A 57671-nucleotide genomic window follows, 5' to 3' on the forward strand; every position below is an offset into this window, starting at 1 on the left:
GTCGGTGACGTCGCCGCTGCCCAGCGCCTCAACGTTGGTGGCGACCAGCGTGCCGCCGCTGATGGTGGTGCCGCCGGTATAAGAATTGGCGCCGGAGAGCGTGAGCGTCTCGTCGCCGGATTTCACCACCTGGCCGCTGCCGCTGATGGCGTTGTCAAAATCGCCGCCGGTGTTCAGCTCCAGCGTGGCGTTGTCGGTGACATTGCCGGTACCCAGCGCCTCAACGTTGGTGGCGACCAGCGTACCGTCGCTGATAGTGGTGCCGCCGGTATAGGTGTTTTCCGCATTCAGGATCAGCGTGCCTGCGCCGGTTTTGGTAAGCGACTGGCCGTTCCAGCCGCTGTTGGCGTCAACGTTTTCCAGCACCGTGTTGACCGTAAAACTGTCGTCGGCATCCGCCAGGTTGAAGGTGCCGTGGGCGTCGATGGCGGCGTTGTCGCGATCGGCATACCACGTCAACGTCTCAACCAGATCATAGTGTGTGTCATTGACGTTTTTCTGCCCCACGACGGTAATAAACGCGTCCGGGTTCATGGCGTTGCCGTTGATAGTGATGCCGTCAAAATCGCCGCTAATGGCGTTGTCCGATTCGATAAGCGCCAGGGAGATCAGATCGTCGGTGCTGCGTATCGGCTCCTGGCTGGCGGGCGAAGCGACATTCAGCGTGCCGTCCAGATTCACGTTTTTTGCGCGGATGGCGGGGCCGCTGGTCGCCGTCAAATCGGCCGTCAGCGTGCTGCCGTCCTGCTGGGTCAGGGTATTGGCCTGTAGCGTGCTGCCCGCGCCGATTTCAACGGTGGCGCCGCTGTGGGTGGTGAGATCCGCGACGATAAAGGGATCGCCGGCGTTTGCCGCTTCCAGTTTGAGGTAAGCGCGGTTGTCGATATTGCCGCTGCCCAGCGCGCCGCCAGCGGTGGCGGTCAGCGTTCCCTCTGCAATGGTGGTGCCGCCGCTGTAGCTGTTGTTGTTACTGAGCGTCAGCTCGCCGCCGCCCTGTTTTACCACGTTGCCGCTGCCGCTGATGACGCTGCCGTAGGCGGCGGCATCGCTGCGGTTAAACGTCAGCGTGCCGTTGTCAACAATGTTGCCGTTGAACGCGCCCAGCGTGCCGCCGTTGCCAATCTGTAGCGTCGTGCCGCTATCGACGGTCGCGCCTTTGGCGGTCATCGCGCCGTTCACTATCAGCGTGCCGGATTTTACCCAAAGCGCGCTGTTGGTCGTTCCCGAGAGGTTCATCGTCGCGCCCGACAGCGTCCAGTCGCCGCTGCTGGTCACGCTGTTCAGGCCGCTGATGCTGCTGCCCAGCGTACCCTCTCCGTCCAGAATCAGATTATTGTTGGCGCTGGCGCTATTGTTGCCGTCGGTAATGCTGCCGGATATCTCCGTACCGGTATTGAGGGTGAGGGTGTTGTTCTTGCTGCCGCTATTGATGAGAACGGCGTTGGTTCCGCCGGTTATTTTCCCCTGATTGGTCAGAGTGTTGCCGGAGCCGCTAATGGTTACGCCATTGGTGTCGCCCAGGATTGCTCCCGCATTAGCGAGCGTATTGTTATTGCCGTTGAGCTGAACGGCGGTATTTGCCGTGATGGAGCCGCCCGCCAGGTTATTGAGCGTGTGGCCCGTGGTGACGTAGACGCCGAATACCGAGGAGTCCATCGTGCCGCTGTTGTTAATCGTGACGGCGCCGCCGTGGGCATAGACGCTCGCGTCCCCGGCGCCTTTACCCGTTGTGGTAATGGTGCCGGTGTTGGTGATAGTGCCGCTGGCGCCGCTATTGTACTGGATGCCGTAAGAGATACTGGAGCCGGTCGCCGTGATGCTGCCGCCATTGGTGACGTTGTTGGCGCCGCTGTTAATCAGAATGCCGTTGTCTTTGGCGACGATAGCGCTTCCGCTTTCGGTCGTGACCTGGTTATTGCCGCTCGCGATACTGATGCCGGTGCTGGTGGCGGTAATCTTACTTCCACTTTTGGCCGTTATCTGGTTGCCGCTGCCTTTACTGACGCGGATACCATTTTTGCCTGAAATTTCACCGCCTGAGGTGGTGACGATATTGTTATTGCCGCTGATAAGGAGGCCGTCGCTTACGCCGGTCATCTTCCCCTGGTTGGTGATGGTATTGCCGTTGCCATTAATCGCCACCGCCGTGTTGGCCGAAATTGCGCCCCCAGCCTGGTTATTGAGCGTATGGCCTTTGGAACGTGCCGAGTCGAGATAGACGCCATAGACGGTGGAACTCATGGTTCCGCTGTTGTTGACGACGGTGCCGTCGCCGTTGCCGTGGACATACACGCTGGCGTCTCCTGCGCCGCCGCCCGTGGTGGTAATGGAGCCGGTATTGGTGATAACGCCGCCGGAGGTACTTTCGCCATAATGGATGCCGTAAGTATTGGCAGTGCCATATGCGGAAATCGTGCCGTCATTGGTGACGAGGTTGTCGACGCCCGCTTTAAGTTCCATGGCGGCGGACTGGATGCCGACGAGGCTGCTGTTTCCCGCCGTGATCACCCCGCCGGCGCGGTTGATCACTTCAAAATGCGCGCCGTGATAGAGCGCGACGGCAATAAAATCAGACTGCAAAAGACCGCTATTATCAACAGAAACATAATCGCCCGCCGCGATATCATCAAAGGTATGGGCATAAATCGCCGCATCCTCAATCTCGCCTGAACCATCGCTGGCCGTGGTGATAATGGTGCCGGTATTGACAATCGTACCGTAAGCGCCGCCCCGAAGCTCGACGCCATAAGAGCGCCAGGAGCCATCGGAGTTAATCGTCCCGCCGTTGGTGATGTGGACCTCGCCGCTCTGGACGATCACCCCGGAAACGCCTTTCAACACACCGTTTTCGCTGCTGACATAACTGCCGCCGTTGAGCATATAAATGGCGGCATCTATTTCGGGGGCGCCGAGGTCGAGATTATGAACGTAGATTGCGCTGTTCTCGATCCGGCCATCATTGATCACGCTGCCGCCGTTTTGAAGCAATATCGTTCCATCCTCGTTGGAACCGGTGATCGTCCCCTGGTTATGTACGCTGGTGGCGCCCGTTAACGAATCCAGGTTCATCGCCTGGCTGTCGGTCAGGCTGCTCCCCACGACAGCGCCGCTTTCAATCAGCAGATCCCAGTCGTTGCTGTTATCGCCGACGATGGCGGCGCTGGCCGCTGTGTCGGTGGCGATGGTATTGCCCGTTTCCACGACAAACGGCGTAGCGCCTGACAGGGTGTAGGTGGTGGTCTGGGAGGGAATGGAAACTCGCGTTTCCTCTGCGACGGCGGGGGCAGCATCCATCGCCAGCAGAGTTACCGCGCACGAGGCGCTGACGCTGACGATAGCGCGGCTACCACTGCGCGCCAGTTCGGAGGTGACAATATACATGCCGCGGGCGGCGTTCCATATAATATTGTAGGTTTTGTTCACTTACTATGTCCTTATTTTCTTTTTGTCCTTTTTGTTTACCTCCGTGGAGCAGCACAAAACCTGGCTATATCGGAGTAACGTTTACGACATAATAAATCGGAATTTGTCATTTTATTAAATTTTATAAATGAACATTAGCATGACATGGTGTGTAAATAAATTTATTTAACGATTATATGCACTTAGAGGTTGCGGTAATAATTAGTAATTCTACCGTTTGGATTCATGTAAATTAAATAAATCAAAATAACATTACTGCGAATTATATTAACAAAGCTGACTGGTTTTGAATTTTATCGCTTCAGTCTATTATTCAGGGGGAATATAGAGGAGATGTGAATATAATAGCGCCTGGCGGCGCTGTCGGATGGCTGACAAAGGGGAATACAACGTTGATGCCGGATGGCGACTACGCCTTATCCGGCATCTGGTTCTGTGTTCGTTGGAAAAGTGTTGGGTTTCGGCTACGCCTCACCCAACGAGTCCAGGGTCTCTATGCGTCACAGGTTTTCATAAGTTGGATGCAATCCAACATTTAGAGGCTCCGGTGTTGGCCATCAGCCTCAACCGCCGATAAATCGGCGGTTATTGACATCATCAACGCGGCATTACATCAGCGGCATCGCCAGTTGCACAAGGCTAATCAGCGGCTGCGGCCAGACGCCCAGTACCAACACCAGCAACGCGGAGATCAGCACCACGATACCGCCTGCGCTGTACTGCCAGTTTGTCGGCGCGTCGCGTCCCGGTTGCTGCGGCGCGTGCAGGTAGAGACTCACCGCAACGCGCAGGTAGTAGTACAAACCAATCGCGGAACCCACTACCACGGCGGCGACCAGCCACCACAGGCTGGCCTGAACGCCGACCGCCAGCACGTAGAATTTGCCGATAAAGCCCAGCGTCATCGGAATACCTGCCAGCGACAGCATCATCACCGTCATCACCGCGGCAAGAACCGGACGGTGCCAGAACAGACCACGGTAAGAGTACAGAGAATCGGCATCCGGGCCGCGGAACGGGCTGGACATCAGGCTGACCACGCCAAACGCGCCGAGGCTGCTGAACAGATAACCGGCCAGGTAAACGCCAACCGCTTCCATCGACATCTCGCCGCTCTGCAGGGCAATCAGCGCCACCAGCAGATAGCCGAGGTGAGAGATAGAAGAGTAACCGAGCAGACGTTTGATGTTGGTCTGGCTCAGCGCCATCAGGTTACCAAAGATGATAGAGGCAAAGGCGATAATGCCCAGCACCACGCGTACCGCTTCGCTGTCGCCTACCGGCGCATAGAGGAACAGACGCATCACCACGCCGAAGATAGCAATTTTGCTCGCCGTCGCCAGGAAGGTGGAAACCGGCGCAGGCGCGCCCTGATAAACGTCTGGCGTCCACAGGTGGAACGGCACCAGAGAGAGTTTAAAGCCCAGACCGACAATCATCAGGCCAAAGCCCGCCAGCAGCAACGGCTCGTGCAGCATACCATCGCCGAGGCTCTTACCGAGCGCTTCGAAAGACAGGTTGCCGGACTGCGCATAGACCAGCGCCATCCCGAACAGCAGGAAAGACGAGGCGGCGGCGGAAAGGATGGTGTATTTGATACTGGCTTCCAGCGAGCGTTTCTGGCGGAAAGCATAACCAATCAGGCCGAACAGCGGCAGTGAGATCAGTTCGATACCGAGGAACAGCGCCGCCAGGTGGTTGGCGTTCGCCAGCAGAATTCCGCCCAGGCTGGCGATTAACACCAGCAGGTAGAACTCTTCCTGGTTATCGTTATAGCCTTCCAGCCACGGGTAGGCAAAGGTACAGGTGGCGAGGCTCGCCAGCAGCACCAGCCCGGTGTAGAGCATCGCAAAGCCGTCAACGCGCATCAGCGGGGTGACGTCCATGGCCCCGGCCTGGCCGACAAACCAAAGCGAAACCAGAGCAGCGTTAAGCCCAATGACCGACAGCGTGGCATTGAGGAAGTGATTGCGTCGCCACGCAATGGAGAGCATCACAACCACCACCGTCAAGCCGACGATCAGCAGCGGTAGCAGCGCAATCAGGTGTTGTGGAGTTATTGTCATGGCGATTTACGGCCTTGTAGTAGTAACGGAATTAACAAACCACTGCTGGATGTTGCTCATCGCAGAATGCGAGGTATCCAGAATCGGCTGCGGATAGAAGCCAAGCAGTACCAGAAGCACCACCAGCAACAGAATGATAAACAGCTCGCGCAGCGACATCCCTGGCAGTTCCTGGCTGGCAATCTGGCTCTTCGCTTTACCAAAGTAAGCGCGATGCAGCATCGCCAGCGAGTATACAGAGGCGAATACCAACCCAAAGGTGGAGATCACGGTAATCATCGGCACCACCTGGTAGCTGCCGAACAGAATCATAAATTCGCCGACAAAGTTACCGGTGCCCGGCATACCGAGCGTCGCCACCGCAAAGAACATAGACAGCGCAGGCAACCATTTCATTTTGCCCCACAGGCCGCCCATCATACGCATGTCACGCGTATGCAGACGTTCGTACAACTGGCCACACAGAATGAACAGACCGGCTGCGGACAAACCGTGCGCGATCATCTGAATCACCGCGCCCTGGTACGCCAGCTGGCTGCCGGTGTAGATAGCGATCAGCACGAAGCCCATGTGGGAAACGGAGGTATAAGCAATCAGACGCTTGATGTCGTATTGGGTAAAGGCCATCCACGCGCCGTAGAAAATGCCGATAACGCCAAGCCACATAGCGATCGGCGCAAACTCCGCCGACGCGTTCGGGAACAATGGCAGGGAGAAACGCAGCAGACCGTAAGCGGCGGTTTTCAGCAAGATACCGGCCAGGTCGACAGAACCGGCGGTCGGCGCCTGGGAGTGCGCATCCGGCAGCCAGCCATGCAGCGGCACCACCGGCATTTTCACCGCAAAGGCGATGAAGAAGCCCAGCATCAGCAGATATTCCACTCCGTGGGACATCGGCGTATTCAGCAGCTCTTCATAGTTGAAGGTCCACACGCCGGTCGCTTTATAGTGCACAAAAACCAGCGCCAGGATGGCAATCAGCATCACCAGACCACTCGCCTGGGTGTAGATGAAGAACTTGGTCGCCGCCGTGATACGCGTTTTCCCATCAGAAGCTTTGTGGCCCCACAGCGCGATCAGGAAGTACATCGGCACCAGCATCATTTCCCAGAAGAAGAAGAACAGGAACATGTCGATGGCCAGGAACACGCCGATAACGCCGCCTAAGATCCACATCAGGTTCAGGTGGAAGAAGCCCTGATATTTTTCGATTTCTCGCCAGGAGCAAAGCACCGCCAGAACGCCGAGCAGGCCGGTCAGCACCACCATTAGCAGCGACAGTCCGTCGAGCGCCAGATGGATAGAGATGCCAAAACGCGGGATCCACGGCAGGACAAATTCAGATTGCCACTGCGGAATACCGGCGGATTGCGTCAGTGAGTAGCCGCCCTGCAACCACAATTGCAGACCGAGCGCCAGCGTCAGCCCCATGGTAATCAGCGCTATCCAGCGCGGCACCTTCACGCCAAAGCGTTCGGTCTGCCAGCACAGAAAGCCGCCGATAAAGGGAATCAATATTAGCCAGGGTAGTAACATGGCGATTTTTATTCCTTTTTAAGGCCTCTGACAGAGGCCTGATTTTCAACGAATTTGGATAAAATTCACTTTACGATCAACGCAGTACCATCAGCAGCGCCAGCACCACAACCGCGCCGATGCTCATGGATGCCACATACCAGCGCAAATAACCGTTCTCGCTCAGTACCAGGCCTTTGCCTGCAAAACGGGAAAGGATAGCCGGAATGTTCATCAACGCATTAAGCGGGTCGCGCTTCAGCAGCCAGGCGATACCGAGGAATGGCTTGACGAATACTTTGTCGTACAGCCAGTCAAAGCCCCAGGCGTTATACCACCAGGTACCCAGCAGACGGCCCGGCGCGCTGTTGGCGATCGACGTCACCAGCGTGCGTTTACCCAGCCACAGCCATGCGGCAATCAGGATGCCGGCAATCGCCACTACGCCAGAGGTAATTTCCAGCGTCATGACGCGCCCATGCGCTAGTTCAGTTGTCTGCGGCAGCACCCCCTGCAATGGCGGCACAATCAGCGCGCCAACAAAGGTAGACAGAATCATCAGGACAATCAGCGGCAGATGGTGGGTAATCCCCTTCCCTGCATGAGCATGAATTTGTTCTTTCCCGTGGAATACGATGAAAATCATCCGGAAGGTGTACAAGGAGGTCATGAACGCGCCGACCAGACCCGCCACCATCAGGTTGATATGACCGTTAGCCATCGCCCCGGCCAGGATCTCATCCTTACTGAAGAAGCCCGCAGTGACCAGCGGCAGCGCCGACAGCGCCGCGCCCCCCACCAGGAAGCAGGCATACACCAGTGGAATGGACTTACGCAGACCGCCCATCTTAAAGATGTTCTGTTCGTGATGGCAGGCCAGAATCACCGAGCCGGAGGCCAGGAACAGCAGCGCTTTAAAGAAGGCGTGCGTCATCAGGTGGAAAATCGCCGCATCCCACGCCTGTACGCCCAGCGCCAGGAACATGTAGCCAATCTGGCTCATGGTGGAATAGGCCAGCACGCGTTTGATGTCGGTCTGCACCAGCGCGGCGAAACCCGCCATGACCAGCGTAATCGCCCCGATAATGCCCACCAGATGCAGAATTTCCGGGGTCATCAGGAACAGACCATGGGTACGAGCGATCAGGTAGACACCGGCGGTGACCATGGTAGCGGCGTGGATCAGCGCGGAGACCGGCGTCGGGCCGGCCATCGCGTCGGCAAGCCAGGTCTGCAACGGTAGCTGCGCAGATTTACCGACCGCGCCGCCCAGCAGCATCAGGGTTGCCCACATCAGCATGTTGTTGCCGTCAGCAAAGTGCGCTGGCGCCAGCTCGACCATTTCGCGGAAGTTCAGCGTGCCCAGTTCGTTGTAGAGGATGAACAGCGCGAAGGCGAGGAATACGTCACCGACACGGGTCACCACGAAGGCTTTCATTGCCGCCGCGCCATTCTTCGGATCGCTGTAATAGAAGCCGATCAACAGATAAGAGCACAGGCCCACGCCTTCCCAGCCGAGGTACATCAACAGCAGGTTATCGGACAGCACCAGAACAACCATGCTGGCGATAAACAGGTTGGTATAAGCGAAGAAGCGGGAGTAGCCCTCTTCCCCACGCATGTACCAGGAGGCGAACATGTGGATCAGGAAGCCGACGCCGGTGACCACTGAGAGCATGGTCAGCGACAGGCCGTCCAGCACCAGGTTAAAACCGATGTTGAAGTTACCGACCGACATCCACGTCCACAGCGGCTGGCTGAACGCCTGTTTGCCGTTGGCGAAGAAATCCATCCCGACAAACGCTGTCACCAACGCCGCCAGACCAACGGAGCCCACGCCAATGGTCGCGGAGAGATTTTCCGACCAGCGTCCGCGAGAGAACGCCAGCAGTACAAAGCCAATCAATGGCAGAATAATGGTTAAGGCAAGCATGTTCATCCACGCATCTCACTTACTGAATCGATGTTCAGGTTCTGGCGACGGCGATGGAGTTGCAGCAACAGCGCAAGTCCAATACTCGCTTCCGCAGCCGCAAGGCTGATGGCGAGAATGTACATCACCTGACCATCGGTCTGGCCCCAGTAGCTCCCGGCGACCACAAAGGCCAGCGCGGAGGCGTTAATCATGATTTCCAGCCCGATCAGCATAAACAGCAGATTGCGGCGGATAACCAGACCGGTTAAACCCAGGACGAATAAAATCGCAGCGAGGATCAGTCCGTGTGTTAAGGGGATCATGCGCGCTCCTCCGTTTTTCTTTTCGCGCGGTCATCGGCGCGGTTGCTTAGCACTTCGCCCGCACGCTCTTCACGACCGACGTGGAACGCCACCACCAGGCCTGCCAGCAGCAGCATCGACGCCAGTTCGACCGCCAGAACATAAGGCCCGAACAGCGTAATGCCCACCGCTTTCGCGCTAATCGGCGTGCCGTCGATGCCCTGGTCGTTAACGCCCAGAATGGCGTACACAATGACCGCCAGCATAATGGCCGACAAAACCGCCGGACCAATCCACACCTGCGGCTTCAGCCACTGGCGTTCCTGTTCGATTTCGCTGCCGCCGAGGTTGAGCATCATCACCACGAACACAAACAGCACCATGATGGCGCCTGCGTAGACGATAATTTCCAACGCACCGGCAAAATAAGCGCCCAGCGAAAAGAACACCCCGGAAATCGCCAGTAGCGATATCACCAGATACAACAGCGCATGTACCGGATTGGTATGGGTGATCACTCGCAGGGTCGCGAGGATGGCTATCAGGCCACAGATATAAAAAGCGAATTCCATTGCCCTCTCCTTACGGTAACAGGCTCTTGACGTCGATAGGCTTGGCTTCGTTCTCTGCTTCGCCTTTATCTTTGCCGTCGATTGCCATACCCGCCATCCGGTAGAAGTTATATTCCGGGTATTTGCCCGGACCGGAAATCAGCAGATCCTCTTTTTCGTACACCAGATCCTGACGTTTGTATTCGCCCAGTTCGAAGTCCGGGGTCAACTGAATCGCCGTGGTCGGGCACGCTTCTTCGCACAGGCCGCAGAAGATGCAGCGTGAGAAGTTAATGCGGAAAAATTCCGGATACCAGCGGCCATCTTTGGTCTCCGCTTTTTGCAGAGAGATACAGCCTACCGGACAGGCTACCGCACACAGGTTACAGGCAACGCAGCGCTCTTCACCGTCCGGGTCGCGCGTGAGCACGATACGGCCACGATAACGGGGCGGTAAATAGACCGGCTCTTCCGGATACATCCGCGTTTCGCGTTTGGCGAACGCATGCAGGCCGATCATCCAGATACTGCGTACCTGAGTGCCGAAACCTACTAATAATTCTTTTAAGGTCATGGTCTTTGTGTCCCTTATTGCGCCTGCCACAGAATGACAGCCGCCGTTACCAGCAAGTTGATGAGCGTCAGCGGCAGGCAAACTTTCCAGCCGAAGGACATTACCTGGTCATAACGCGGACGCGGTAACGACGCACGAATCAAAATGAACATCATCATGAAGAACGCGGTTTTCAGCGCGAACCAGACGAATGGCGGTAAGAACGGGCCATGCCAGCCACCGAAGAACAACGTTACCATCAGCGCGGAAACGGTGACGATACCGATGTACTCCCCCACAAAGAACAGACCGAATTTCATACCGGAATATTCGATGTGGTAACCGTCCGCCAGTTCCTGCTCGGCTTCCGGCTGGTCAAACGGGTGACGGTGACAGACCGCTACGCCCGCGATGGCGAAAGTAACAAACCCAAAGAATTGCGGAATCACGTTCCACAGATGCGCCTGGTTATTGACGATATCGGTCATATTAAATGAACCGGCCTGCGCCACCACGCCCATCAGGGAAAGACCAAGGAACACTTCGTAGCTCACCGTCTGGGCAGACGCGCGCATCGCGCCCAGCAGCGAGTATTTGTTGTTGCTCGACCAACCGGCGAACAGAACCGCGTAAACCGCCAGACCGGCCATCATCAGGAAGAACAAAATCCCGATGTTTAAATCGGCCACCACCCAATTAGGGCTAACCGGCACAATGGCGAAGGAGAGCAGCAGCGAAGTAAACGCGATCATCGGCGCCAGGGTAAAGATGACGCGATCCGAGAATTTCGGGATCCAGTCTTCTTTAAAGAACATCTTGATCATATCCGCGACCAGCTGGAGCGAGCCACCCCAGCCAACGCGGTTTGGTCCATAACGGTTCTGGAACAGACCCAGCAGACGACGTTCGCCAAAGCTCATGAAGGCCCCGCAGGTGACGACCACCAGCAGAATCACCACCGCTTTGAGAATGCTCAGCAGGATCTCAATCAGATCCGGTGTAATCCAACTCATTGTTGCGCCTCCCGCAGATCCTCAAGACGCGCGCCAGCCAGAACCGGCGCGATGCCAGGCATACCCATCGGCAGCCCTACCTGCCCTGCCGCTAACCCTTCAGAGATTTCAACCGGCAGCGTCACCGTATTGCCATCGTAGCTAAAGGAGACGCGCGTCCCGGCATTGACGCCCAACTTCGCAGCATCCGCCGGATTAAGTTTGATATACGGCTGCGGCATACGGCTCTGGAAGACCGGAGAACGCTGAGACAATTCGTCGCTGCCAAACAGGTGGTAATACGGCGCAATACGCCACTGACCGTCCTGCGCCTGGAAGCTTGCCGGCACGGTAGTGAAATAATCCAGACCGCCCTCAGTCGCTTCAATCAAACGCACGCCCGGATCGCCGTGACGCAGTTTGCCGCCCACTTCATCCTGGAATTTGTTCCACGCCTGCGGGGAGTTCCAGCCCGGCGCCCAGGCGAACGGAATTTCAGATCGCGGGGCAGTCGGTTGGTTATTCCCTTCCATCGAGAAGGCGAACATGGTGTCTTTATCCTGCGGCTGACGTGGTTCATGCACGCTGATATTGGCGCGCATCGCCGTACGACCGCTGTAACGATGCGGTTCGCGCGCCAGCTTCTGCCCACGAATGCGGAAGGTCGCATCCGGCGCGGCGTCCTTAATGCCGGCAAATTGCGGCATGGCGGCAATGACCGCGTCGATCACGTGGTCAAGCTGAGTCCAGTCCACTTCGCGGTTTTCGACGGTGCTGTGCAGCGAATGCAGCCAGCGCCAGCTTTCCAGCATAATCGTCTTGTTATCGTAGTAGGCCGGATCATAAACCTGGAAGAAGCGCTGCGCGCGGCCTTCGTTGTTGATGACCGTACCATCGCTTTCGGCGAAGCTTGCCGCGGAAAGCACCAGATGCGCGTTTTCCATAATCGCCGTGCGCTGATGGTCAACCACCATCACCAGCGGCGCTTTGGCGAGCGCAGCGTTCACGCGCGTCGCGCTTGCATGACGGTGGAGATCGTTTTCCAGCACCACCACCGCGTCCGCGTTGCCGGTTTCCAGCTCGCCCAACGCATCGTCAAGCGAACCGCCGCCCATCATACCCAGCCCCATGCTGTTCACGGAGCGGGCAATCATAGTAATACCGACGTCGGCGCCACGGCCTTTCAGCGCTTTCGCCACGTTGGCGGCCGCCTGAATCACCTCACTGCTACCGGCGTTAGTGCCGGAGATAATCAGCGGTTTTTTCGCGCCGGCCAACGCCTGCACAATGACATCAATTTTGTTTTGCAAGTCGCTGTCGATACCGTCAACCGCAGGCGCTGTATTGTCCAGCGCATGGGCAATCGCAAAGCCCAGGCGCGCCTGATCTTCTACCGGCGCGCGATAGGTCCAGGCGGCGATATCATCCAGACGGGTGTCGTCCACGTTGGTCACGAACAGCGGATGTTTGGCACGCTGGCCGATGTTAAGGATGGCCGCAATCTGCCAGTCGGCCACTTTCTGCGCCGCCGCCATTTCACGCGCTTTACCTTTCACCGCCTGGCGTACCGCCAGCGCAACGCGCGCGCCGGTCTGGGTAACGTCTTCGCCCAGTACCAGTACCGCGTCATAAGATTCGATCTCCCGCAGCGCCGGGGTGTAAATGCCGCCTTCACGCAGCACTTTCAGCGCCAGTTGCAGACGTTCCTGCTCGCCGCGCGCGATACCGGTGTAGAAGTTTTCCGCACCAACCAGCTCACGCAGCGCAAAGTTGCTCTCAATGCTGGCGCGTGGCGAACCGATACCGATCACTTTCTTCGACTGGCGCAGAATATCCGCCGCACCCTGCATCGCCTGCTCGGCGTTGAGAGTAATAAAGTCATCGCCACGGCGCTGAACCGGCTGACGCGGACGGTCTTTCAGGTTCACATAGCCATAGCCGAAACGACCGCGGTCGCAGAGGAAGTAGTGGTTAACGGTACCGTTGTAACGGTTTTCGATACGGCGTAATTCGCCATAGCGCTCGCCCGGGCTGATGTTACAGCCGATGGAACACTGCTGGCAGATGCTCGGCGCAAACTGCATGTCCCATTTACGGTTGTAACGCTCGGAGTGCGTTTTATCGGTGAAGACGCCGGTCGGGCAAATCTCGACCAGGTTACCGGAGAATTCGCTTTCCAGCGTACCATCTTCCGGACGCCCGAAGTAGACGTTGTCATGCGCGCCATAGACGCCCAGATCGGTGCCGTCGGCATAATCTTTGTAGTAACGCACACAACGGTAGCAGGCGATACAGCGGTTCATTTCGTGCGAGATGAACGGCCCCAGATCCTGGTTGCGGTGGGTACGTTTGGTGAAACGGTAGCGGCGGAAACTATGCCCCGTCATCACGGTCATATCCTGAAGATGGCAGTTACCGCCCTCTTCACAGACCGGACAGTCGTGCGGGTGGTTAGTCATCAGCCACTCCACCACGCTTTCACGGAACTGTTTCGCTTCTTCATCGTCAATAGAGATAAAGGTACCGTCGGTGGCTGGCGTCATACAGGACATCACCAGGCGACCACGCGTATCTTCCGCGTTTTGGTATTGCTTCACCGCACACTGGCGGCAAGCACCGACGCTTCCCAGCGCCGGGTGCCAGCAAAAATACGGAATATCAAGGCCGAGGGACAGACATGCCTGTAGCAGGTTGTCCGCGCCGTTGACCTCGTATTCTTTGCCGTCTACATGAATCGTAGCCATTAGCATGCTTCCAAATTAAAAATCGTTAACTCACCAGCGCTCTTTGAGCAGGTTCGGCTGAATACCATTGATTAAATGGGTATTGCTGAACGGCTGCTTGATGCCAGCTTCGAATTCTTCGCGGAAATACTTAATTGCGCTTTGCAGTGGCTCAACCGCGCCCGGCGCATGCGCGCAGAAGGTTTTACCCGGTCCGAGGAAACGACACAGTTGCTCAAGTGTCTCGATATCCCCCGGCTGGCCTTCGCCACGCTCCAGCGCGCGCAGAATTTTCACGCTCCACGGCAGCCCGTCGCGGCATGGCGTACACCAGCCGCAGGATTCGCGGGCAAAGAACTCTTCCAGGTTACGCACCAGCGACACCATGCCGATTTCGTGGTCTACCGCCATCGCCAGCGCGGTGCCCAGACGGCTGCCTGCTTTACCGATGCTTTCGAACTCCATCGGCAGGTCAAGATGCGCCTCGGTCAGGAAGTCGGTTCCCGCCCCGCCCGGCTGCCAGGCTTTGAATTTCAGGCCATCGCGCATACCGCCCGCGTAGTCTTCGAGGATCTCGCGCGCGGTGGTGCCGAACGGTAATTCCCACAGGCCCGGATTCTTCACGCGGCCTGAGAAGCCCATCAGCTTGGTACCCGCATCTTTGCTTTTCGAGATGTTCTGGTACCACTCCACGCCGTTGGCGAGGATTGCCGGGACGTTGCACAACGTTTCGACGTTATTCACACAGGTCGGCTTGCCCCATACGCCGGAGGTCGCCGGGAAGGGCGGCTTGGAGCGCGGGTTCGCGCGGCGGCCTTCGAGGGAGTTAATCAGCGCCGTTTCTTCACCACAGATGTAACGCCCTGCCCCGGTGTGGACAAACAGTTCGAAGTCGAACCCGGTGCCCATGATATTTTTGCCAAGCAGCCCGGCCTCGGTTGCTTCAGCAATCGCACGGCGCAGATGTACAGCCGCTTCGATATATTCGCCGCGCAGGAAGATGTAACCACGATACGCTTTCAGCGCGAACGCGGAGATCAGCATGCCTTCCACCAGCAGGTGCGGCAGTTGTTCCATCAGCAGACGGTCTTTATAGGTGCCCGGTTCCATTTCATCGGCGTTACACAGCAGGTAACGGATGTTCATGGATTCATCTTTCGGCATCAGGCTCCACTTGAGACCGGTGGAAAAGCCCGCGCCGCCGCGCCCTTTCAGACCGGCGTCTTTTACCTGGCTGACGATTTCATCCGGAGACAGGCCGGTCAGCGCCTTACGCGCGCCTTCGTAGCCGTTTTTGCTACGATATTCATCCAGCCAGACCGGCTGTTTGTCATCGCGCAGACGCCAGGTCAGCGGATGGGTTTCGGGAGTACGGATAACGTTTTTCATTTATACCGCTCCAGTAGTTCAGGAATGGCTTCCGGGGTCAGATGGCTGTGAGTATCCTCATCAATCATCATGTTCGGCCCTTTATCGCAATTCCCCAGGCAGCAGGTCGGCAGCAGCGTAAAGCGACCATCAAAGGTCGTCTGCCCCGGTTTGATGTTGAGATTTTTTTCCAGCGCGGCCTGAATCCCCTGATAGCCGGTGATATGGCACACCACGCTGTCGCAGTAGCGAATCACGTGGCGACCGACCGGCTGACGGAAAATCTGGCTGTAGAATGTGGCGACGCCTTCGACGTCGCTCGCCGGAATACCCAGCACATCGGCAATAGCGTAGATCGCGCCGTCCGGCACCCAGCCACGCTGCTTCTGAACGATTTTCAGCGCTTCAATGGACGCCGCACGCGGGTCTTCGTAGTGGTGCTTCTCGTGCTCTATCGCTTCACGCTCTGCCGCACTCAGCTCAAAAGCCTCGGTTTGTGGTTGTTGATTCTCGTGCATAATTAGCGGTCCACATCTGACATAACAAAATCGATACTACCCAGATAGACAATCAGGTCGGAGACCAGGCTACCGCGGATCGCCGAGGGAATCTGCTGCAGGTGCGCAAAGCTCGGCGTGCGCACGCGGGTACGGTAGCTCATAGTGCTGCCGTCGCTGGTCAGGTAGTAACTGTTAATCCCCTTCGTCGCTTCCACCATCTGGAAGGACTCCTGCGCCGGCATCACCGGGCCCCAGGAGACCTGCAGGAAGTGGGTGATCAGGGTTTCGATATGTTGCAGCGTGCGCTCTTTCGGCGGCGGCGTGGTCAGCGGGTGATCCGCTTTGAACGGGCCTTCCGGCATGTTATCGAGGCACTGCTGAAGAATGCGCAGACTCTGGCGCAGCTCTTCCACTTTCAGCATCACGCGGGTATAGCAGTCGGAAACGCCGCCGCCCACCGGCACTTCAAAGTCAAAGTTTTCGTAGCCAGAGTATGGACGCCATTTACGTACGTCGAAGTCGATCCCGGTCGCGCGCAGCCCTGCGCCGGTGGTGCCCCACTCCAGCGCCTCTTTCGCGCCGTAAGCGGCAACGCCCTGCGAACGCCCTTTCAGAATGGTGTTACGCAGCGCGGCTTTCTCGTAAGAATCCAGACGCTTCGGCATCCACTCAAGGAACTCTCGCAGCAGACGATCCCAACCGCGCGGCAAGTCGTGCGCGACGCCGCCGATACGGAACCAGGCCGGGTGCATACGGAAACCGGTAATGGCTTCCACCAGGTCATAAATTTTCTGCCGGTCGGTAAAGGCAAAGAAGACCGGCGTCATCGCGCCGACGTCCTGAATAAAGGTCGAGATGTACAGCAGATGACTGTTAATGCGGAACAGTTCGGAGAGCATCACGCGGATGACGTTCACACGATCCGGGACGGTGATCCCTGCCAACTTTTCTACCGCCAGCACGTACGGCATTTCATTGACGCATCCACCGAGGTATTCGATACGGTCGGTATAGGGAATGTAGCTATGCCAGGACTGGCGCTCGCCCATTTTTTCGGCGCCGCGGTGGTGATAGCCGATATCCGGCACGCAGTCGACGATTTCTTCACCGTCAAGTTGCAGGATAATACGAAACGCACCGTGCGCAGACGGGTGGTTCGGGCCGAGGTTGAGGAACATAAAGTCCTCGTTGTCAGTCCCGCGCTTCATCCCCCAGTCTTCCGGCTTAAAGGTCAGCGCTTCCATTTCCAGATCCTGCTTGGCTTTGGTCAGCTCAAACGGGTCGAATTCGGTCGCGCGCGCCGGATAATCTTTACGCAGCGGATGGCCTTCCCAGGTTTGCGGCATCATGATGCGCGTCAGGTGCGGGTGGCCTTCGATATCAATACCAAACATCTCCCAGGTCTCACGCTCGTACCAGTTGGCGTTAGGGAAAAGTTTAGTGAAGGTCGGCACGCGCAGGTCGTTTTCAGACAACGCCACCTTGAGCATGATATCGCGATTACGCTCAATGGAAATCAGGTGGTAGAAAACGGAAAAATCCGCGGCGGGTAACCCGTCACGGTGCGTACGCAGGCGTTCATCCATGCCGTGTAAGTCAAACAGCATGACGTAAGGTTTCGGCAGTTTCTTTAAGAAATCGCCAACCTCCAGTAGTTGTTCACGCTTGACCCAAACAACGGGGATACCGGTGCGGGTCGCCTGAACGGTAAAGGCATCCGGCCCAAAACGGTTGCGCAGTTCGCCGATAACCGGATCATCAAGATGATCGCGGGTACTCCATGCAGCGTCTTGCGCGGTTAAGTCGGTCATATTGTTCACCATTGCAAATGGTCCGTGGTGGTCGGCAGTGCTTCGCGCTATTAAAATAGTGGTTAGCGAAGTGAAGTGCTGCTGCCGACAGGCGCAAATTAAATCTCGTCCGGGGTACGCAGGTTCGTGACGGCAATACGCTCGCCGCGTTTACGTTCGCGTTCTGGCTGCATATTGGCGCGATACACGCCCTGATCGCCCACCACCCATGAGAGCGGACGGCGCTCTTTGCCAATCGATTCTTGCAGCAGCATCAACGCCTGCATATACGCTTCCGGACGCGGCGGACAGCCAGGGATATACACATCCACCGGGATGAACTTATCAACACCCTGCACTACCGAATAAATATCGTACATGCCGCCGGAGTTGGCGCAGGCGCCCATAGAAATGACCCATTTTGGCTCCAGCATTTGGTCATACAGACGCTGAATAACCGGGGCCATTTTGGTAAAGCAGGTACCGGCCACCACCATCAGGTCAGCCTGACGTGGCGACGCACGCAGCACTTCCGCGCCGAAACGGGCAACGTCATGCACTGCGGTAAAAGAGGTCACCATCTCTACATAGCAGCAAGAAAGGCCGAAGTTGTAGGGCCAAATTGAGTTTTTACGGCCCCAGTTAACCATGTCATGCAGTTTGCCCATGAACACGTTTTTGTTAACTTCCTGCTCCAGGGGGTCGGTTACGATCTCCTGTTTTTGCAGGGGGTAACGGTCATTCTCACCGTTAGGATCTATGCGGGTGAGCGTATAATCCATCTTAATGCCTCGCGGTTAGCGTTGACGATTAGCGATACTGTTCGTTTCCGGGTTCATACGCTCGCGGCGTGAACGCGCGGGCGTCCAGTCCAACGCGCCAATACGCGCCAGATAAACCAGACCAGCCAGTAACACAAAAATAAAAATTGCAGCTTCCACAAAGCCAACCCAGCCGCTTTCGCGGATAGAAGTCGACCATGCGAACAGATACAGCGCTTCAACGTCGAAGATAACGAAGAACATGGCTACCAGGTAAAACTTGGCAGACAGGCGTAAGCGGGCGGTGCCGACCGAGTCGATACCTGATTCAAACGGAACGTTCTTGTGCCTCGCGCGTGCGCGACCGCCCAAAAACCAACCGCCTACCAGCATCAGGCAGCACAGGCCAATGGCAACGATAAGAAAGATAGCGAATGCCCAGTGATGAGCGATGACTTCAGTGGATGTTGACATACTCATTGCTTACTCATCAAAAGTAGCGCCAGTTTCTCTGCTCTTTACGGCAGATGGGCGCCACATCGATTCATGGGGAGGAATAAAAAAAACCCTACAATTACTGTAGAAAATGATAAAAACAGCTAATTGATGTGGTTTTTTACTCCTTTCTATAACCTTTTGTCAACTTTAACAAAAGTTCCTTCACATTAATTTACATCAATTCATCACCATTAACATTAAGTGCCATCCTGGAGAAAATGACTCTTCGGCCAGGGGGGATTTTATGTTGTTGAATCGTGTCCGTTGTGAAGCAAAAGAAATAACACACACCTATTTTGACAGGAATTTGTGAAGATGCCTCCCCCTAAATGGGAGTATTTTCTTGATCTGTGACACGCTTTTGTTAATTCACCCCCTAAAACAGCAACAATTTCTCTAGTTTTTTAACATGCAAATTCATAAAATGGATGTTCTGGTTATTTTTTACCCACATTGAACTGCGAATCGCTACTGGCTGATTTACCGCAACTTTTACAATTTGTGCGGTTAAGCGCGTACAGATGGGCACAAAAAAAGAGCCACTGAGCGTTTTTTCATCGCCAGCGGCTCTTTTTTACATTTACGACTTAGCGCCTTTTGCCTGCGAGCTACTCAAAACCCCCTTCCACCATCAGCGGATCATCTCCGCCCTCTGCAGAAAACTGGTTGTAATGCCATGGGTTTTGATAGCTTTCCATCGCATGGAAAATCACCATCGCCAGCTCGTTCTGGCTATTGGGATCGCGGCACAACAGATATTCCGTATCCGGCAAAGGCGGTAATCCGTCTGCGGCGCCCAGCACGCGAAGGTCGGGACTCATCATTTCGACAGGTCGAGCCGTTACGCCAAGACCGGCTTTAACGGCCGCGCGTACCGCCGGTAATGTAGACGCCACATAGGCCAGCCGCCAGGGAATACCCGCTGCATTTAGCGTCTCCAGCACCATATCGCGGAATGGACTGGGATCGTCCAGCAGGACTAGTGGTACGGGCTCTCCCCTTTGCAAAACATACTCAGCCGCACAATACCAATGGGTGGGCGAGGTCCGCAAATTCAGACAGTCCAGCGAATGAGGTTGGTTAGTCGTCACCACCAAATCTACTTCCTGCGATTTAACCATGTCCACCATATAGGCGTTGCGTTTTACCCGTACATCAAGCGCGAGTTTCGGATAAACCGAGCTGATTCGGCTAAGCAAAAAAGGCAGGATAGTATCAGCTGATTCATCAGAAGCGCCGATTGTTAACACTCCCTGAAGATTACTGAACATTAATGATGAACACGCCTCATCATTAAAACGCAGGATTTTTCTGGCGTACCCCAGAAGCTGGATACCGTGTTCGGTCAAAAGTTTGTTACGGCCATGGCGGGCGAACAATTCCTTTCCCACGAGTTGCTCAAGACGCTGCATTTGCTGACTGACCGCAGACTGAGTACGACATACCGCCGCCGCCGCCGCGGCGAAGGTGTTCAGATCGGCAACGGCCACGAACGTTCTCAGCAGATCGAGATCGAGGTTAATTATCGGACGATTTGCATTTATCATAATTTTTCACTTACTGGCGGGTCATATCGGGCTGACCTGGTTAATGCTGTGCATTCAGAAACAAGCAATTCCATTTGTAATGTGCATCCTTCGCAGTACCGCCTGGTTACCCAGGTAAATGTTAGAATGTAATTGAAAATACGACCAAAACACTTCTCTTACTTACTGATATAATACCAAATGCAACTGATCGGGATATATCAAAGAGAATGTGTCATACCTTTAGGCGTCTACAGATTTCTGCTAATGATGGACGTGTAAATCTTGTAACAAGCGTCAAATAGTTTACCGAGACGCACAGATACAAAAACAATATATTGAACAATAGGTTATGTATAAAATCGCGTCATGATAATTAGCAGACAACGCAGACTACGCCCCCGTTTCGGATCATTATCTTAACCTAAAACCGCTATATTTATAAGTATTATTACGAATAATCTTAACCTTGGATATGTTATACTAATCGGACCAGAAAGATATTATTACGACTTTAGTAAATGCTTTTTAAATATTAAATAATAATTAATTAAGATTTCTACAATTCATTAATTATACTTAACAATAGTTTCACACCCCCCGCCGCCGGAAAGGTCTAACCTTCTCATTTTACCTTTAATACTCAGTATTTCCGAAATAGCCAGCGCGACACTAATGATGAATGCTTATCTCTCATAAAACAGATAATTTCTGACAACATAAAAAACCACATTACGCGCAATCATATAGAATAAAACACTATACATACAAACAAAAATAGAAAATACATCCAACCAAATGATTTTATGAAGTTTTAAACAGCACGAAAGCGCGTTAAAAATAAACAAAATCTTCTTCTGTTCACTCTTCAAAACTCACCGTCGTGGGAGTACATTGTTTCGTGCTGACTTCCACGGCAGGGAGTGGCAATAACAGCTAAAAGGTCAAGATTCATGTCCCCCATTGAAAAATCCAGCAAACTCGAAAATGTCTGTTATGACATTCGTGGCCCCGTTCTGAAAGAAGCGAAACGCCTTGAGGAAGAAGGTAATAAAGTTCTTAAACTGAATATCGGCAACCCCGCCCCCTTCGGATTCGAAGCGCCGGACGAAATTCTGGTCGATGTCATTCGTAATTTGCCGACGGCGCAAGGATATTGCGACTCGAAAGGGCTTTATTCTGCCCGTAAAGCGATTATGCAGCATTATCAGGCCCGTGGAATGCGCGATGTAACCGTGGAAGATATCTATATCGGTAACGGCGTTTCCGAGCTGATCGTTCAGGCGATGCAGGCGTTGCTTAACAGTGGCGATGAAATGCTGGTTCCCGCGCCCGATTATCCGTTATGGACAGCGGCGGTATCGCTCTCCAGCGGCAAGGCGGTACATTATCTTTGCGATGAATCTTCCGACTGGTTCCCGGACCTTGACGATATCCGCGCCAAAATCACCCCACGTACGCGTGGTATTGTCATTATTAATCCAAACAACCCTACTGGCGCCGTCTATTCTAAAGAATTGTTGATGGAAATTGTCAACATTGCGCGCGAGCATAATCTCATCATCTTCGCCGATGAAATTTATGACAAGATTCTCTATGACGATGCCGAGCATCACTCTATCGCCGCACTGGCGCCTGATCTGCTGACCATCACCTTTAATGGGTTGTCTAAAACCTATCGCGTCGCCGGCTTCCGCCAGGGCTGGATGGTGCTGAACGGGCCGAAAAAACATGCGAAAGGCTATATTGAAGGGCTGGAGATGTTAGCCTCAATGCGCCTGTGCGCCAACGTCCCGGCGCAACATGCTATTCAGACCGCGCTCGGCGGCTATCAAAGCATTAGCGAATTTATTCTGCCGGGCGGTCGACTGTATGAACAGCGTAACCGCGCCTGGGAGTTGATTAACGATATTCCCGGCGTTTCCTGCGTAAAACCGCGCGGCGCGTTGTACATGTTCCCCAGGATCGACGCTAAACGTTTTAATATTCACGACGACCAGAAGATGGTGCTGGACTTCCTGCTACAGGAAAAGGTGCTGCTGGTGCAAGGTACCGCCTTTAACTGGCCGTGGCCGGATCACTTCCGCATTGTGACGCTACCGCGTGAAGATGACCTGGAGATGGCCATCAACCGTTTTGGGCGTTTCCTCTCAGGTTACCATCAATAATCTTAAATTCAGGCTACTTCGGTAGCCTGAATTGCATCTTCATCACCCTCCCCGCACAATGAAGTCTGCCGCAGTGAAAACAAAAGGTAATCTATGAAGCAGAGCCATTTTTTCGCCCATCTCTCCCGCATGAAGTTGATTAACCGCTGGCCGCTGATGCGTAACGTGCGTACGGAAAACGTCTCCGAACATAGTCTGCAGGTGGCGATGGTCGCCCATGCGTTGGCGGCGATAAAAAACCGTAAATTTGGCGGTCAGCTCAATGCTGAACGCATCGCGCTTCTGGCGATGTATCATGATGCCTCGGAAGTACTGACCGGCGATCTGCCGACGCCAGTAAAATATTTTAATTCCCAGATAGCCCAGGAATATAAAGCGATCGAAAAAATCGCCCAGCAAAAGCTGGTTGATATGGCGCCGGATGAATTACGCGATATTTTCGCACCGCTTATTGATGAGAATGCCTGGAGCGAAGAAGAACAGGCAATCGTAAAACAGGCCGATGCGCTTTGCGCCTACCTGAAATGCCTGGAGGAGCTCTCAGCGGGAAACAATGAGTTTGGACTGGCAAAAACGCGGCTGGAAAAAACGCTGGAATTACGTCGCAGCCAGGAGATGGACTATTTTATGGCGGTGTTCGTACCAAGTTTCCATCTCTCTCTTGACGAGATAAGCCAGGATTCACCGCTTTAGTTGCCGGATGGCGGCTAACGCCTTATCCGGCCTACCGTTCTTCCCGTAGGCCTGATAAGCGTAGCGCCATCAGGCCTTTTCCAGCCTGGGTTAAAACGGAAACAACATCGGAATCATCACAATACAAACCGCCATCACAATAAGCGTGAACGGCACGCCAAGCTTCACAAAATCGCTAAAGCTATAGTTTCCCGGCCCCAGAACCAGAGTATTGACCGGCGATGAAACCGGCGTCATAAAGGCGGCGGATGCCGCCATCGCCACCGCCATCGCAAACGGATAGGGCGACACCCCCATCGATTTCGCCGCCGCCAGCGCAATCGGCGCCATCAGCACCGCCGTTGCCGTGTTAGAAATGAACAGTCCTATGACGGCACACAGCACGAACAGGCATCCCAGCATCATATATGGCCCATAGCCGCCGCCGATATTCATTAACCCTTGCACGACCAGAGAGACGCCGCCGGTTTTTTGCAACGCCTGCGCAAACGGCATCATACCCACAATCAAGATAATACTCGGCCAGTGGATCGCTTTATATGCGCTTTCAGCATCAATACAGCGAAATTTTCCCATCAGCAGGCAGGCGATAATCGCCGCGATCGGGTTGGGAATTTCATCGGTCAACATCAGCGCCACCATCAGTACCAGGCAGAAAATGGCGTGCGGCGCCTGGCTGTGCGCAGGAGAGGCTTCGCTGACCTCGACTGGCATATTCAGCACCACAAAGTCGCGGCCTTTTTGCCCCAGCAGGCTGATTAACTTCCAGTTCCCCACGACCAGAATGATATCGCCCATCAATAACGGCTCATCGGCCAGCGACCCTTCCAGCGCGACGCCGTCGCGTTTCAGGCCGACCACATTCAGCCCGTAACGTGTACGGAAAGCGATTTCACGCACCGACTTGCCAATCAGTTCAGACTCCGGAATAAGCGAAATTTCCGCCATCCCGACATCCAACGCCTGATCGGAAAAATATTCTCCACGCAATACCATCGGTTCCAGCAGTTGCTCGGCGCAGAACTCTCTGAGGTCGACCTCCGCCGCCGACATATCAATCAGCAGGACGTCGCGAGCGCGAAACTCCGATACGCCGTTCACATTGACGATAACCCGCCGAAAGCGCCGCCAGCGTTCAACGCCGATGACATTGGCGCCGTAACGTTCGCGCAATTTAAGGTCGTCCAGCCGCTGTCCCACCATTGGCGAACCGGGGCGAATCGCCAGACGACGAGCGCGCCCCGTCAGACGGTACTCGCGGATAAGATCGCGGAAAGTGCGACGCTTACCGGCCTGTTGTCCGGGCGCATCGCCTTTTAGCATGAAGCGCATCACCAGCATATAAACAATGCCGAGCGCCAACACCACTATCCCCAGCGGCGTCACGCTAAAAAAGTTAAACCCGTGCAGGCCTTCACGCAGCAGTTCACTGTTAACCACCAGGTTCGGCGGCGTCGCCACCAGCGTCATCATTCCGCTGATAAGCCCGGCAAAACTCAGCGGCATCATCAGGCGCGAAGGCGAGGTCTGCATATGCATAGAAACGCTAAGAACAACGGGGATAAAGATCGCCACCACGCCGGTTGAACTCATGAAAGCGCCAAGTCCGGCGACGGTGATCATCAGTAAAACCAGCATTTTGATTTCACTGCTGCCCGCCATTTTAACCAGCCAGGTACCGACCACCGTCGCAACGCCGGTGCGCACGAGGCCGTCACCAATAATAAATAAGGCGGCGATAAGAATGACATTCGGATCGCTAAAGCCGGAGAAGGCTTCCGGAAGGGTCAAGGTACCGCTAAGGACAAAAGCAACAATGACGAATAAAGCCACCGCATCCATACGTACTTTGCCCGTCGCAAACAACACGACGGCAATCGCCAGTAAAGAGAGAACCCAAATCAATTCACCGTTCACAACATATCCTTGTCAGATGAGAAGATAACGCGATTCTGCCATAAATATGCCCCGCCAAAGCGGGGCGATATCATGATCAGGTCTTTCTTAACACCACCACATCGCCGTTTGGTTGTTTAGCGACCGATAATTGCGTCAGGCTATCCAACGCAAAATCAACATCCGCCAGACGCGGCGTGTCGGCCGGCGCATTGACCGCAATGACGTGGCAGCCCGCAGCCAGTCCGGACAACACGCCAGCCGGGGCATCTTCTACTACGACGCACTCCTGAGGGGCCAGGCCAAGCAGTTGTGCGCCCAGCAAATACGCATCCGGCTCCGGTTTGCCGCGTTTGACTCGTTCGGCGGTGACAAACACCTCTGGCGCTGGAAGGCCCGCGACCTGATGGCGCGCACGCGCGACCGGCATTGAACCGGAGGTGACGATAGCCCACGGAATGCCCGCTTTATTCAGGTGATTGAGTAAATCGACTGCCCCCGGCAACGCGGTGATCCCTGCGGTTTCAGTGGCTTCTATTTGCTCCAGGCGCGTAAACTCAGCGGCAATTTCCGCCTCCGATTTACCCGCCATAAAATGCCGTAACGAGGTGATCGCCTGTTTGCCATGAATAAAGCCCAGCACCTCATCATGAGCAAGGTTAAAACGATCGGCCCAGCTACACCACGCGCGTTCGACGGCAGGTAATGAGTCAACCAACGTTCCATCCAGATCAAACAGAAAACCTTTACACTGCACGCGAGCCTCCTCAGGCATTAATGATTTGATTGATTTCATTCGCGCTCAGGTGGTACTGACGCGGGCAGGCATGCCAGACATTCAACATCCGCTGGTATTTTTCCCACATCGGCGTCTGGGCATTAAAGCCGTGCGTCCCGGCGTCAAAGTGAGTGTAGCGTCCTTCTATATTCACCATAAAACGGACATAGCCGAGGTAACGCGCTTCCGTCGCGGCGTCAAACCCCAGGAAGGTGACGCGACGTTCGTCGATGGCTTGCGTATCTTTGAGGTTGGTCCAGGAGACGTGCAGCGCATGGTACATCTCCATAATATCGATGATGGTACGACAGGTCTCTTCCGTCAGCTCGCCAAACTCGCGATCCAGCTCGCGCATCTGCAGGCCGTAGCCGCGTTCAATAATTGTTTGTAAGCGACGGTAACGCTCGGCGTTGGTGGGATCGAGCATCGTCATCATTTTGTACTGGTTAGACAAAATCAGACGTTGCGCGTTGGTCATTTCCATTTTGAACTCCTGTATCACGCTATGGCGATGAAAAAAAGAAGGCATTGGTATGCCTTCTTTTATATGCGTAATCCGGGGTCAATTACAAATCATCCAGGAAAGTTTTATCCAGTTGTTTGAAGGCGCGCTTAAGCGTGTCAGCTAATGCCTGGTAATCCGGCTTTCCTTCTACCGGCGCCAGCGCTTGTCCAGCCTCCTGCAATTTACCGCGAACTTCGTAAAACCAGTTAAGGATTGAAGGCGGCAACGGCGTCACGGAACGTTTCCCTAACCACCATAATCCCTGCATAGGCAAGCTCAGGGCGAACAGGGCGGTCGCCACGGCCGGACCTAACTGACCGCCCAGCGCTATCTGCCAGCATAATGTAAAGACGGCGACAGGCGGCATAAATCGTATGGCATAGCGCGTCATACGAATGACGCGGTTTTCGACGAAAACGGGCGCCAGCCGTTTTTCCATCGGCCACGTCTTCGCGTAGTGCTGCCCCCGGCGAAATAAGCTAAAAAAATTTACGGAGCGATTATCCGGTGTCGACATGGCCTACCTCAACTTCACATATAAAATTTAAAAAATTTGTGCAAAACAACAACTGCGAGGGACAACGTTCAAAACATTTTGTCTTCGATACCCACTATCAGGTATCCTGTGTCGGCCTGTCAAAGGCCGGTAGTTTAAAATCATTGAGTCGTCAATATTACACATAGTATGCCATTGGCTGAAAAATACGCAAAATGGCATAGACTCAAAGGTATTTCTTCCATCATGCCCAAAAAAACTCCTGCGCATGATGTTAATCATAAATGTCAGGGCTATCATGCGCTACGCTCTATGGCTCACTGACGTTTTTTTAGCCACGTATCATAAATAGGTACTTCCATGTCGAGTAAGTTAGTACTGGTTCTGAACTGCGGTAGTTCTTCACTGAAATTTGCAATTATTGATGCAGTTAATGGTGATGAATACCTTTCTGGTTTAGCCGAATGTTTCCATCTGCCAGAAGCACGCATCAAATGGAAAATGGACGGCAGTAAACAAGAAGCGGCTTTAGGTGCAGGCGCCGCTCACAGTGAAGCGCTGAACTTTATCGTTAACACTATTCTGGCACAAAAACCAGAACTGTCTGCGCAGTTAACTGCAATTGGTCACCGTATCGTACACGGCGGCGAGAAGTATACCAGCTCCGTAGTCATTGATGAGTCCGTCATTCAGGGCATCAAAGATTCCGCCTCTTTCGCACCGCTGCATAACCCGGCTCACCTGATTGGTATCGCCGAAGCGCTGAAATCTTTCCCGCAGCTGAAAGATAAAAACGTTGCAGTATTCGACACCGCCTTCCATCAGACCATGCCGGAAGAATCTTACCTGTATGCCCTGCCGTACAGCCTGTATAAAGAACACGGCGTTCGTCGCTATGGCGCCCACGGCACCAGCCACTTCTATGTAACTCAGGAAGCGGCAAAAATGCTGAACAAGCCGGTAGAAGAACTGAACATTATCACCTGCCACCTGGGCAACGGCGGTTCTGTTTCCGCTATCCGTAACGGTAAATGCGTGGATACCTCTATGGGTCTGACCCCGCTGGAAGGCCTGGTCATGGGTACCCGTTCCGGCGATATCGACCCTGCGATTATCTTCCACCTGCACGACACTCTGGGCATGAGCGTGGACCAGATCAACAAAATGCTGACCAAAGAGTCCGGTCTGCTGGGTCTGACTGAAGTGACCAGCGACTGCCGTTATGTTGAAGACAACTACGCCACCAAAGAAGACGCAAAACGTGCGATGGATGTTTACTGCCACCGCCTGGCGAAGTACATCGGTTCTTACACCGCTCTGATGGACGGTCGTCTGGATGCAGTCGTGTTCACCGGCGGTATCGGTGAAAACGCCGCGATGGTTCGCGAACTGTCTCTGGGTAAACTGGGCGTGCTGGGCTTTGAAGTCGACCACGAACGTAACCTGGCGGCCCGCTTCGGCAAATCTGGTTTCATCAACAAAGAAGGTACCCGTCCGGCGGTGGTGATCCCAACCAACGAAGAACTGGTTATCGCGCAGGACGCGAGCCGTCTGACTGCCTGATTTCACACCGCCAGCCTCGCTGGCGGTGCTGTTTTGTAACCCGTCCCCAAAAGACGGTAACGAAAGAGGATAAACCGTGTCCCGTATTATTATGCTGATCCCTACCGGAACCAGCGTCGGCCTGACCAGCGTCAGCCTCGGCGTCATCCGTGCTATGGAACGCAAAGGCGTTCGTCTGAGCGTCTTTAAGCCTATCGCCCAGCCTCGCGCTGGCGGCGATGCGCCTGACCAGACCACCACTATCGTTCGCGCGAACTCTACCCTGCCGGCGGCTGAACCGCTGAAGATGAGCCACGTTGAATCTCTGCTCTCCAGCAACCAGAAAGACGTGCTGATGGAAGAGATCATCGCGAACTACCATGCGAATACCAAAGACGCGGAAGTGGTGCTGGTTGAAGGTCTGGTTCCGACCCGTAAACATCAGTTCGCTCAGTCTCTGAACTATGAAATCGCGAAAACGCTGAATGCGGAAATCGTTTTTGTCATGTCTCAGGGTACCGACACGCCAGAACAGCTGAACGAACGTATCGAACTGACGCGCAGCAGCTTCGGCGGCGCGAAAAACACCAACATCACCGGCGTTATCATCAACAAACTGAATGCGCCGGTTGATGAACAAGGCCGTACTCGCCCGGATCTGTCGGAGATCTTTGACGACTCTTCCAAAGCGCAGGTGATCAAAATCGATCCTGCTAAACTGCAGGAATCCAGCCCGCTGCCGGTTCTGGGCGCGGTGCCGTGGAGCTTCGACCTGATTGCGACCCGCGCTATCGATATGGCGCGTCACCTGAACGCCACCATCATTAACGAAGGCGATATCAAAACCCGCCGCGTTAAATCCGTTACGTTCTGCGCGCGTAGTATTCCGCATATGCTGGAACATTTCCGCGCAGGATCGTTGTTAGTGACCTCCGCTGACCGTCCGGACGTACTGGTCGCAGCTTGCCTGGCCGCGATGAACGGCGTAGAAATCGGCGCCCTGCTGCTGACCGGCGGCTATGAAATGGACGCACGCATTTCTAAACTGTGCGAACGCGCCTTCGCCACCGGTCTGCCGGTCTTTATGGTGAACACCAACACCTGGCAGACTTCGCTGAGCCTGCAAAGCTTCAATCTGGAAGTCCCGGTTGATGACCATGAGCGCATCGAGAAAGTTCAGGAATACGTCGCGAACTACGTTAACGCTGAGTGGATCGAGTCGCTGACCGCCACTTCCGAGCGTAGCCGTCGTCTCTCTCCGCCGGCGTTCCGCTACCAACTGACTGAGCTGGCGCGTAAAGCCGGTAAACGCGTAGTGCTGCCGGAAGGCGACGAACCGCGTACCGTCAAAGCGGCGGCAATCTGCGCTGAACGCGGCATCGCCACTTGCGTACTGCTGGGCAACCCGGATGAAATCAACCGCGTCGCGGCATCTCAGGGCGTTGAGCTGGGCGCAGGTATTGAAATCGTCGATCCGGAAGTGGTGCGTGAAAGCTATGTCGCTCGCCTGGTTGAGCTGCGTAAGAGCAAAGGCATGACCGAACCGGTTGCCCGCGAACAGCTGGAAGACAACGTGGTGCTCGGCACGCTGATGCTGGAGCAAGACGAAGTCGACGGCCTGGTTTCCGGCGCGGTTCATACCACCGCCAACACCATCCGTCCGCCGCTGCAGCTTATTAAAACGGCGCCGGGTAGCTCCCTGGTCTCTTCTGTGTTCTTTATGCTACTGCCGGAACAGGTTTACGTTTACGGCGACTGCGCAATCAACCCAGACCCGACCGCAGAGCAGCTGGCAGAAATCGCGATTCAGTCTGCGGATTCCGCCATTGCCTTCGGCATCGAACCGCGTGTGGCAATGCTCTCCTACTCCACCGGCACCTCTGGCGCGGGCAGCGACGTAGAGAAAGTACGTGAAGCGACGCGTCTGGCGCAGGAAAAACGTCCTGACCTGATGATCGACGGTCCGTTGCAGTACGACGCCGCGGTCATGGCTGACGTAGCGAAATCCAAAGCGCCGAACTCGCCGGTTGCGGGTCGCGCTACCGTGTTCATTTTCCCGGATCTGAACACCGGTAACACCACCTACAAAGCGGTACAGCGTTCTGCCGACCTGATCTCCATCGGGCCGATGCTGCAGGGTATGCGCAAGCCGGTGAACGACCTGTCCCGTGGCGCGCTGGTTGACGATATCGTCTATACCATCGCCCTGACGGCAATTCAGGCTTCTCAGCAGCAGCAGTAACAGTAAAAGCCAATGCCGGATGGCGGCGTGAACGCCTTGTCCGGCCTACAGGTGAAATACCGTTGTAGGCCGGATAAGACGCGTTAGCATCGCCATCCGGCATTCTGCTATTTACCCTGCAAAGCGGAATTTTTTGCTTAACTGCGCTGCATCAATGAATAACTATTCCCTTCTTCTCATACTTAGCCTCTTTGCTTTGCAACAGGGATAGTCTGTCATGTCTGTCGTTACAGAATCAAAAACAGCCAGAAAATGGGCAATGCCCGATACGCTGGTCATCATCTTTTTTGTCGCCATTTTAACCAGTATCGCCACCTGGGTCGTACCCGTTGGGATGTTTGATAGCCAGGAAGTGCAGTATCAGGTCGATGGTCAGACAAAAACCCGCAAAGTCGTCGACCCGCACTCTTTTCGCATTGTGACCAATGAGGCCGGGGAAGCGCAGTATCATCGCGTACAATTTTTCACTACCGGCGATGAAAGACCAGGGCTGATGAACTTTCCGTTTGAAGGGTTAACATCCGGATCGAAATTCGGCACTGCCGTCGGCATCATTATGTTTATGTTGGTGATTGGCGGCGCATTCGGCATCGTGATGCGTACCGGCACCGTGGATAACGGCATTCTGGCGCTTATTCGCCACACGCGGGGCAACGAAGTCCTGTTTATTCCGGTGCTATTTGTCCTCTTTTCGTTAGGGGGCGCCGTATTTGGCATGGGCGAAGAGGCGGTCGCCTTTGCAATTATCATAGCCCCGCTGATGGTCAGGCTGGGCTATGACAGCATTACCACCGTCCTGGTGACCTATATAGCCACCCAAATTGGCTTTGCCAGTTCGTGGATGAACCCTTTCTGCGTAGTCGTCGCCCAGGGGATTGCCGGCGTGCCGGTACTTTCCGGCTCCGGGCTGCGTATTGTGGTCTGGATTGTCGCCACGCTGATTGGGCTGGTTTTTACGCTGGTCTACGCCTCACGCGTGAAAAAGAATCCGCTGCTGTCCCGCGTCCACGAATCCGATCGCTATTTCCGCGAACAGCAGGATGAAGTCGTCCAGCGCCCTTTCACCTTCGGTGACTGGCTGGTACTGCTGGTCCTGACCGGCGTAATGATTTGGGTCGTCTGGGGCGTGATTGTCCACGCCTGGTTTATTCCGGAGATCGCCAGCCAGTTTTTCACCATGGGCGTGGTGATCGGCCTCATTGGCGTTATCTTCCGCCTCAACGGTATGACGGTCAACGTGATGGCGTCCTCATTCACCGAAGGGGCGAGGATGATGATCGCGCCCGCCTTGCTGGTGGGTTTTGCCAAAGGCATTCTGCTGCTGGTCGGCAACGGCGAAGCCGGGGAACCCAGCGTGCTCAATACGTTGCTTAACAGTATCGCGCATGGCATCAGCGGGCTTAATAATGCTATCGCCGCCTGGTTTATGCTGCTCTTCCAGGCGGTATTTAATTTCTTTGTCACGTCCGGTTCGGGCCAGGCGGCGTTAACCATGCCATTACTGGCGCCGCTCGGCGATCTGGTCGGCGTTAACCGTCAGGTGACTGTTCTGGCCTTCCAGTTTGGCGATGGCTTCAGCCATATTATCTATCCGACATCGGCCTCGCTGATGGCCACGCTGGGCGTGTGCCGGGTCGATTTTCGCAACTGGCTGAAAGTGGGGGCGTCGCTGCTGGGACTATTGTTTATTATGTCCAGCGTGGTCGTCATTGGCGCGCAGATGATGGGATATCATTGATCCAAAATGCCGGATGAGCACCAGCGCCATCCGGCAATATCTCCATGATTAAAGCAGTGATTTCGCGGCTTCTACAATCGCTTCGGCGGTGAGCCCGTACTCTTGTTGTAAGAAATCCTGCGTTCCTACCTGCCCATAACGCTCTTTGACGCCAACACGGCGCATCGGCACCGGGCAGTTTTCCACCAGCACTTCCGCCACCGCTGACCCCAGTCCGTTATGGATGCTGTGGTTTTCACACGTGACGATACGCCGCGTTTTTTCCGCGTAGTTTTTCACCAACATGCGATCGATAGGCTTTAAGGTGAACATATCAATGACCGCGGCGCTCACGCCTTCCTGCTCCAGTTGGCGCGCCGCCTCCAGCGCCTCCGCCACCATAATGCCGTTGGCGATAAGCGTAATATCATCGCCCTCACGCAGTACGTTGCCCTTGCCAATGGTAAAGGTAGAGCCTGGCGCATAGATACTCCGCGCCTGCTTACGGATGGTACGCAGCCAGTAAAAACCGTCCAGATCCATTAGCTGGCGTAAAATATCCGCGAACATCACCGCATCCGTCACCTCCAGTACTACGGAGTGCGCCAGCCCGCGAACAATCCCCATATCTTCAAAAGACATATGGGTGCCGCCGTTATGGCACGCCGTCACTCCGGCATCGGAGGCGATCACTTTGACGTTGTTACGCTGATAATCCAGCGCCATGAAGAGCTGATCAAAACAGCGACGGCTGGCAAAAGCGGTAAAAGTATGCACAAACGGTTTACGACCGGTCAGCGCCAGCCCCGCCGCAGTGCCAATCACATTCGCCTCCATAATACCGCAGTTAATGACATGCTGCGGGTAGTCACGCGCCACGCTGTCCATCGCCATTGAGCTCATTAAATCAGCCTCAAGCGCAATAATTGGGCTTCCGGCCTCAATCTGCCCGGCGACAAAACCGGCGTAAACTTTGCGCATTTCGATATCGTCTTTAAGCCCTGCGGGCGCAAGCTTAATCATGCATGACCTCCAGTTGATGAATGGCCTCATTGAGCGTCTGCTTCATGCCATCCGTCAGGCGTAAGTGGTGAGAATTCGTTAACTGCTCCAGGCATGGCACCCCCTGCCCTTTAATGCTGTCAAGGATCACAACCCGTGGCTGGGCATCGGCGGGCGGCACAGGCTGAACCACCGCCAGTAGTCCGGCGATATCATCGCCTTTGACGGTGACGACATCGAAACCAAACGCACGGAATTTCCCTTCCAGATCGAATGGATTGATAATCTCCTCCAGCTCGCCGTCAAGCTGCTGTTTATTCCAGTCAATGAAAACGGTCAGATTATTCAGGCGGTGGTGGGCAATAAACTGAAACGCCTCCCAGCACTGCCCTTCATTGAGCTCGCCATCGCCGACAATGCAAAATACCCGGTTGGGTCGCCGCGCCAGTTTATGCGACAACGCCATTCCGCCCGCAATAGAGATGCCCTGTCCCAGTGAGCCGGTCGTGGCGTCCACGCCGCGCGTTTTTAGCCGATCCGGATGGCTGGGAAGACGGGTGCCGTTCTGGTTAAGCGTATTCAGCTCTTCGCGCGGGAAATAGCCTTTAATCGCCAGGGTACTGTACAACGCGGGGCCCGCATGGCCTTTCGACAGTACGAAGTAATCGCGCTCCGGCCAGTCCGGGTCGGCAGGGTCGATTTTCATCACCGCGCCGTACAGAACCGCCAGAGTCTCCACTACCGACATGCTGCCGCCATAGTGACCAAAGCCAAGATGGTTTAAGGATTTGAGCGTGGCGACGCGAATATCGCGCGCCAGTTGGGTGATTTCGGTTACATTCATTCTTTCGCTCCGCTATTTTCCTGCACTTCGGCATTCGCTTTTTTGTTTTTGGCCAACACGTTGTACGCCACCAGTAGCGCGAATAGCGCCACCACCAGCCCCGTGATAGCCATCGGCGACAGATAACGCGCCAGGTTGCCCAGCAAAATACCGATTACGCCAAAGTCAGCATCCGAGAACGTGGTATTGGCGAAGCCGATCGCGCCGAGAACCGGCAGTAACAGCACTGGCAGGAAAGTGATTAATAGACCATTAGCAAATGCGCCGATCATCGCCCCGCGGCGACCGCCGGTGGCATTGCCAAAGACGCCTGCGGTCGCGCCGGTAAAGAAGTGCGGCACAACGCCTGGCAGGATTAACACAAGCTTCATCTGTCCCAGCAGGAACAGACCCACCAGCCCGCCGAGAAAACTGAACAGGAAGCCAATCAGTACCGCGTTAGGGGCATAGGGATACACCACCGGGCAGTCCAGCGCCGGACGCGCGTTTGGCACCAGTTTTTCTGAAAAGCCGGTAAAGGCCGGAACAATTTCCGCCAGAATCAGACGGACGCCTTGCAGAATGATGAATACGCCGGCGGCGAAGGTGATTGCCATGATGATGGCGTACACCAGATAGTTTTGCCCGCCGCTAAACGTCGCTTCGACATACTCACGCCCTGCGCTGACTGCCATGATCAGATAGATAATCATCATGGTCAGCGAAATCGAGATAGAACTGTCGCGTAAAAAACTGAGGTTTTTCGGCAGGTTCATCTCTTCCGTGGAGCGGGAGCCTTTACCACACAGGCTACCTATCCAGCCGGAAAGCACATATCCCAGGGTACCGAAGTGACCAAACGCAATGTCATCGGTACCGGTAATCCGCCTCATATAACGTTGGGCCAACGCCGGGAAGAAAGCCATCACCAGCCCCAGGATCAGCGATCCGGTGAAGACCAGCCCTACGCCCTCGAACCCCGCCACGGTCAGGATTACGCCAATCATACAGGCCATGTAAAAGGTGTGATGCCCGGTCAAAAAGATATATTTAAGACGCGTAAAGCGCGCCACGACAATATTGGCCACCATACCAAATGCCATAATTAACGCCGTGGACGCGCCATATTTCTCCAGCGCGATTGAGACTATCGCTTCATTATTAGGAATAATGCCCTGAATATTAAAAGCGTGTTCAAACATACCCCCTAGCGGATTTAATGAACCCACTAGTACGGTTGCGCCACCGCCAAGCACAATAAAACCTAAAATGGTTTTAATCGTGCCTTTTACCACATCGGAAAACGCTTTTTTCTGCGCCACCAGACCAATCAGCGCAATTAACCCTACAAGCACCGAGGGCACTTTTAAAATATCAACAACAAAATTCAGCGTTTCAAGGATAAACATATCCACCTCGCCAGCAATAATTATTGTTTAGCGAACCATGCGCGCAGCTGCGTTTCCAGTTCGTTGATGTCGATGATGTTATTGATCACCACCAGTTGGCTTTCCGGTACGCTGGCGCTGGCCGCGATATCTTTGGCCATTACAAAAAGATCGGCGGCCCCGGGTGTGGCCGATGAGAGATCGGAGTGTTCCACCTCGGCGTCAATATTGAGTTTCTTTAATACTTTTTTAATGTTCATTTCTACCATAAAACTACTACCCAGGCCGGAACCGCAAATTGCCATGATTTTCATTATTGTCACCTTTTAAAAGTAGAGTTGGTCTGCATCACGCACGGGCGTAATGTTATTTACCGCAAGAAAATGGAATAAAATCAGAAACGGTCAATAATCGTTTTAATGTCCTCCAGGTTTTTTGCCTGATGTAATTTTTCCATATCTACATCACTGGAAAATAATTCCGCCAGCGCCGATATCATTTCGATATGACTGTGCTTATCAGGCGCCGCCAGCATAATAATGATGTCAACCGGATCGAATTCGTCTGCGCCAAATGAAACGCTGCGCTGTAGTTTCAGTAACGATAAACCTAACCCTTTCGCCCCCTCTTCCGGCCTCGCATGCGGCATCGCTAACCCTGGCGCTAATACATAATACGGCCCAAGCTTTTGGTGCTGCTGAACAATCGCCGTAATGTATTCCGGTGCGATAACACCTGCGTCCAGCAGGGGTTTGCCGCAAATTTCCAGCGCCTGCGGCCACGTTTCCACGCTCTCCTGTAGCGTGATGGTTGCGTCAGATAACCAGGTTCCCAGCATGTTATTCGCCCCCACGGTGTATGAAATTATGAACAAACTTTATTCAAGCCATTCGATATTAGCTGCGATCGTTATCACAAAGATAGCGCTACCAGCGACTATTACTCAGAATTGTGATAGCGCTATCAAATTAAAATCATGGTGTGAAATCACAGCAAAAAAGCGGATTTAAGGCGTATACTGCCAGTCATGCGAAGCAAAGAACGACAATAAAAAAGCATCTCAACATGTTGTAATGACGCAGGAATTTGTATGTCGATACCCCGTAAACGGCGCAGTACCGGTAAAGTGACTATCGCCGATGTAGCCCAACTTGCCGGTGTAGGCACGATGACCGTATCACGAGCCTTACGCACGCCGGAACAGGTCTCTGATAAACTCCGGGAAAAAATCGAAGCGGCAGTGCATGAGCTGGGCTATATGCCTAATCTCGCCGCCAGCGCGCTGGCGTCTGCCTCCTCGCACACCATCGCAATGGTCGTACCGAACCTTGCGGAAGCGGGGTGTTCTGAAATGTTCGCCGGGCTGCAACAAATTTTACAGCCCGCTGGCTACCAGATTATGCTGGCGGAATCGCAGCATCGCGTGGAACAAGAGGAGAAGCTGCTCGAAACGCTGCTGGCCTCCAACATTGCCGCGGCGATTCTGCTTAGCGTCGAACATAGCACTACCGTGCGCCAGTGGCTGAAAAATGCCTCTATCCCGGTGATGGAGATGGGCGCGATTCGCAGCGATCCTATTGATATGAATATCGGTATTGATAACGTTGCGGCAATGTATGAGCTGACGGAAATGCTGATTCAGCGCGGTTATCAGAATATCGGGCTGCTATGCGCCAATCAGGAACAGTGGATTTTTCAGCAACATCTGCACGGCTGGTACAAAGCGATGCTTCGCCACCATATGTCGCCAAACCGGGTGATTAATGCCGCTTTGCCGCCCAATTTTTCTACCGGCGCGTCGCAACTGCCGGAGTTTTTACTGGCGTGGCCGGAGCTGGACGCGCTGGTATGCGTATCGGATGAGCTGGCCTGCGGCGCGTTATACGAGTGCCAACGACGGCGGATCAAAGTTCCGGACGATTTAGCGGTGGTCGGGTTTGGCGATAGCGATGTCAGCCGGGTCTGCCAGCCGCCGTTAACCACCATGGCCGTACCGCACCGTAAGATTGGCAGTGAAGCCGGACGGGCGCTGTTGGAAAGGTTAAATCAGGGAAACTGGAGCGATCGAAAATCCATCGCCTCCAGTTTATGTATGCGGGAAAGCTGCTAAAACGCTTATTCCGTCTCTTCCGGTTTCTCCTGAAGCGCAGCTTCGTTTTTGGCGTTGCGGGTCATCCACAGCGCCAGCGCTTTGAGCGAATCTGGCGTAAACTCATCACAGCGCGCGGTGATCTCCTCCGGAGTCAGCCAACACACTTCGCTGACTTCATCTTCCTGAAGCGCGAAAGGCCCGTGGGAAACGCAGCTAAACAGCGCGCCCCAAACCCGGCAATGTTGGTCTTCAAAGTAAAACAGACCGTGTTCGGCAAACGGCACGCCTGCAATACCCAACTCTTCTTCCGCTTCGCGGCGGGCAGATTCCAGTAGCTGCTCATCAGCCTGGACCACGCCGCCTGCGGTAGCATCTAACATACCGGGCAAAAAATCTTTTGTTTCGGTACGACGCTGCACCAGAATTTTACCCATACCATCATGAACGACGATATACGTCGCACGATGCCGTAAGCGTTGCGCACGCATCTGTTCCCGGCTGGACTGTGCAATGACTTCATTGTCTTCATTCACAATATCCACCCATTCCGTACTTGCCAAACGACGCTGTTCCACCATCAGGAAACCTTCTTATTTCTGGCGCTCTTACGGCGCATTTACGTTTGTGAGGTAAATTACGAGTTAATTGCAACCTGCGCAATGATACTTTGATCATTGAGTGCGATTACGCTCAACACATTATCATCCAGAATACCGTAGCTTGCCGCATACCCGCCTTTCGGAATGCTCACTGACCCAGGATTAAAGTGATACAGCCCTTCCTGCTGTTGCGCCACCGGCAGATGCGTATGACCATAAACCAACACATCGCCAGTATGCAGAGCGGGCGGATTCGTCGGCCCGAAGAGGTGCCCATGCGTTAAAAATAGCCGCCTCTCTTGCGTCAATATTTGCTGCCACGGCGCAGTTATCGGGAAATGCAGCAGCATCTGATCCACTTCGCTATCGCAGTTGCCGCGCACGGCAATGATTTGCGTCGCCACCGCGTTCAGGCGTTCGGCGACCTGGGCGGGCGCATAGCCTTCAGGCAGCGCATTTCGCGGCCCGTGGTTAAGGACATCGCCTAATATCACCAGCCAACGCGCGCCGCTTTGCGCGAACCGCTCAAGCACGCGTTCCGTGGCGGGTAAAGAACCATGAATGTCCGATGCGAACATCAGTTTCATCGCTCACTCCTCGTTGTGAAAAACGGCGTTATGATACTGGAATATGAATAGATTTTCAGCCTGAACGCTTCGAGGAAAGCGCAATAAAACGCTGTACGGAAGCACGCTGCCACTGGAATGTCGCATACGCCGCCAGCGACGCCGGCACGTCATCGCCATGCAGCGCCAGACGATTGATCATCAATGCCAGATCGGTATCGGCAATGCACCATTCACCAAATAAATTTTGCGTCCCCTGCCCCAATAGCGCTTCAGCCGTCGCAAACAGTTTTGCCGCGCTGGCTTTTCCAGCCTCGCTTAGCGGCGCTTTTTTCGCCCCGGCAAACACCACGTCGGTAGGCCGTTCTTCGCGAAGCGGCAGTAAATCGCTGCGTAGCCACGCCTGAATCTGTCGCGCGCGGGCGCGTTTTTGTAAATCGTGCGGGTAGATACGCTCCCACTGCGGCGGCGCGAAACGCTCCTCCAGGTATTCCGCAATAGCGGACGACTCGCTCAACTCAAAATTGTCGGCCTCAAGCACCGGTACGCGCTGCGTCAGCGCATATCCCCGCCAGCCAGGTTGCAGATGTTCTCCCTGGTCCAGATCGCGGGTTTTCAGAGTAAAGGAAAGCCCTTTTTCTTGTAATGCCACCCAGGCGGACAAGACGTAGGGAGAGAAAAAGTTCGCATCCGACCACAGCACAATAACAGGCTTACTCATAATGTCCTCTTGAGGGCGTATTAAGTTTCTTCCCAAAATATAGCGTCTTTCGCCTGCTGTCACCTGATGAAAACTCACACACATCAGGAGGCTTTCTATACTTAATTCAGCCCAGACTCTTTACGCACATGCAGGAGCCAAAATGATTGACCTTTACTACGCCCCCACGCCCAACGGGCATAAAATAACGCTGTTTCTGGAAGAGGCGGAGCTGGCGTATCGTTTGCTAAAAGTAGATATCAGCAAGGGCAATCAGTTTCGCCCTGATTTTTTGGCTATCTCTCCCAATAATAAAATTCCTGCCATCGTCGATCACGCCCCGGCAGACGGCGGTCAACCGCTTAGTCTTTTTGAATCCGGCGAAATTCTTCTCTACCTGGCGGAAAAAAGCGGCAAACTGCTTAGCGGGGAGCTGCGTGAACGCCATACCACGCTGCAATGGCTGTTCTGGCAGGTCGGCGGGTTAGGGCCGATGCTGGGCCAGAATCATCACTTTAACCATTTTGCGCCGCAGGCCATCCCCTATGCGATTGAACGCTATCAGGTTGAAACGCAACGCTTATACAACGTCCTGAATAAACGCCTGGAAACCTCCCCGTGGCTGGGCGGCGACCACTACAGTATTGCGGATATCGCCAGTTGGCCGTGGGTTAACGCGCATCAGCGTCAGCGAATCGATCTTGATACCTACCCGGCGGTGTATAACTGGTTTGAACGCATTCGCACGCGTCCTGCGACAGCGCGCGCACTGTTACAAGCGCAACTGCACTGTAACAGTACGAAAGCGTAACGCGGTAGCATACATCATGTATGATGTAGAGGTGTATACACGGAAAAAACCTGCGTCCGGCACCCTTATTCGTATTAAAAACCTGACATTAGGGAAGAGGAAATCCTCCCTACTCTGGAGGTCATATGCAGATTCTGATTACCGGCGGTACGGGCCTGATAGGGCGTCATCTCATTCCCCGGCTGTTAACACTGGGGCACCAGGTGACGGTCGTTACGCGCAATCCCGATAACGCGCGTCAGATTCTCGATTCCAGAGTGACATTATGGAAAGGGCTGGCGGAACGTGAGCACCTCAATGAGATTGATGCCATCATCAATCTGGCGGGCGAACCGATTGCCGACAAGCGCTGGACGTCGCAACAAAAAGAACGGTTGTGCCAAAGCCGCTGGGCTATCACGCAAAAGTTGGTGGATTTAATTCATGCCAGCGCTACGCCGCCCTCGGTGTTGATATCCGGCTCCGCCACGGGCTATTACGGCGATCTGGGCGACGTTGTCGTCACTGAAGATGAGCCGCCGCACAACGAATTTACGCATAAACTTTGCGCCCGCTGGGAACAGATTGCCTGTCGTGCGCAGAGCGACCAGACCCGCGTCTGCCTGCTGCGTACCGGCGTTGTCCTGGCGCCGCAAGGTGGGATTCTGGGGAAAATGGTTCCGCCGTTTCGCCTTGGACTCGGCGGTCCGGTGGGTAATGGTCGGCAATATCTGGCCTGGATTCACATCGACGATATGGTCAACGGCATCCTGTGGCTGCTGGATAACGATCTTCGCGGTCCCTTCAATATGGTCTCGCCGTATCCCGTCCATAATGAGCATTTTGCTCATGCGCTGGGTCGCGCGCTGCGTCGTCCGGCGATTATTCGCATTCCGGCGACGGCAATTCGCTTATTGATGGGAGAGTCGTCAGTGCTGGTGTTGGGCGGACAGCGGGCGCTGCCAAAACGGCTTGAAGCCGCCGGATTCGCATTTCGCTGGTATGATTTAGAAGAGGCGCTGGCGGATGTGATTCGCTAGTTCCCAAAGCGCCGTATCCTGCCCGGTAAGCGATGCGCCGCCGGGCTTCTTTTATTTCAGCGAGCCTTTCAGGAATTGCTGTAAACGCGGGCTTTGCGGATTGCCGAACACCTGCTCCGGATCGCCCTCTTCTTCAATTTTCCCCTGATGCAGAAAAATAACGTGCGAAGAGACATGGCGAGCGAAGCCCATTTCATGCGTGACCACCACCATCGTTTTGCCTTCTTCCGCCAGTTGTTGCATGATGCGCAACACTTCGCCGACCAGTTCAGGATCGAGCGCCGAAGTGGGTTCATCGAACAGTAAAACGTCAGGTTCCATCGCCAGCGCGCGCGCAATAGAAACGCGCTGCTGTTGGCCACCGGAGAGATGAACGGGATATTTGCCCTGAGCGCGCTCATCAATCCCCACCTTCGCCAGATATTTCAACGCCCGCTCGCGCGCGTCGTGCTTGCTTAATCCCAGTACCTGAATCGGCGCTTCCATCACATTTTCCAGCACCGTCATGTGGCTCCAGAGGTTAAAGTGCTGAAACACCATCGTCAGGCGGGTACGCAACAAGCGTAGCTGATTTTTATCCGCCACTTTGAGCTGCCCGTCTTTGTCGCGCACCAGATTAATGTTCTGACCGTTCACGATAATCGCGCCTTCGCTCGGTTTTTCGAGGAAGTTAATACAGCGCAAAAAAGTACTTTTACCGGAGCCGGACGAGCCGATAATGCTAATCACATCTCCGGCGCGGGCCTGCAGCGATACCCCTTTCAGCACTTCATGACCGCCGTAGCGTTTGTGCAAATCGATAACGTGTAATTTATTTTCTGACATCATGTTACTCGAATTATTTAGAGGACACGTGCTGCAACCAGCGTCTTTCCGCCCGACGGAACAGGCTTATCAGGACATACGAAATGAGTAAATACAACACGGCGGCAATGCCAAACGCGGTAAACGGCTGGTAAGTCGCTGAGTTAATATCGCGGGCGATTTTCAACAAATCCGGCACCGTCGCGGTAAACGCCAGCGCCGTAGAGTGCAGCATTAAAATCACTTCGTTGCTGTAGGCAGGCAAGGCGATGCGTAATGCCGACGGCAAAATAATGCAGCGATACATTTTAAATGACGAGAAGCCATAGGCCCGTGCCGCTTCAATTTCACCGTGCGGCACCGAGCGAATCGCCCCGGCGAAAATTTCCGTGGTGTACGCGCAGGTATTCAGCGTCAGCGCCAGTACGGTACAGTTCAGTCCGCTGCGGAAAAACGCGTTAAGAAGATCGGTGCCTTTGACTATCTCCAGCGTATACATCCCCGAATAGAACACCAGTAGCTGTACGTACAGCGGCGTGCCGCGAAAAATATACGTAAACAGCCAGATGGGAAAACGGATGAATTTATTACTGGAAACGCGACCTACCGCCAGAATCACCGCCAGAAGACCGCCCATCACCACCGATGAAATTAACAGCCACAGCGTAATCGCCACGCCGGTAAAACGATAGCCATCCGTCCACAGCAGGGATTTCCAGTACTCCTGAATGATCTCAATCACAAATCAGCCCTCTTCACGCCCACGGAATAGCGACGCTCAAGTAAGAGCAGCACACCATTGGAAACGGTGGTAAATACCAGGTAGATAAGTCCACAGACCACGGCAAAATAGAAAGGCTCCCAGGTGCTTTTACCGGCAAGCTGCGTGGCTTTGACGACATCTTCCAGGCCCAGCAGCGACACCAGCGCCGTCGCTTTGAGTATCACCTGCCAGTTATTGCCGATCCCCGGCAGGGCGTAACGCATCATCGCCGGGAACATAATCCGCCGGAAGGTTTGCCCATGGGTAAAACCAAAAGCCGTCGCCGCCTCGATATGGCCTTTCGGCACCGCCATAAACGCGCCGCGAAAGGTTTCGGTAAAATAGGCGCCGTAGATGAAACCAAGGGTGATAATACCGGCCACCATTGGATCAATATCTATCTGGTCGATACCCAGCGAATCGGTCACCACGTTAAGCGCGATTTGCAATCCGTAAAATATCAGCAGCATTAAGACCAGATCCGGCACCCCGCGAATCAGGGTGGTGTATCCTTCAAAAATAAGCCCCGTAACCCGGTTTTGCGAAAGCTTCGCCCCCGCGCCGACAAGACCGATAAGCACGGCCAGCACCACGGAACTGAGCGCCAGTTCCAGCGTGACGATCGCGCCCTGTAAAATTACGCCTGAAAACCCGTACAACATGCAGCCTGTCCTGTTGTGTGTGGTGAAGTAAGAAGCCTCTTTTGCATTTTTGCCTCACATCACGCCGGATGGCGGCTGTGCCTTGCCCGACCTACGATGCTCCGTAGGCCTGACATGCACAGCGCCATCAGGCAATGCAGACAGTCAACATTCTTTGGGCTTTATCTGCACCGACGGTGATTAACCGCCATAAACATCAAAATCAAAGTACTTTTTCGCCAGCTTTTCGTAAGTACCGTCAGCACGCATTTCAGCAAAGGCTTTGTTCAGCGCTTCGCGCAGCTCGTTATCCTCTTTGCGCAGCCCCATACCGGTTCCTACGCCGAATAACTTCTCATCTTTCACCGCCGGGCCGCCGAATTTATAGTCTTTTCCGACGGGCTGTTTAAGGAAACCTTCGCTGGCCGCGACCTCGTCCTGGAACGCTGCATCAATACGACCCGCCGTCAGATCGGAATAAATGTTGTCCTGCCCCTGGTAAGAGACGATCTCAATCCCTTTCGGCGCCCAGTGCTCATTGCCGAAGGTCTCCTGCGTCGTCCCCTGTAGCACGCCGACGCGCTTGCCTTTCAGCGACGCGACGGTCGGCTGAATATCAGAGTTCTTCGCCACCACCAGACGGGAATCAGCGGCGTAAAGCTTGTCGGTAAACGCGATTTCCTGCTGGCGCTTTTCAGTGATGGACAGCGAGGACATGATGGCATCAATTTTCTTCGCTTTTAAAGACGGAATCAGCGCATCCAGCGGGTTTTCCACGAACGTACACTGTGTGTTGATACGTTTGCACAGCTCTTTGGCCAGATCGATATCAAAGCCGACCAATTCACCTTGTGCATTTTTGGATTCAAACGGTGCGTATGTAGGATCGGTACCGATACGAATCTTTTGTGGAATAGCGGCAAATGCTGCGGTAGCGCTGGAAAATGCCAGCACCAGAGAAAGGGATAACGCCAGTTTTTTCATAACTATCCTCAACAGACTGTCTTTCCAGGAGATCTTTACAGATCCGATGCGACTATCGTGCCATTAATCAGGCCGACAAGGCAAAGCATTCTACCTTGTCAGCCGGTTTATTTTGCATAAAAATCGATTAAGTATGCATTTATGCGCCTGTTCCGCAACGGCTTATGCACCAAAAAGGTGCAAAACATCTATTTTGCACCGTGATAGTTCCCCAGCGCGGCGCGTTATCCCCTTCCCTCAATCGCCGTAGACATTAAAATCGAAGTACTTTTTGGCCATTTTGTCGTAAGTTCCGTCCTGGCGCAGTTCGGTCAGCGCTTTATCAAACGCGGCTTTTAGCTCGGTATCGTCTTTACGCAGCCCAACCCCCGTCCCGTCGCCAAAATATTTTTTATCCTTCACGGAAGGACCGGCAAACGCATACTCTTTGCCCGCTGGCTGCTTCAGGAAACCTTCGCTGGCGGCGACTTCATCCTGCAATGCGGCATCCAGACGACCGGCGGTTAAATCGGAATAGATAAGATCCTGGTTAGCATAAGCCACCACATCCACACCTTTAGTGCGCCAGTTATCATTGGCGTAAGCCTCTTGCGTGGACCCTTGCAGCACGCCGACATGCTTGCCTTTCAGCGATTCCAGCGTCGGCTGAATGGGAGACCCTTTTGCCGCAATCAGGCGTGAATCCGCCGCGTAAAGTTTGTCGGAAAACGCAATTTCTTGCTGGCGTTTATCGGTGATAGAGAGCGATGAAATAATGGCATCAATTTTTTTCGCTTTTAGTGAGGGAATAAGCGCATCAAAGTCGCTGGCGACCCAGGTACATTTCACCTGCATACGCTTACACATTTCATTACCGAGATCGATATCAAAGCCAATAAACTCGCCTTTGGCATCTTTTGATGAGAAAGGCGCGTAGGTGGTATCTGTTCCAATACGAACCGTTTGCGGGAGCGCGGCGTAACTGGCCGCCGTCGCGCCCAGACCTATCAGCAAAGATAAAGCGAGAACGGTCTTCTTCATACATACCCCTCAAGTGGCGTCATTTTCTTATGTTTTACGTGGTGTTGTGTGTTTGCAGACTTTTTCATGCAGGTCTTATGCCATTTTCACGTCAGCAAAACGATTCGACGTTAAATTTGTTAATAAAACGTTGCAATATTGTCCTGATGTTGAAGATAGCAGGTATGACGGTTGCACCGCAGCGTTTCGGCGGCTTTTAACGAATTAAATGTTGAGGATATGATCGCGGTTACAAAATTGCCCTGAAACAGGGCAACAGGGACAATAATGCACGCTAAACAGACAACGCTATGCGCCCTGCCAGCGAACAAAAAGGTCGTGCGGAAGGGGGATGTCAAACTGGTCCAAAACTCGGTTAACCGTTTGATTTATAATATCATCTAACGTCTGAGGAAGATGATAAAAAGCCGGAACCGGCGGCATAATCACCGCGCCTATCTCAGCGGCCTGGGTCATTAAACGCAAATGCCCGATATGCAGCGGCGTTTCGCGCACACACAGCACCAGAGGTCGCCGCTCTTTTAATATCACATCCGCCGCGCGGGTAAGCAGTCCGTCAGTATAACTGTGGACAATCCCCGACAGCGTTTTAATCGAACAGGGCAAGATAACCATTCCCGCCGTCGGGTAAGAGCCCGAGGAAATGCTGGCGGCAATGTCGCGCGCATCGTGCGTCACATCGGCCAGCGCCTGCACCTCGCGCAGCGAAAAATGGGTCTCCAGCGCCAGCGTTTGCCGGGCCGCCTGGCTCATCACCAGATGCGTTTCCACGCTATCGACATCGCGCAAAATTTGTAATAAGCGCACGCCATAAATCGCCCCGCTGGCGCCGCTAATTCCTACAATGAGTCGTTTCATGTTCTCTTACCGTTTACGAGCGCCGTTCATCCCACTGGGCTCAAAGTGGGTCTGAAGAGATACCATGACAAAAGAATCCCTATCATAAAAGCCAGCTCAACCAACATTATCACTACCCCTTGCTCACTAAACCAGGTGCCGACCATAATGGCAAAATTGGTGATAATGACAAATCGGGCCGTCCAGGGGAAAAGCGGCGATCGATAGCGTAGCAAATCGCTGGCGTACGTTCCATTACGCACCGATTGTCGGAAACGATACTGGCACCATCCGATGGTTATCCATGCCAGGCAACCCACCTGCCCGGTACTGGCGATCAGATATAAATAAAATTGCTGTGCGGGAATATAGCGGGTCAGCAACGACACCAACGCCAACAAGGCCGTGATTAAAATAGCATACACCGGCACGCCGCCGCCGTTCGTTTTACCAAAGCAGGCTGGCGCAAAGCGATCGCCCGCCATAGACCACAGCATACGCGAACTGGCGTAAATGGCCGAGTTAGCGGCAGAAACCGCGGCGGAAAAGATCACCAGCGTCATCAGCGTATCCGCCCCCGGAATGCCCGCGTGGGAGAATACCCATACAAAGGGACTTTGTCCATTTGGCGTCAGTTCATGAGGATAGACCAGCGCCAGCACCGCAATCGCCAGGCCGTAAAACAAAATGATTCTGAGACCGATCCCCAGGATCACTTTCGGTAAAATAATGTGCGGCGATTCGGTCTCCCCTGCCGCATTTCCTACCAGTTCCACCCCCTGGAAGGAGTAAATCACGATCGTCATACAGACCACAATTTGCTCCCAACCGTGGGGAAACCACATTCCGTCTGTTTTTAACGTCGGGTGCCAGTCACTATGGCCCATTAGCGAGTAGATCATGACCCCGCCCGCGCAGATAAACAGCACGATCGCGAAGACCTTAATGGCCGAAAGCCAGTATTCGCATTCGCCAAAACTTTTTGCGGAGGTGAGATTGATAGCCGTCAGGATGAGCAGAATCGCCAGGCAGAACATATATACCGGAACCGCGGGGAAAAACTGGTGAGCAATAAACCCTGCAGCAGTGAGGTCGGCTGCCAGGGAAAAGACCCAGCTAAACCAGTAAAGCCAGCCAATGGTATAGCTCCAGCAAGGTGACGGCATAAACATCAGCGCGTAATGTTGAAATGAACCGGAGTGAGGAAAGGCGCATGATAATTCGCCAAGACACATCATCGTTGCCAGCATAATGGTTCCGGCAAACAGATAGGCCAGTAAGGTTCCCGCCGGCCCGACGCTGCTTAACGGTTCGGCAATGCCGATAAATAAGCCGGTGCCAATCGTGCCGCCCAGCGACATCATCAGCAGATGCCGTTTCTTCAGGTTACGCCGCAGACCGCCTTCAGGCTCTGCTGGCGGTGATTGTTGCAGGGTATCCATCGTTACTCCCTGTCTTTCGTGAGGTCAAAGATGCCGCCGCGACATAGCCGCGGCGGTTATGCGTTAACGCGTAAACCTCCAGGCGACGCCTTTGGTCTGGCAGGCCATTAACAGGCCCGTATAATCCAGCTCAAAGCGAACCACATCGCCTACTTTTAGCGACTGACGACAATCTTCAATATCCACCAGCGTATGATCGCTGGTTTGCCCTAAGATAGTGATAGCGTCGTCGCATGGCACACAGTTATCCGACGGCACATCCTGGCGACCAAACGCCAGCAATGCGCGTCGGCGTATGCCACGATCGACAAAGGTTTTACTTTGCAAAAAGGCATCGACGCCCAGCTCCCCGACCGGGACGGTCGGTTTACTGTTCAGTTCGATGATTTCCGCTTCCAGGATATACATATCGGAACAGGCTTTATCGACCGGTTTTGCGGAGTGGTGAAATTCATTCAGGTATTTCATGTCCACATATTCAATGCCGAATTCATGCAGTCCGCCGATGCGCAGATGATTCAGCCCCTGCGGCCAGATACCTTTATCCAGCAGGTGATAGCTGGTGCAGTTTCCCGCAGAAAGCCGCCGGACAGGAATACCGCTGTCGGCTTCCAGCCGGGCGGCCAGCGCCAGAAAATCCTCGCCATTTTTTACCGTTGGCAACACGGTGCCGTAACAATTAAAGTTGGTGCCCAGTCCATATAATTCCAGACCGGGCAGACCAGTAATCAGAGTCACGGTCTCAAGAATGCGTTGATATTCACCAAACCAGATACCCTCGCGTAAATCGCCCATATCCACCATCAGTAATACCTGATGCGTTTTCCCCTGGCGTTGGGCTTCTTGCGATAATGCCCGTAATACCACCGGCTCGCTATTTAAACTAATATCCGCGTAGCGCACCACATCTTCGATTTCACTCAGACACGGGCTGCGTAACAGGCAAGTCGTACATCCTGTCTCGCGTATTTTTTTCAAATTATAGGTTCGTGATTCAGCAATAACGGTAATTCCGCCGTTGAACACCGCCTGCGCGGTTTCCACGCAGCCGTCAAAAACTTTATTGACAGCCATCACGTCAATACCGCTACTTGCCAGCAGAGCTTTTTCCGTGCGGGCGTTTTCTTCCAGCTTGCGTAGATTTATTTCCAGAACTGGCATATACATTTTATTTTCCTCCCGCCATGCTTAAACGAGCATTACGTTTCTGCGCCCGATGGTAAATGTACTCCGCGACGACAACCGCCAGCACGGCTCCGCCAATAATTTTCCCGGCGTACTGGAAATATCCGCCCATATCAATTTGAGAAGGCGGAATAAATAACAGCGCAACGGCAAAGGCGATAGAAAGAAAGCCCAGCGCGGGTAAAATAGCCGGTAAAACCTTGCCCGGAATTTTAAAACTTCTTGGCGTATCCGGCTGAGTCTTACGTAAACGCCAGAACGCCGGGAACATCACCAGATAAGGAATAAAATAGGTGATGGTCGTTAGCGCCGTTAACATCCAGTAAGCCGCCGCAACGCTTGGCGAAATAAAAGTCGAAAAACACAGGACCGTGACAATAATCGCCTGTACAGTCAAGGCAAAGGCGGGCGTTTTCCACACCGGATGTAATTTGCCGATTCGGTCCCCCAGCAGATTATCTTCACGCGAGGCTTCCTGGAGCATATAAATCGGCCCCACCAGCCAGGAGTTAATCTGCCCGAGAGCGCCAAAAAACATACAGATGGCCATAACAGGAATTAACCACGGCATATGCAGCGTGTCCGCAGCAGCATGCATAGCCTGCATGACGCCTGCCACGATGTCGGTTTTCCCGGCGGGTAAAAGCGTATTTAGCGCCCAGGTGCCGACCATATAGATCCCAACGATAACGGCGGCAGAGACGGCCATCGCTCGCGGAAAATCACGCTGTGGATTACGGGTACGCCCGGCAATCATCGGGGCGACCTCCAGTCCGGCAAACGCAAACATCATGCTGGATAAGAAAACGATCGTATCCCAGTGTCCGAGATCCGGAATCCAGTTTTTCGCTGTAGTGTAGTCCGTCTGCATCTGGTGTCCGGTACATAGCCATACCACCGCCAGCAAAATGAGGATAGCGGAGGGAATAAATACGCCGCACCAGGCGCTGATGCTATTAATAATTTTTGTCCATTCCATCCCGCGGATATTCATCAGCGTTAATAGCCAGAAAATTACCGCGGAACCAATACCGATAAATGCTTTATTTTCCGCCAGGCCGCCGCCGATCATATAGCCCAACGCGGTAAAGCCGAATTGCAGCATTAATGGGAAAAACAGTACGCAGGAAAAGAGAAAACAAACCACGACAATCCATGCAATACGTTTACCAAATGCCTCTTTAATCCAGACAAATATCCCGCCATCTTTCGGCCAGCCGGTTGACAGCTCGCCACATACCATCGCTAAAGGAAAAAACAAGCAGAATGCGGCTATCACCCATAACAACATGGCCGATGCCCCGTAAGGCGCCACGTTAGGGATTTGCCGCAAACTCAGAATAGCGATGACATTCATAAAGACAATGTCTTTGATGCCAAGTAAGCCAGAATTCGTGTTACTCATGGCCATCTCCTGTTATGCATTCAGGCATCACTGCCCTCTTCTTATCATCTGACGACGGGCTTCAGCATAAAACTGAAGCCCAAAACAGTATTAATAAATGTCGTACTTGACCATATCTTCGTAACTGTCTTCCCGACGAATCAGACGCGTTTCACCATTTTTATCGATCATCACCACGCCCGTGCGCGGACGGTTGTTATAAACGGTTTGACTTTCAATGGTGTATGCCCCGGCATCAAGAAATGCGACAATATCGCCAACATGAGTCTCCTTCGGCAGTAAAAACTCTTCGCCTTTCACTCCCATGTGGAAATAATCTCCGCCATCACACAGCGGCCCGGCTAATTTTATCCAGGCGTCGTGCGCTGCCGTCATGCGAGAGGCGTTATAGACATAAAAGAACCAGTCAAAATGCTGGCTGTCAGAGAGTACGCTGTAACCAGCGTCGACAAATTTCCATTCAACGTGGCATTCCACATTGCCGTTAAGATCATAATTTGTTTTACGTTTTTCGCAGGAGACTTCCGTCAGTAAAACCGCCGCCGACCCGGTCACTTTACGTCCCGGTTCAATACATATTTCCACATCGGTACGCCATTTATGCACTTCGCGAATGACCGCATCGGCAAAATCCTGGGCGGTAATACCGGCATACATATTATCTTTTAACGGGTCGCCATTCTCGTCGTCATATTTATAGGGAACCGGAATTCCGCCGCCCACGTTGATCAAATCAAATTTAATACCGAGCACCTCTTCCAGGCGACGGGATTCATCCACCAGCACTTTAGTCGCTTTTGCGAAAGGCTCTGACTCCGGCACCTGATCGCCCACATGCATATGCAAGCCGCGCAAATGCACATAAGGCATCGCCAGAATGCGGCGGCAGGTTTCTTCCGCCTGTTCCAGGTCGAGACCCGACTTCGCATGGAAAGCGGTAACCAGTTCCGCATGCGTCGCCGAGGGAACATTCGGCTCTACGCGGACGCAAACATTGGCGACTTTCTTCAGCTTGCGAGAGATGGCATCAATATGTTCCAGCTCATACAGGCTATCAACATTAATAAGATACAGATCGTTAGCGATGGCATATTCCAGATCGGCTGGCTTTTTCACCACGCCGTTGAAGACGATCTGATCGCCGCGAAAACCTATCTCCAGACACTTGCGAACCTCATATTGTGAGTTTGCCTCCGCGCAAATTCCGGCGTCACGAATGGCTTTCAACACCCCCATGACCGAGCAGGTTTTTGACGCAAAGAAGGTTTTGGTATTTTTATGCGCCGCAAATGCCTGCTGGATTTCATGAATGTTACGAATAATCTCCGGCTCAGAAAACACATAGAACGGCGTGGGGTACTGGCGCGCCAGTGCGTCCAGATCGACCCCTTCAAAACACAAATGACCGTCTTTGTGCTGGAAACGGCGATCGCCGTTGATTACCTGCTCACGTAGCTGGTTGTAATTCTGCATAATCGAGTCAGTCATAACGCCCTCTGCTTAATGTTTATGGTAAAAATCCGCATTCTTTACAGGGATAAAGCAAAAGGCATACCACTATTTTTTATCAAAATAATCAATTACTTATAAAAATAAGCTTTTTCTCATTTTCGTCATTGAGTTTGCTATTCATCACAACGACGAAAATTCGTCACTTTTATAATGACAACATGAACAATAGATATGAGGAATGCGTGTATGGCATCCACCAATCAGGAACTGGCCTCGGCGCTCAGGATGTTTTCCCGCTTTTTCGATTTGATTCATCAGCCGTTGGCCGTCATTAATGAGCGTGGTGAATACGTTTACTACAATCAGGAAAGCGCGGATCTGGACGGCTACAGTATTGAACGGGCAATGGGAAAACATATGCTGGATGTCTATCCGGGCATGAAAGAGACCCAAAGTACGATGCTTTCATCGTTAAAAAAAGGCGTGGAATACATTGGCCATTATCAAATTTATTACAATGCGCGAGGCCAGGCCGTTGACTATCAGCACACCACCGCGCCGCTCTATGCAAGCGATGGCGGCATGGTCGGCGTTATCGAAATCGGCAGGAATATGTCCGGCGTCAGGCGGCTCCAGGAGCAGGTGGTAGAACTGAACCAACTGCTGTATGCCGATCACCATGAGAAGCACCATGCCATTATTACCGAAAACCCGGAAATGCTCAGTAATATCGCCAAAGCCAAACGGCTGGCCGCCAGTAATATTCCGGTGACGATTGTCGGGGAGACGGGAACGGGTAAGGAGCTATTTTCCCGCCTGATCCATCAATGCAGCAAGCGGGCGAATAAACCCTTCATCGCCCTGAACTGCGGCGCTCTACCGCCTACGCTTATCGAAAGTACGCTTTTCGGCACCGTGCGCGGTGCCTATACCGGCGCGGAAAATAGCCAGGGCTATCTGGAGTTGGCAAACGGGGGAACGCTCTTTCTTGATGAGCTGAACGCCATGCCGATAGAAATGCAAAGTAAGCTGCTGCGATTCTTGCAGGATAAAACCTTCTGGCGGCTCGGCGGACAACAGCAACTCCACTCTGATGTCAGGATCGTTGCCGCCATGAACGAAGCGCCCGTCAAATTAATTCAACAAGAACGTCTGCGGGCAGATCTTTTTTATCGGTTGAGCGTCGGAATGTTGACGTTACCGCCGCTGCGCGCCCGCCCGGAAGATATTCCCTTACTGGCGAATTATTTTATTGATAAATACCGTAATGACGTGCCGCAGGACATTCACGGATTAAGCGAGACGGCGCGTGCTGATCTGCTCAATCACGCCTGGCCGGGTAATGTCAGGATGCTGGAAAACGCGATTGTACGCAGCATGATCATGCAGGAAAAAGATGGGCTGCTCAAACACATCATTTTTGAACAGGACGAGTTAAATTTAGGCGTACCGGAAACCGCGCCGGAAAATCCCCTTCCCTCGTCACCCGATCCGCAGTATGAAGGGTCGCTGGAGGTACGGGTTGCCAACTACGAAAGGCATTTAATAGAAACCGCGCTGGATACGCATCAGGGGAATATTGCCGCCGCGGCCCGCAGCCTTAACGTATCGCGCACCACGTTACAGTACAAAGTACAAAAATACGCTATTCGCTTCGGCGTGGTGCGTAATTGACATCGGCCAGCGGCATCGCGCCGCTGGCAAAGCCATTAGCCTTCGTTATGCATTTCCAGGTTTTCCATTTCGTTCTGGAACAGCACCGCTTTGGCGTCGTCATTACGTAATGAATCCAGGAAGTCGAGGTATTGCTGGTCTACGTCTTTGGTGACATATACCCCGTTAAATACCGAACATTCAAACTGCTGGATATCCGGATTTTCCGCGCGCACGGCTTCGATCAGATCGTTCAGATCCTGGAAGATAAGCCCGTCTGCGCCGATGATCTGACGAATCTCATCCACCTCGCGACCATGCGCGATCAGCTCATTGGCGGTCGGCATATCAATGCCATAGACGTTGGGGAAACGAATTTCCGGCGCGGCGGACGCCAGATAAACCTTCTTCGCGCCGGCTTCCCTGGCCATCTCGATGATCTGCTCTGATGTGGTGCCACGCACGATAGAATCATCCACCAGCAGGACGTTCTTATCGCGGAATTCCGCGCGATTAGCATTGAGCTTACGGCGCACGGATTTACGGCGTAGCTGTTGGCCCGGCATGATAAAGGTACGTCCCACGTAACGATTTTTGACAAATCCCTGGCGGTACGGCTTGCCGAGAATACGGGCAATTTCCAGTGCGATATCGCAGGAGGTTTCCGGGATAGGGATCACGACGTCGATGTCCAGATCTTCCCATTCACGAGCGATTTTTTCGCCAAGTTTGGTGCCCATATTCACACGAGCGCTGTAGACGGAGATCTTGTCGATAAAGGAGTCCGGGCGAGCAAAGTAAACGTACTCGAATAGACAGGGATTACTGACCGGGTTATCCGCGCACTGGCGCGTGAACAGTTGCCCCTTTTCGGTAATATAGATAGCTTCGCCCGGCGCGACATCGCGCAGAAACTCAAAGCCCAGCGTATCCAGCGCCACGCTTTCAGAAGCGACCATATACTCCGTACGACCATCGCCAACGTCACGCTTGCCCAGCACTAACGGGCGAATGCCGTGCGGATCGCGAAAAGCCACCATGCCGTGGCCGATAATCATCGCCACGCACGCATAGGCGCCGCGGATTTGACGGTTAGTCGCGGCAATCGCGGCAAAAATATTGTCGGCTTCCAGCGGATAGTGACGGAAGTTGTCGAGCTCGCTGGCGAAAATATTGAGCAGGATTTCGGAATCGGAGGTGGTGTTGATATGACGGCGCTTTTCTTCAAACAGCTTTTTACGTAGCTCGTGCGCGTTAGTCAGGTTGCCATTATGGGCCAACGTGATGCCATACGGCGAGTTAACGTAAAAAGGTTGCGCTTCGGAAGCGCTGGAGCTGCCTGCGGTAGGGTAGCGCACATGGCCGATCCCCATGTTGCCCTGCAAACGCTGCATGTGGCGAGCTTCAAAAATATCGTTCACCAGCCCGTTTGCCTTACGCAAGCGGAAGCAGTTATTCGCATCAATGGTGATGATACCGGCAGCATCCTGACCACGATGCTGGAGCACTGTTAACGCGTCATAAATCGACTGGTTGACCGGCATAACACCGGCGATACCGACAATACCGCACATACGTCATTTTCCTCGTTAAGCCACATCTCAGAACCTGTTACGTCCTGGGCAAGAAACTCGACGAGCTTTGCAGATAGTCAAAGAACCATCTGATGATGAAGCTGAACTGCGGGATGAGCTGCGATTTGCTCCAGTCTTCGCTTTTCGACAAGCCGGTAAAGGTATCAAGGAAGAACAGAATGGCGGCGACAATCAGCGCGCCTCGCAGTGCGCCGAAACAGATCCCCAACACCCGGTCAGTTCCCGACAGGCCGGTCTTCTCTACTAGCTGACCTATCACAAAATTCACGATAGCGCCGACGATAAGCGTCGCGATAAACAGTACCGCGATAGCAATCCCATTACGAACCAGTTCGTCTTCAAAGCCCGTAAACCAGACAGACAGGTAAGTGTAGTAGTGACTGGCGACAAAGAAAGCACAACCCCACGTCACCAGCGATAACGCTTCACGAACAAAGCCGCGGATCAGGCTAACCAGACAGGAAAAAGCAATCACCGCGATAATGGCGTAATCAATCCAGACCATAGATGTCCCACGATTTTACGCCCTGTCGTCCTGTTCGGGGCGCATTCTAACAGAAAAAGAAAACGTTTGCGTAGGGATTTCCTTCCCACGCGTAAATAAAAATGGCGCTGAAAAAATATTCAACGCCATCACACTTTTTATCTCTTCGGGCACGACCAGAAGAGCTGCCATCGGCCTGATAAGCGCAGGATACCCGGTTTATTCCTTCTGCCGGATGGCGACGTAAACGCCTTATCCAGCCTACAGAACTTCGGCTATTACCAGGTGAACACCGTAGGCCTTAACGCTGCGCGCTCAGGCAAAACGCGCCTTAGTTCGGGCTATATCCCATCACCACGCCGCTTAACCCGGAAATCTGCTTGAGCTCGCCAAGCGATCCTTTCATCTTATCTTTCGACGCATCCGGCCCAACGAGAATACGGGTTATTTTACCCTGTACCGGCGTTGAGGGGGAAGTATAAACCCGGAACCCGGCGGAACGAAGCTTGCCGACTATCTCGTTGACTTTATCCGCATTTTTCAGCGCGCCCAACTGTACGACATAGGCTTTGCCGGTCGGCGCAGGTTTATCGTCGGTAGCCTGTTGCGGCGCGGGCGTCGGCGTGGAAGCGGCGACAACCGGCTGTTGCGGTTTAGGCTGCGGCTTCGGCTTTTCAACCGGCTTCGGTTTAGGCGTCTCCACCGGTATAGGATCAAGCTCGACATTGTTAGACGCCATGCGCGACGGGTCCAGCGACGGCGCGGCCGCATCTCCCGCCCGCACCTCTTCAGCCGCCCCTTCCGGCGGCTGTGTCGGCAGCGCCTGCGTTGCGGCAGGCATCATATCCGGCTCATCACGGTCGCCAGGCTTCGGTACCAGTGGAATCGCAGCAAATTCATCCTGATAATGCTTTTTCTGTCCGTCCAGCAGACCGGGAAGCACAATAACCCCCAGCGCGACTAACACAATCGTGCCGACTAAACGATTCTGAAACTTACTCGCCACCGATTCTCCCCGCGTCTATCACTTCCATAACATGTGCGACGGTGTGGAACGATCCGCACACCAGCACGGTATCTTCTGGCTGCGCCGCGTCGATAGCGGCCTGCCATGCCTGCGCGACGCTATCATAGACATTCCCTTTTCCCAGATGTTCCAGAAGTTGTTCCGCCGTCGCGCCGCGCGGCCCCTCTAACGGAGCACAATACCAGTCGTCAACCACGCTTTTCAACCAGGCTAACGTGCCGGCGATATCTTTATCATGCAGCATACCAATCACCGCAAGCACGCGCCCGCGTTTCGGCAACATTTTCAGACGACCCGTCAGGTATTCCGCCGCGTGGGGATTATGGGCGACATCAAAGATAACGCGCGGCGACTCACTCACGATTTGAAAACGTCCCGGCAAGGTAGCCTGCGCAATACCGTCGCGAATCGCCTGCTCGTCAATATTCAACCTGCTGGCGCGCAGCGCGGCCAGAGCGGTGGCGGCATTCGGCTGGGGAACCTGCGGCAACGGCAGTCCGGCAAGCGTGCCGTCGCCATCGGTAAACGCCCAGTGGGTCGCTGTCACCTCATAACGCCAGTCAACGCCGCGACGCCGCAACAGCGCGCCGGTCTCCTGCGCGACATCCGCGATGGTTGCCGGCATTTCCGGTTCGCCGACGATAGCGGGTTTTTCCGCGCGAAAAATCCCGGCCTTCTCGCGGCCGATACTTTCGCGATCCGGCCCCAGCCAGTCAGTATGGTCAAGCGCGATGCTGGTAATTACTGCTACATCGGCATCCACAATGTTCGTGGCGTCCAGGCGCCCGCCCAACCCGACCTCCAGAATCACCACGTCAAGGTTAGCCTGTTTAAACAGCCACAATGCCGACAACGTACC

At 53.9% G+C, this 57671-nt stretch carries 51 protein-coding genes (1 of these 51 running past the window's edge); 9 read left to right on the forward strand and 42 right to left on the reverse strand.

The window, feature by feature from the left end:
* From ACLJQJ_RS16600 to lrhA, 16 genes are all read right to left on the reverse strand, one after another.
* Positions 1-3423 (reverse strand): autotransporter-associated beta strand repeat-containing protein (locus ACLJQJ_RS16600; RefSeq protein WP_240861437.1); only part of this gene is annotated, 3423 nt, incomplete at its 3' end.
* 608 nt (positions 3424-4031) lie between these two features.
* Positions 4032-5489 (reverse strand): NADH-quinone oxidoreductase subunit NuoN, encoded by a 1458-nt coding sequence (gene nuoN, locus ACLJQJ_RS16605; RefSeq protein WP_000156667.1) that lies wholly within the window; start codon positions 5487-5489, stop codon positions 4032-4034.
* A gap of 6 nt (positions 5490-5495) precedes the next feature.
* Entirely contained in the window at positions 5496-7025 is a 1530-nt protein-coding gene (nuoM, locus tag ACLJQJ_RS16610; protein WP_023138690.1) for an NADH-quinone oxidoreductase subunit M, read from the reverse strand.
* A 76-nt stretch (positions 7026-7101) separates the two neighbouring features.
* The gene (nuoL, locus tag ACLJQJ_RS16615) at positions 7102-8943 is read right to left on the reverse strand and encodes an NADH-quinone oxidoreductase subunit L (protein WP_001056582.1); all 1842 of its coding nucleotides are present in this window, start codon (positions 8941-8943) and stop codon (positions 7102-7104) included.
* On the reverse strand, positions 8940-9242 hold the full coding sequence (nuoK, locus tag ACLJQJ_RS16620) for an NADH-quinone oxidoreductase subunit NuoK (RefSeq protein WP_000612687.1): 303 nt from the start codon (positions 9240-9242) through the stop codon (positions 8940-8942). The genes nuoL and nuoK overlap by 4 nt, the downstream gene beginning before the upstream one ends.
* Entirely contained in the window at positions 9239-9793 is a 555-nt protein-coding gene (gene nuoJ / locus ACLJQJ_RS16625) for an NADH-quinone oxidoreductase subunit J (RefSeq protein WP_000393522.1), read from the reverse strand. The genes nuoK and nuoJ overlap by 4 nt, the downstream gene beginning before the upstream one ends.
* Before the next feature lie 10 nt (positions 9794-9803).
* Positions 9804-10346: an NADH-quinone oxidoreductase subunit NuoI gene (nuoI, locus tag ACLJQJ_RS16630; RefSeq protein WP_000172747.1), complete on the reverse strand. Its 543-nt coding sequence runs from the start codon at positions 10344-10346 to the stop codon at positions 9804-9806.
* A gap of 14 nt (positions 10347-10360) precedes the next feature.
* Positions 10361-11338 carry an NADH-quinone oxidoreductase subunit NuoH gene (nuoH, locus tag ACLJQJ_RS16635; protein ID WP_000118515.1) on the reverse strand — a complete coding sequence of 326 codons (978 nt, stop codon included), beginning with the start codon at positions 11336-11338 and terminating at the stop codon, positions 10361-10363.
* The gene (nuoG, locus tag ACLJQJ_RS16640) at positions 11335-14061 is read right to left on the reverse strand and encodes an NADH-quinone oxidoreductase subunit NuoG (protein ID WP_001728014.1); all 2727 of its coding nucleotides are present in this window, start codon (positions 14059-14061) and stop codon (positions 11335-11337) included. The genes nuoH and nuoG overlap by 4 nt, the downstream gene beginning before the upstream one ends.
* A 30-nt stretch (positions 14062-14091) precedes the next feature.
* Positions 14092-15429: an NADH-quinone oxidoreductase subunit NuoF gene (nuoF, locus tag ACLJQJ_RS16645; protein WP_000800048.1), complete on the reverse strand. Its 1338-nt coding sequence runs from the start codon at positions 15427-15429 to the stop codon at positions 14092-14094.
* Entirely contained in the window at positions 15426-15926 is a 501-nt protein-coding gene (gene nuoE, locus ACLJQJ_RS16650) for an NADH-quinone oxidoreductase subunit NuoE (protein WP_000545038.1), read from the reverse strand. The genes nuoF and nuoE overlap by 4 nt, the downstream gene beginning before the upstream one ends.
* A 2-nt stretch (positions 15927-15928) precedes the next feature.
* Positions 15929-17731: an NADH-quinone oxidoreductase subunit C/D gene (gene nuoC, locus ACLJQJ_RS16655; protein ID WP_000247855.1), complete on the reverse strand. Its 1803-nt coding sequence runs from the start codon at positions 17729-17731 to the stop codon at positions 15929-15931.
* A gap of 86 nt (positions 17732-17817) precedes the next feature.
* A complete protein-coding gene (gene nuoB / locus ACLJQJ_RS16660) occupies positions 17818-18480 on the reverse strand; it encodes an NADH-quinone oxidoreductase subunit NuoB (protein WP_000386728.1) in 663 nt (220 codons plus the stop codon).
* A gap of 15 nt (positions 18481-18495) precedes the next feature.
* Positions 18496-18939 carry an NADH-quinone oxidoreductase subunit NuoA gene (gene nuoA, locus ACLJQJ_RS16665; protein WP_000062993.1) on the reverse strand — a complete coding sequence of 148 codons (444 nt, stop codon included), beginning with the start codon at positions 18937-18939 and terminating at the stop codon, positions 18496-18498.
* Between the two features lie 394 nt (positions 18940-19333).
* Positions 19334-19486 carry a hypothetical protein gene (locus ACLJQJ_RS16670; RefSeq protein ID WP_001121022.1) on the reverse strand — a complete coding sequence of 51 codons (153 nt, stop codon included), beginning with the start codon at positions 19484-19486 and terminating at the stop codon, positions 19334-19336.
* Positions 19487-19565: 79 nt separating this feature from the next.
* Positions 19566-20504, reverse strand: a complete 939-nt coding sequence (gene lrhA, locus ACLJQJ_RS16675) for a transcriptional regulator LrhA (RefSeq protein ID WP_000606288.1) — start codon at positions 20502-20504, stop codon at positions 19566-19568.
* Positions 20505-21436: 932 nt separating this feature from the next.
* Here lrhA and alaA point away from each other — a divergent pair.
* Both alaA and yfbR read left to right on the forward strand, forming a co-directional pair.
* The gene (gene alaA / locus ACLJQJ_RS16680; RefSeq protein ID WP_000074540.1) at positions 21437-22651 is read left to right on the forward strand and encodes an alanine transaminase AlaA; all 1215 of its coding nucleotides are present in this window, start codon (positions 21437-21439) and stop codon (positions 22649-22651) included.
* A 93-nt stretch (positions 22652-22744) separates the two neighbouring features.
* On the forward strand, positions 22745-23344 hold the full coding sequence (yfbR, locus tag ACLJQJ_RS16685; RefSeq protein ID WP_000813882.1) for a 5'-deoxynucleotidase: 600 nt from the start codon (positions 22745-22747) through the stop codon (positions 23342-23344).
* A gap of 90 nt (positions 23345-23434) precedes the next feature.
* On the opposite strand, the gene ACLJQJ_RS16690 is transcribed toward yfbR, so the two are convergent.
* The 4 genes from ACLJQJ_RS16690 to yfbV form a co-directional block, all read right to left on the reverse strand.
* Complete coding sequence (locus ACLJQJ_RS16690) at positions 23435-25261, reverse strand: SLC13 family permease (RefSeq protein ID WP_001012857.1); 1827 nt, start codon at positions 25259-25261, stop codon at positions 23435-23437.
* 76 nt (positions 25262-25337) lie between these two features.
* Entirely contained in the window at positions 25338-26015 is a 678-nt protein-coding gene (locus ACLJQJ_RS16695) for a sugar phosphatase (RefSeq protein ID WP_001555201.1), read from the reverse strand.
* Positions 26008-26502, reverse strand: coding sequence for a YfbU family protein (locus tag ACLJQJ_RS16700; protein WP_000426135.1), 495 nt, complete (start codon positions 26500-26502; stop codon positions 26008-26010). The genes ACLJQJ_RS16695 and ACLJQJ_RS16700 overlap by 8 nt, the downstream gene beginning before the upstream one ends.
* Positions 26503-26584: 82 nt before the next feature.
* Positions 26585-27040, reverse strand: a complete 456-nt coding sequence (yfbV, locus tag ACLJQJ_RS16705; protein ID WP_000106617.1) for a terminus macrodomain insulation protein YfbV — start codon at positions 27038-27040, stop codon at positions 26585-26587.
* 339 nt (positions 27041-27379) lie between these two features.
* Here yfbV and ackA point away from each other — a divergent pair, with 339 nt between their 5' ends.
* From ackA to yfcC, 3 genes are all read left to right on the forward strand, one after another.
* Positions 27380-28582: an acetate kinase gene (gene ackA, locus ACLJQJ_RS16710; protein WP_000095689.1), complete on the forward strand. Its 1203-nt coding sequence runs from the start codon at positions 27380-27382 to the stop codon at positions 28580-28582.
* Between the two features lie 76 nt (positions 28583-28658).
* Positions 28659-30803, forward strand: a complete 2145-nt coding sequence (gene pta / locus ACLJQJ_RS16715) for a phosphate acetyltransferase (protein WP_000086692.1) — start codon at positions 28659-28661, stop codon at positions 30801-30803.
* A gap of 217 nt (positions 30804-31020) precedes the next feature.
* Entirely contained in the window at positions 31021-32541 is a 1521-nt protein-coding gene (gene yfcC / locus ACLJQJ_RS16720) for a putative basic amino acid antiporter YfcC (protein ID WP_000117932.1), read from the forward strand.
* Positions 32542-32589: 48 nt separating this feature from the next.
* On the opposite strand, the gene ACLJQJ_RS16725 is transcribed toward yfcC, so the two are convergent.
* From ACLJQJ_RS16725 to ACLJQJ_RS16745, 5 genes are all read right to left on the reverse strand, one after another.
* On the reverse strand, positions 32590-33543 hold the full coding sequence (locus ACLJQJ_RS16725; RefSeq protein ID WP_000593026.1) for a transketolase family protein: 954 nt from the start codon (positions 33541-33543) through the stop codon (positions 32590-32592).
* A complete protein-coding gene (locus tag ACLJQJ_RS16730) occupies positions 33536-34366 on the reverse strand; it encodes a transketolase (RefSeq protein ID WP_001103265.1) in 831 nt (276 codons plus the stop codon). The genes ACLJQJ_RS16725 and ACLJQJ_RS16730 overlap by 8 nt, the downstream gene beginning before the upstream one ends.
* On the reverse strand, positions 34363-35754 hold the full coding sequence (locus tag ACLJQJ_RS16735; RefSeq protein WP_001518515.1) for a PTS ascorbate transporter subunit IIC: 1392 nt from the start codon (positions 35752-35754) through the stop codon (positions 34363-34365). The genes ACLJQJ_RS16730 and ACLJQJ_RS16735 overlap by 4 nt, the downstream gene beginning before the upstream one ends.
* A gap of 20 nt (positions 35755-35774) precedes the next feature.
* Positions 35775-36047, reverse strand: coding sequence for a PTS sugar transporter subunit IIB (locus ACLJQJ_RS16740; RefSeq protein WP_000699818.1), 273 nt, complete (start codon positions 36045-36047; stop codon positions 35775-35777).
* Positions 36048-36127: 80 nt separating this feature from the next.
* Positions 36128-36571: a PTS sugar transporter subunit IIA gene (locus ACLJQJ_RS16745; protein ID WP_063808718.1), complete on the reverse strand. Its 444-nt coding sequence runs from the start codon at positions 36569-36571 to the stop codon at positions 36128-36130.
* A gap of 252 nt (positions 36572-36823) precedes the next feature.
* Between ACLJQJ_RS16745 and ACLJQJ_RS16750 the strand changes: the two genes are divergently transcribed.
* Positions 36824-37843 (forward strand): LacI family DNA-binding transcriptional regulator, encoded by a 1020-nt coding sequence (locus tag ACLJQJ_RS16750; protein WP_000026949.1) that lies wholly within the window; start codon positions 36824-36826, stop codon positions 37841-37843.
* 5 nt (positions 37844-37848) lie between these two features.
* Here ACLJQJ_RS16750 and yfcD read toward each other — a convergent pair whose 3' ends face one another.
* From yfcD to yfcF, 3 genes are read right to left on the reverse strand one after another with little or no spacing between them, the layout of a single operon-like run.
* On the reverse strand, positions 37849-38403 hold the full coding sequence (yfcD, locus tag ACLJQJ_RS16755) for an NUDIX hydrolase YfcD (protein WP_000230215.1): 555 nt from the start codon (positions 38401-38403) through the stop codon (positions 37849-37851).
* A gap of 56 nt (positions 38404-38459) precedes the next feature.
* Positions 38460-39011, reverse strand: coding sequence for a phosphodiesterase (gene yfcE, locus ACLJQJ_RS16760; RefSeq protein WP_000772461.1), 552 nt, complete (start codon positions 39009-39011; stop codon positions 38460-38462).
* 55 nt (positions 39012-39066) lie between these two features.
* Entirely contained in the window at positions 39067-39711 is a 645-nt protein-coding gene (yfcF, locus tag ACLJQJ_RS16765) for a glutathione transferase (protein WP_000043010.1), read from the reverse strand.
* 142 nt (positions 39712-39853) lie between these two features.
* On the opposite strand from yfcF, the gene yfcG reads away from it, so the two are divergent.
* Positions 39854-40501 (forward strand): GSH-dependent disulfide bond oxidoreductase, encoded by a 648-nt coding sequence (gene yfcG / locus ACLJQJ_RS16770; RefSeq protein ID WP_000566563.1) that lies wholly within the window; start codon positions 39854-39856, stop codon positions 40499-40501.
* A 125-nt stretch (positions 40502-40626) separates the two neighbouring features.
* Positions 40627-41520 (forward strand): TIGR01777 family oxidoreductase, encoded by an 894-nt coding sequence (locus tag ACLJQJ_RS16775; protein ID WP_001166274.1) that lies wholly within the window; start codon positions 40627-40629, stop codon positions 41518-41520.
* 51 nt (positions 41521-41571) lie between these two features.
* On the opposite strand, the gene hisP is transcribed toward ACLJQJ_RS16775, so the two are convergent.
* The 10 genes from hisP to ACLJQJ_RS16825 form a co-directional block, all read right to left on the reverse strand.
* Positions 41572-42345, reverse strand: coding sequence for a histidine ABC transporter ATP-binding protein HisP (gene hisP / locus ACLJQJ_RS16780; protein ID WP_001293591.1), 774 nt, complete (start codon positions 42343-42345; stop codon positions 41572-41574).
* 13 nt (positions 42346-42358) lie between these two features.
* Entirely contained in the window at positions 42359-43066 is a 708-nt protein-coding gene (gene hisM, locus ACLJQJ_RS16785) for a histidine ABC transporter permease HisM (RefSeq protein WP_000569771.1), read from the reverse strand.
* Positions 43063-43749: a histidine ABC transporter permease HisQ gene (locus ACLJQJ_RS16790; protein WP_000965498.1), complete on the reverse strand. Its 687-nt coding sequence runs from the start codon at positions 43747-43749 to the stop codon at positions 43063-43065. The genes hisM and ACLJQJ_RS16790 overlap by 4 nt, the downstream gene beginning before the upstream one ends.
* A 180-nt stretch (positions 43750-43929) precedes the next feature.
* Positions 43930-44712, reverse strand: coding sequence for a histidine ABC transporter substrate-binding protein HisJ (hisJ, locus tag ACLJQJ_RS16795; protein WP_000731868.1), 783 nt, complete (start codon positions 44710-44712; stop codon positions 43930-43932).
* A gap of 237 nt (positions 44713-44949) precedes the next feature.
* Positions 44950-45732 carry a lysine/arginine/ornithine ABC transporter substrate-binding protein ArgT gene (gene argT, locus ACLJQJ_RS16800; RefSeq protein WP_000754423.1) on the reverse strand — a complete coding sequence of 261 codons (783 nt, stop codon included), beginning with the start codon at positions 45730-45732 and terminating at the stop codon, positions 44950-44952.
* Between the two features lie 288 nt (positions 45733-46020).
* Positions 46021-46590: a UbiX family flavin prenyltransferase gene (locus tag ACLJQJ_RS16805; RefSeq protein WP_000825680.1), complete on the reverse strand. Its 570-nt coding sequence runs from the start codon at positions 46588-46590 to the stop codon at positions 46021-46023.
* A gap of 26 nt (positions 46591-46616) precedes the next feature.
* Entirely contained in the window at positions 46617-48011 is a 1395-nt protein-coding gene (locus ACLJQJ_RS16810) for an amino acid permease (protein ID WP_410967692.1), read from the reverse strand.
* A gap of 63 nt (positions 48012-48074) precedes the next feature.
* The gene (locus ACLJQJ_RS16815; protein WP_000281907.1) at positions 48075-49178 is read right to left on the reverse strand and encodes an alanine/ornithine racemase family PLP-dependent enzyme; all 1104 of its coding nucleotides are present in this window, start codon (positions 49176-49178) and stop codon (positions 48075-48077) included.
* Between the two features lies 1 nt (position 49179).
* Entirely contained in the window at positions 49180-50601 is a 1422-nt protein-coding gene (locus ACLJQJ_RS16820; RefSeq protein WP_000072512.1) for an APC family permease, read from the reverse strand.
* Between the two features lie 90 nt (positions 50602-50691).
* On the reverse strand, positions 50692-52089 hold the full coding sequence (locus ACLJQJ_RS16825; protein WP_000132306.1) for a diaminopimelate decarboxylase family protein: 1398 nt from the start codon (positions 52087-52089) through the stop codon (positions 50692-50694).
* Positions 52090-52299: 210 nt separating this feature from the next.
* Between ACLJQJ_RS16825 and ACLJQJ_RS16830 the strand changes: the two genes are divergently transcribed.
* Complete coding sequence (locus ACLJQJ_RS16830; RefSeq protein WP_000168925.1) at positions 52300-53727, forward strand: sigma-54 interaction domain-containing protein; 1428 nt, start codon at positions 52300-52302, stop codon at positions 53725-53727.
* 35 nt (positions 53728-53762) lie between these two features.
* Here ACLJQJ_RS16830 and purF read toward each other — a convergent pair whose 3' ends face one another.
* From purF to folC, 4 genes are all read right to left on the reverse strand, one after another.
* Positions 53763-55280 carry an amidophosphoribosyltransferase gene (gene purF / locus ACLJQJ_RS16835; protein ID WP_000334205.1) on the reverse strand — a complete coding sequence of 506 codons (1518 nt, stop codon included), beginning with the start codon at positions 55278-55280 and terminating at the stop codon, positions 53763-53765.
* A gap of 37 nt (positions 55281-55317) precedes the next feature.
* Positions 55318-55806 carry a colicin V production protein gene (cvpA, locus tag ACLJQJ_RS16840; RefSeq protein WP_000262102.1) on the reverse strand — a complete coding sequence of 163 codons (489 nt, stop codon included), beginning with the start codon at positions 55804-55806 and terminating at the stop codon, positions 55318-55320.
* 310 nt (positions 55807-56116) lie between these two features.
* Positions 56117-56791, reverse strand: a complete 675-nt coding sequence (gene dedD, locus ACLJQJ_RS16845) for a cell division protein DedD (protein WP_000157039.1) — start codon at positions 56789-56791, stop codon at positions 56117-56119.
* Positions 56781-57671 carry the 3' portion of a bifunctional tetrahydrofolate synthase/dihydrofolate synthase gene (folC, locus tag ACLJQJ_RS16850; protein ID WP_000792289.1) on the reverse strand. It continues 378 nt past the right edge of the window, so only the last 891 of its 1269 coding nucleotides appear in the window; its start codon lies off the right edge, out of view; the stop codon is at positions 56781-56783. The genes dedD and folC overlap by 11 nt, the downstream gene beginning before the upstream one ends.

Source organism: Salmonella sp. SAL04202 (assembly GCF_046550775.1).
GTDB classification, from domain to species: Bacteria; Pseudomonadota; Gammaproteobacteria; order Enterobacterales; family Enterobacteriaceae; genus Salmonella; species Salmonella enterica.

Bases quoted from the DNA above. Each gene is read 5' to 3' on its own strand.
- nuoN (WP_000156667.1), bottom strand. From the start codon at position 5,489: ATGACAATAACTCCACAACACCTGATTGCGCTGCTACCGCTGCTGATC.
- nuoM (WP_023138690.1), bottom strand. From the start codon at position 7,025: ATGTTACTACCCTGGCTAATATTGATTCCCTTTATCGGCGGCTTTCTG.
- nuoL (WP_001056582.1), bottom strand. From the start codon at position 8,943: ATGAACATGCTTGCCTTAACCATTATTCTGCCATTGATTGGCTTTGTA.
- nuoK (WP_000612687.1), bottom strand. From the start codon at position 9,242: ATGATCCCCTTAACACACGGACTGATCCTCGCTGCGATTTTATTCGTC.
- nuoJ (WP_000393522.1), bottom strand. From the start codon at position 9,793: ATGGAATTCGCTTTTTATATCTGTGGCCTGATAGCCATCCTCGCGACC.
- nuoI (WP_000172747.1), bottom strand. From the start codon at position 10,346: ATGACCTTAAAAGAATTATTAGTAGGTTTCGGCACTCAGGTACGCAGT.
- nuoH (WP_000118515.1), bottom strand. From the start codon at position 11,338: ATGAGTTGGATTACACCGGATCTGATTGAGATCCTGCTGAGCATTCTC.
- nuoG (WP_001728014.1), bottom strand. From the start codon at position 14,061: ATGGCTACGATTCATGTAGACGGCAAAGAATACGAGGTCAACGGCGCG.
- nuoF (WP_000800048.1), bottom strand. From the start codon at position 15,429: ATGAAAAACGTTATCCGTACTCCCGAAACCCATCCGCTGACCTGGCGT.
- nuoE (WP_000545038.1), bottom strand. From the start codon at position 15,926: ATGCACGAGAATCAACAACCACAAACCGAGGCTTTTGAGCTGAGTGCG.
- nuoC (WP_000247855.1), bottom strand. From the start codon at position 17,731: ATGGTGAACAATATGACCGACTTAACCGCGCAAGACGCTGCATGGAGT.
- nuoB (WP_000386728.1), bottom strand. From the start codon at position 18,480: ATGGATTATACGCTCACCCGCATAGATCCTAACGGTGAGAATGACCGT.
- nuoA (WP_000062993.1), bottom strand. From the start codon at position 18,939: ATGAGTATGTCAACATCCACTGAAGTCATCGCTCATCACTGGGCATTC.
- lrhA (WP_000606288.1), bottom strand. From the start codon at position 20,504: ATGATAAATGCAAATCGTCCGATAATTAACCTCGATCTCGATCTGCTG.
- alaA (WP_000074540.1), top strand. From the start codon at position 21,437: ATGTCCCCCATTGAAAAATCCAGCAAACTCGAAAATGTCTGTTATGAC.
- yfbR (WP_000813882.1), top strand. From the start codon at position 22,745: ATGAAGCAGAGCCATTTTTTCGCCCATCTCTCCCGCATGAAGTTGATT.
- ACLJQJ_RS16695 (WP_001555201.1), bottom strand. From the start codon at position 26,015: ATGCCTGAGGAGGCTCGCGTGCAGTGTAAAGGTTTTCTGTTTGATCTG.
- ACLJQJ_RS16700 (WP_000426135.1), bottom strand. From the start codon at position 26,502: ATGGAAATGACCAACGCGCAACGTCTGATTTTGTCTAACCAGTACAAA.
- yfbV (WP_000106617.1), bottom strand. From the start codon at position 27,040: ATGTCGACACCGGATAATCGCTCCGTAAATTTTTTTAGCTTATTTCGC.
- ackA (WP_000095689.1), top strand. From the start codon at position 27,380: ATGTCGAGTAAGTTAGTACTGGTTCTGAACTGCGGTAGTTCTTCACTG.
- yfcC (WP_000117932.1), top strand. From the start codon at position 31,021: ATGTCTGTCGTTACAGAATCAAAAACAGCCAGAAAATGGGCAATGCCC.
- ACLJQJ_RS16725 (WP_000593026.1), bottom strand. From the start codon at position 33,543: ATGATTAAGCTTGCGCCCGCAGGGCTTAAAGACGATATCGAAATGCGC.
- ACLJQJ_RS16730 (WP_001103265.1), bottom strand. From the start codon at position 34,366: ATGAATGTAACCGAAATCACCCAACTGGCGCGCGATATTCGCGTCGCC.
- ACLJQJ_RS16735 (WP_001518515.1), bottom strand. From the start codon at position 35,754: ATGTTTATCCTTGAAACGCTGAATTTTGTTGTTGATATTTTAAAAGTG.
- ACLJQJ_RS16740 (WP_000699818.1), bottom strand. From the start codon at position 36,047: ATGAAAATCATGGCAATTTGCGGTTCCGGCCTGGGTAGTAGTTTTATG.
- ACLJQJ_RS16745 (WP_063808718.1), bottom strand. From the start codon at position 36,571: ATGCTGGGAACCTGGTTATCTGACGCAACCATCACGCTACAGGAGAGC.
- ACLJQJ_RS16750 (WP_000026949.1), top strand. From the start codon at position 36,824: ATGTCGATACCCCGTAAACGGCGCAGTACCGGTAAAGTGACTATCGCC.
- yfcD (WP_000230215.1), bottom strand. From the start codon at position 38,403: ATGGTGGAACAGCGTCGTTTGGCAAGTACGGAATGGGTGGATATTGTG.
- yfcE (WP_000772461.1), bottom strand. From the start codon at position 39,011: ATGAAACTGATGTTCGCATCGGACATTCATGGTTCTTTACCCGCCACG.
- yfcF (WP_000043010.1), bottom strand. From the start codon at position 39,711: ATGAGTAAGCCTGTTATTGTGCTGTGGTCGGATGCGAACTTTTTCTCT.
- yfcG (WP_000566563.1), top strand. From the start codon at position 39,854: ATGATTGACCTTTACTACGCCCCCACGCCCAACGGGCATAAAATAACG.
- ACLJQJ_RS16775 (WP_001166274.1), top strand. From the start codon at position 40,627: ATGCAGATTCTGATTACCGGCGGTACGGGCCTGATAGGGCGTCATCTC.
- hisP (WP_001293591.1), bottom strand. From the start codon at position 42,345: ATGTCAGAAAATAAATTACACGTTATCGATTTGCACAAACGCTACGGC.
- ACLJQJ_RS16790 (WP_000965498.1), bottom strand. From the start codon at position 43,749: ATGTTGTACGGGTTTTCAGGCGTAATTTTACAGGGCGCGATCGTCACG.
- hisJ (WP_000731868.1), bottom strand. From the start codon at position 44,712: ATGAAAAAACTGGCGTTATCCCTTTCTCTGGTGCTGGCATTTTCCAGC.
- argT (WP_000754423.1), bottom strand. From the start codon at position 45,732: ATGAAGAAGACCGTTCTCGCTTTATCTTTGCTGATAGGTCTGGGCGCG.
- ACLJQJ_RS16805 (WP_000825680.1), bottom strand. From the start codon at position 46,590: ATGAAACGACTCATTGTAGGAATTAGCGGCGCCAGCGGGGCGATTTAT.
- ACLJQJ_RS16810 (WP_410967692.1), bottom strand. From the start codon at position 48,011: ATGGATACCCTGCAACAATCACCGCCAGCAGAGCCTGAAGGCGGTCTG.
- ACLJQJ_RS16815 (WP_000281907.1), bottom strand. From the start codon at position 49,178: ATGTATATGCCAGTTCTGGAAATAAATCTACGCAAGCTGGAAGAAAAC.
- ACLJQJ_RS16820 (WP_000072512.1), bottom strand. From the start codon at position 50,601: ATGAGTAACACGAATTCTGGCTTACTTGGCATCAAAGACATTGTCTTT.
- ACLJQJ_RS16825 (WP_000132306.1), bottom strand. From the start codon at position 52,089: ATGACTGACTCGATTATGCAGAATTACAACCAGCTACGTGAGCAGGTA.
- ACLJQJ_RS16830 (WP_000168925.1), top strand. From the start codon at position 52,300: ATGGCATCCACCAATCAGGAACTGGCCTCGGCGCTCAGGATGTTTTCC.
- purF (WP_000334205.1), bottom strand. From the start codon at position 55,280: ATGTGCGGTATTGTCGGTATCGCCGGTGTTATGCCGGTCAACCAGTCG.
- cvpA (WP_000262102.1), bottom strand. From the start codon at position 55,806: ATGGTCTGGATTGATTACGCCATTATCGCGGTGATTGCTTTTTCCTGT.